The organism is Cyanobium sp. HWJ4-Hawea, assembly GCF_024345815.1.
In the GTDB taxonomy this organism is placed as follows: domain Bacteria; phylum Cyanobacteriota; class Cyanobacteriia; order PCC-6307; family Cyanobiaceae; genus Cyanobium_A.
This window is the reverse complement of the sequence record NZ_JAGQBV010000020.1, coordinates 1-40,688: the sequence shown is the minus strand read 5'-3', so window position 1 is coordinate 40,688 and position 40,688 is coordinate 1. Positions and strand designations below refer to the sequence as shown.

The 40,688-nt window shown below is 62.1% G+C and carries 39 protein-coding genes and 1 pseudogene; 27 read left to right on the top strand and 13 right to left on the bottom strand.

The window, feature by feature from the left end; all coding sequences use genetic code 11:
- The 3 genes from aspS to KBY58_RS06370 all read left to right on the top strand — a co-directional run.
- Positions 1-1,506 (top strand): aspartate--tRNA ligase (gene aspS, locus KBY58_RS06380; protein ID WP_255003491.1); only part of this gene is annotated, 1,506 nt, incomplete at its 5' end.
- A gap of 18 nt (positions 1,507-1,524) precedes the next feature.
- Positions 1,525-3,168 carry a CTP synthase gene (locus KBY58_RS06375; protein WP_255003490.1) on the top strand — a complete coding sequence of 548 codons (1,644 nt, stop codon included), beginning with the start codon at positions 1,525-1,527 and terminating at the stop codon, positions 3,166-3,168.
- Positions 3,146-3,790 (top strand): 7-carboxy-7-deazaguanine synthase QueE, encoded by a 645-nt coding sequence (locus tag KBY58_RS06370; RefSeq protein ID WP_255003488.1) that lies wholly within the window; start codon positions 3,146-3,148, stop codon positions 3,788-3,790. The genes KBY58_RS06375 and KBY58_RS06370 overlap by 23 nt, the downstream gene beginning before the upstream one ends.
- On the opposite strand, the gene KBY58_RS06365 is transcribed toward KBY58_RS06370, so the two are convergent.
- The gene (locus KBY58_RS06365; protein ID WP_255003486.1) at positions 3,787-4,395 is read right to left on the bottom strand and encodes an ecotin family protein; all 609 of its coding nucleotides are present in this window, start codon (positions 4,393-4,395) and stop codon (positions 3,787-3,789) included. The two genes, KBY58_RS06370 and KBY58_RS06365, sit on opposite strands and share 4 nt — an antisense overlap.
- Positions 4,396-4,422: 27 nt before the next feature.
- Between KBY58_RS06365 and queC the strand changes: the two genes are divergently transcribed.
- From queC to KBY58_RS06330, 7 genes are all read left to right on the top strand, one after another.
- Positions 4,423-5,130, top strand: coding sequence for a 7-cyano-7-deazaguanine synthase QueC (gene queC, locus KBY58_RS06360; protein ID WP_255003485.1), 708 nt, complete (start codon positions 4,423-4,425; stop codon positions 5,128-5,130).
- Positions 5,127-6,485, top strand: coding sequence for an anthranilate synthase component I family protein (locus KBY58_RS06355; protein WP_255003484.1), 1,359 nt, complete (start codon positions 5,127-5,129; stop codon positions 6,483-6,485). Before queC ends, KBY58_RS06355 begins: the two co-directional genes overlap by 4 nt.
- A complete protein-coding gene (locus tag KBY58_RS06350; protein ID WP_255003482.1) occupies positions 6,482-7,375 on the top strand; it encodes an aminotransferase class IV in 894 nt (297 codons plus the stop codon). Before KBY58_RS06355 ends, KBY58_RS06350 begins: the two co-directional genes overlap by 4 nt.
- Before the next feature lie 127 nt (positions 7,376-7,502).
- Positions 7,503-8,960: a circularly permuted type 2 ATP-grasp protein gene (locus KBY58_RS06345; RefSeq protein WP_255003481.1), complete on the top strand. Its 1,458-nt coding sequence runs from the start codon at positions 7,503-7,505 to the stop codon at positions 8,958-8,960.
- Complete coding sequence (locus KBY58_RS06340; protein WP_255003479.1) at positions 8,954-9,952, top strand: alpha-E domain-containing protein; 999 nt, start codon at positions 8,954-8,956, stop codon at positions 9,950-9,952. Before KBY58_RS06345 ends, KBY58_RS06340 begins: the two co-directional genes overlap by 7 nt.
- Positions 9,937-10,818 (top strand): transglutaminase family protein, encoded by an 882-nt coding sequence (locus KBY58_RS06335; RefSeq protein ID WP_255003478.1) that lies wholly within the window; start codon positions 9,937-9,939, stop codon positions 10,816-10,818. The genes KBY58_RS06340 and KBY58_RS06335 overlap by 16 nt, the downstream gene beginning before the upstream one ends.
- Before the next feature lie 3 nt (positions 10,819-10,821).
- Complete coding sequence (locus tag KBY58_RS06330) at positions 10,822-12,951, top strand: transglutaminase family protein (protein ID WP_255003477.1); 2,130 nt, start codon at positions 10,822-10,824, stop codon at positions 12,949-12,951.
- Here the strand turns inward: KBY58_RS06330 and KBY58_RS06325 are convergent, their stop codons facing one another.
- From KBY58_RS06325 to KBY58_RS06310, 4 genes are all read right to left on the bottom strand, one after another.
- Positions 12,952-13,428, bottom strand: coding sequence for a redox protein (locus KBY58_RS06325; RefSeq protein WP_255003495.1), 477 nt, complete (start codon positions 13,426-13,428; stop codon positions 12,952-12,954).
- Between the two features lie 164 nt (positions 13,429-13,592).
- Positions 13,593-14,372 (bottom strand): uroporphyrinogen-III C-methyltransferase, encoded by a 780-nt coding sequence (gene cobA / locus KBY58_RS06320; protein ID WP_255003476.1) that lies wholly within the window; start codon positions 14,370-14,372, stop codon positions 13,593-13,595.
- Positions 14,369-15,706 carry a CbiX/SirB N-terminal domain-containing protein gene (locus KBY58_RS06315; RefSeq protein ID WP_255003475.1) on the bottom strand — a complete coding sequence of 446 codons (1,338 nt, stop codon included), beginning with the start codon at positions 15,704-15,706 and terminating at the stop codon, positions 14,369-14,371. Before KBY58_RS06315 ends, cobA begins: the two co-directional genes overlap by 4 nt.
- A 79-nt stretch (positions 15,707-15,785) precedes the next feature.
- Entirely contained in the window at positions 15,786-17,315 is a 1,530-nt protein-coding gene (locus KBY58_RS06310; RefSeq protein ID WP_255003474.1) for a ferredoxin--nitrite reductase, read from the bottom strand.
- A gap of 151 nt (positions 17,316-17,466) precedes the next feature.
- On the opposite strand from KBY58_RS06310, the gene KBY58_RS06305 reads away from it, so the two are divergent.
- The 7 genes from KBY58_RS06305 to KBY58_RS06275 all read left to right on the top strand — a co-directional run bounded on the left by KBY58_RS06305 (position 17,467) and on the right by KBY58_RS06275 (position 24,658).
- On the top strand, positions 17,467-18,546 hold the full coding sequence (locus KBY58_RS06305; protein ID WP_255003473.1) for an anthranilate phosphoribosyltransferase family protein: 1,080 nt from the start codon (positions 17,467-17,469) through the stop codon (positions 18,544-18,546).
- Positions 18,515-18,706: a nitrate reductase associated protein gene (locus KBY58_RS06300; RefSeq protein WP_315858038.1), complete on the top strand. Its 192-nt coding sequence runs from the start codon at positions 18,515-18,517 to the stop codon at positions 18,704-18,706. Before KBY58_RS06305 ends, KBY58_RS06300 begins: the two co-directional genes overlap by 32 nt.
- Before the next feature lie 225 nt (positions 18,707-18,931).
- Positions 18,932-20,227 (top strand): CmpA/NrtA family ABC transporter substrate-binding protein, encoded by a 1,296-nt coding sequence (locus KBY58_RS06295; RefSeq protein ID WP_254934257.1) that lies wholly within the window; start codon positions 18,932-18,934, stop codon positions 20,225-20,227.
- Positions 20,228-20,352: 125 nt separating this feature from the next.
- Positions 20,353-21,195, top strand: coding sequence for a nitrate ABC transporter permease (gene ntrB / locus KBY58_RS06290; protein WP_254934258.1), 843 nt, complete (start codon positions 20,353-20,355; stop codon positions 21,193-21,195).
- Complete coding sequence (locus tag KBY58_RS06285) at positions 21,195-23,234, top strand: nitrate ABC transporter ATP-binding protein (protein ID WP_255003472.1); 2,040 nt, start codon at positions 21,195-21,197, stop codon at positions 23,232-23,234. The genes ntrB and KBY58_RS06285 overlap by 1 nt, the downstream gene beginning before the upstream one ends.
- A gap of 13 nt (positions 23,235-23,247) precedes the next feature.
- Positions 23,248-24,087: an ABC transporter ATP-binding protein gene (locus tag KBY58_RS06280; RefSeq protein ID WP_254934260.1), complete on the top strand. Its 840-nt coding sequence runs from the start codon at positions 23,248-23,250 to the stop codon at positions 24,085-24,087.
- Between the two features lie 82 nt (positions 24,088-24,169).
- Positions 24,170-24,658, top strand: coding sequence for a helix-turn-helix domain-containing protein (locus KBY58_RS06275; RefSeq protein ID WP_255003471.1), 489 nt, complete (start codon positions 24,170-24,172; stop codon positions 24,656-24,658).
- Between the two features lie 9 nt (positions 24,659-24,667).
- On the opposite strand, the gene KBY58_RS06270 is transcribed toward KBY58_RS06275, so the two are convergent.
- Positions 24,668-26,812, bottom strand: a complete 2,145-nt coding sequence (locus KBY58_RS06270) for a molybdopterin oxidoreductase family protein (protein WP_254934262.1) — start codon at positions 26,810-26,812, stop codon at positions 24,668-24,670.
- A gap of 52 nt (positions 26,813-26,864) precedes the next feature.
- Here KBY58_RS06270 and KBY58_RS06265 point away from each other — a divergent pair, with 52 nt between their 5' ends.
- A complete protein-coding gene (locus tag KBY58_RS06265) occupies positions 26,865-27,365 on the top strand; it encodes a nitrate reductase associated protein (RefSeq protein ID WP_255003470.1) in 501 nt (166 codons plus the stop codon).
- A 5-nt stretch (positions 27,366-27,370) separates the two neighbouring features.
- Here the strand turns inward: KBY58_RS06265 and KBY58_RS06260 are convergent, their stop codons facing one another.
- Positions 27,371-27,502, bottom strand: a complete 132-nt coding sequence (locus tag KBY58_RS06260; RefSeq protein ID WP_409995722.1) for a hypothetical protein — start codon at positions 27,500-27,502, stop codon at positions 27,371-27,373.
- 13 nt (positions 27,503-27,515) lie between these two features.
- Between KBY58_RS06260 and KBY58_RS06255 the strand changes: the two genes are divergently transcribed.
- Positions 27,516-28,178, top strand: a complete 663-nt coding sequence (locus KBY58_RS06255) for a molybdenum cofactor guanylyltransferase (protein ID WP_255003469.1) — start codon at positions 27,516-27,518, stop codon at positions 28,176-28,178.
- A 43-nt stretch (positions 28,179-28,221) separates the two neighbouring features.
- Here the strand turns inward: KBY58_RS06255 and KBY58_RS06250 are convergent, their stop codons facing one another.
- Together KBY58_RS06250 and KBY58_RS06245 are read right to left on the bottom strand one after the other, a co-directional pair.
- On the bottom strand, positions 28,222-28,443 hold the full coding sequence (locus KBY58_RS06250) for a HEPN domain-containing protein (RefSeq protein WP_255003468.1): 222 nt from the start codon (positions 28,441-28,443) through the stop codon (positions 28,222-28,224).
- 52 nt (positions 28,444-28,495) lie between these two features.
- Complete coding sequence (locus KBY58_RS06245; protein WP_255003467.1) at positions 28,496-28,726, bottom strand: hypothetical protein; 231 nt, start codon at positions 28,724-28,726, stop codon at positions 28,496-28,498.
- A gap of 38 nt (positions 28,727-28,764) precedes the next feature.
- Here KBY58_RS06245 and KBY58_RS06240 point away from each other — a divergent pair, with 38 nt between their 5' ends.
- Positions 28,765-29,811, top strand: a complete 1,047-nt coding sequence (locus KBY58_RS06240) for a GTP 3',8-cyclase MoaA (protein WP_255003466.1) — start codon at positions 28,765-28,767, stop codon at positions 29,809-29,811.
- A gap of 112 nt (positions 29,812-29,923) precedes the next feature.
- On the opposite strand, the gene moaB is transcribed toward KBY58_RS06240, so the two are convergent.
- A complete protein-coding gene (moaB, locus tag KBY58_RS06235) occupies positions 29,924-30,421 on the bottom strand; it encodes a molybdenum cofactor biosynthesis protein B (RefSeq protein WP_255003464.1) in 498 nt (165 codons plus the stop codon).
- Positions 30,422-30,489: 68 nt separating this feature from the next.
- Here moaB and KBY58_RS06230 point away from each other — a divergent pair, with 68 nt between their 5' ends.
- The gene (locus KBY58_RS06230; RefSeq protein WP_254934268.1) at positions 30,490-30,750 is read left to right on the top strand and encodes a MoaD/ThiS family protein; all 261 of its coding nucleotides are present in this window, start codon (positions 30,490-30,492) and stop codon (positions 30,748-30,750) included.
- A gap of 11 nt (positions 30,751-30,761) precedes the next feature.
- Positions 30,762-31,223 carry a molybdopterin synthase catalytic subunit gene (locus KBY58_RS06225; protein WP_255003493.1) on the top strand — a complete coding sequence of 154 codons (462 nt, stop codon included), beginning with the start codon at positions 30,762-30,764 and terminating at the stop codon, positions 31,221-31,223.
- Between the two features lie 2 nt (positions 31,224-31,225).
- Here the strand turns inward: KBY58_RS06225 and KBY58_RS06220 are convergent, their stop codons facing one another.
- Complete coding sequence (locus tag KBY58_RS06220; RefSeq protein ID WP_255003463.1) at positions 31,226-32,479, bottom strand: molybdopterin molybdotransferase MoeA; 1,254 nt, start codon at positions 32,477-32,479, stop codon at positions 31,226-31,228.
- A complete protein-coding gene (moaC, locus tag KBY58_RS06215) occupies positions 32,454-32,951 on the bottom strand; it encodes a cyclic pyranopterin monophosphate synthase MoaC (protein WP_254934271.1) in 498 nt (165 codons plus the stop codon). Before moaC ends, KBY58_RS06220 begins: the two co-directional genes overlap by 26 nt.
- Positions 32,952-33,077: 126 nt before the next feature.
- Between moaC and KBY58_RS06210 the strand changes: the two genes are divergently transcribed.
- The 4 genes from KBY58_RS06210 to KBY58_RS06195 all read left to right on the top strand — a co-directional run bounded on the left by KBY58_RS06210 (position 33,078) and on the right by KBY58_RS06195 (position 38,373).
- Positions 33,078-34,334 (top strand): MFS transporter, encoded by a 1,257-nt coding sequence (locus tag KBY58_RS06210; RefSeq protein WP_255003462.1) that lies wholly within the window; start codon positions 33,078-33,080, stop codon positions 34,332-34,334.
- Between the two features lie 66 nt (positions 34,335-34,400).
- The gene (ppk1, locus tag KBY58_RS06205) at positions 34,401-36,545 is read left to right on the top strand and encodes a polyphosphate kinase 1 (protein ID WP_255003461.1); all 2,145 of its coding nucleotides are present in this window, start codon (positions 34,401-34,403) and stop codon (positions 36,543-36,545) included.
- Positions 36,546-36,702: 157 nt separating this feature from the next.
- On the top strand, positions 36,703-37,650 hold the full coding sequence (locus KBY58_RS06200) for a sigma-70 family RNA polymerase sigma factor (RefSeq protein WP_254934274.1): 948 nt from the start codon (positions 36,703-36,705) through the stop codon (positions 37,648-37,650).
- 33 nt (positions 37,651-37,683) lie between these two features.
- Entirely contained in the window at positions 37,684-38,373 is a 690-nt protein-coding gene (locus KBY58_RS06195; RefSeq protein ID WP_255003460.1) for a diacylglycerol/polyprenol kinase family protein, read from the top strand.
- Here the strand turns inward: KBY58_RS06195 and KBY58_RS06190 are convergent.
- A complete protein-coding gene (locus KBY58_RS06190; RefSeq protein WP_255003492.1) occupies positions 38,359-39,438 on the bottom strand; it encodes a 3-deoxy-7-phosphoheptulonate synthase in 1,080 nt (359 codons plus the stop codon). The two genes, KBY58_RS06195 and KBY58_RS06190, sit on opposite strands and share 15 nt — an antisense overlap.
- 180 nt (positions 39,439-39,618) lie before the next feature.
- Here KBY58_RS06190 and KBY58_RS06185 point away from each other — a divergent pair.
- A pseudogene (locus KBY58_RS06185) lies at positions 39,619-40,688 on the top strand (aconitate hydratase B); the annotation flags it as partial.

Sequence of the window (40,688 nt, the reverse complement as noted above, 5' to 3'; positions counted from 1 at the left end):
TCGGTGCACGACGAGGAGAACACCCGCGAAGAACTGCGGCTGCGGCACCGCTACCTGGACCTGCGCCGCGAGCGCATGAACGGCAACCTGCGCCTGCGGGCCCAGACCATCCAGGCCGCCCGGCGTTTCCTCGAGGACGAGGGCTTCATCGAGGTGGAAACACCCGTGCTAACCCGCTCCACCCCCGAGGGTGCCCGCGACTATTTGGTGCCCAGCCGGGTATGTGGCGGCGAGTGGTTTGCCCTACCCCAATCCCCCCAGCTGTTCAAACAGCTGCTGATGGTGGGGGGCATCGAGCGCTACTACCAGGTGGCCCGCTGCTTCCGCGACGAAGACCTCAGGGCCGACCGCCAGCCGGAATTCACCCAGCTGGACATCGAAATGAGCTTCATGGACCAGGAGCAAATCCTGGAACTAAACGAAGCCCTGATCAGCACGATCTGGAAAAAGGTGAAGGGGGTCGAGCTGCCCCGCCCCTTCCCCCGCCTCACCTGGCACGAGGCCATGGAGCGCTACGGCACCGACCGGCCCGACACCCGCTACGGCCTGGAGCTGGTGAACGTCAGCGACCTGGTGTCCGACATGGGCTTCAAGGTGTTCTCAGGGGCCGTCGCTTCTGGTGGCTCGGTCAAGTGCATCGCCGTGCCCGGTGGCAATGAGGCGATCAGCAACGTGCGGATCAAGCCCGGCGGCGATGTGTTTAGCGAAGCCCAGAAAGCCGGGGCGGGCGGCCTGGCCTTCATCCGCGTGCGCGAAGACGGCGAAATCGACACGATTGGCGCCATCAAGGACAACCTCAGCGAGGAAAAAAAGGCCGAATTGCTGGCGCGCAGCAGCGCCGAGCCCGGCACCCTGCTGCTATTCGGTGCCGGCGACACCGCCACGGTGAATAAGGCCCTCGATCGTGTGCGCCAATACCTGGCCCGGGAGCTGGGGCTGGTGCAAAAAGATAGGGAGAACGACACCTGGAACTTCCTTTGGGTCGTGGATTTCCCGATGTTTGAGTTCAACGCTGGCGAAAACCGTTTCGAAGCGCTGCACCACCCCTTCTGCGCCCCCCATCCGGGCGACCTCGGCAACGATCCAGCAGCCTGGGCCGAAACCCTGCCCGGCGCCCGCGCCCAGGCCTACGACCTGGTGCTCAACGGCCTAGAGCTGGGGGGCGGCTCCCTACGCATCCACGATTCCGCCCTGCAGCGCCAGGTTTTGCAGACCATTGGCCTACCCCTCGAAGAAGCCAACCAGCAGTTCGGCTTCCTGATGGAAGCCCTCGACATGGGGGCCCCACCCCACGGCGGCCTGGCCTTCGGCATCGATCGGATGGTGATGCTGCTGGCCGGCGAGGAATCAATCCGCGACACGATCGCCTTCCCTAAAACCCAGCAGGCCCGCTGCCTGATGACCGGGGCCCCGGGCGGAGCGGCCCTAAGTCAGCTGGAAGAGCTGCATGTGGCCAGCACCTGGGTGGATGAGTCAGAAGACGGCTTTGCACTGTCGGTAGATTGAAGGCTCAATCGATCCGCCATGAGCAAATTCGTTTTTGTAACTGGCGGAGTGGTGTCGAGTATCGGCAAGGGAATCGTGGCCGCCAGCCTGGGAAGGCTGCTCAAATCCAGGGGCTACAGCGTTTCAATCCTCAAGCTCGATCCCTACCTAAACGTGGATCCGGGCACGATGAGCCCCTATCAACACGGTGAGGTTTTTGTCACCGAAGACGGGGCCGAAACCGACCTAGATCTCGGCCACTACGAGCGCTTCACCGACACCGCCATGTCTCGCCTCAACAGCGTGACAACCGGCTCGATCTACCAATCCGTAATTAATAAGGAACGCCGGGGCGACTACAACGGCGGCACCGTGCAGGTGATCCCCCACATCACCGGAGAAATCCGCGAACGGATCAAACGGGTGGCCGCCAACAGCAGTGCCGATGTGGTGATCACGGAAATTGGCGGCACCGTGGGCGACATTGAATCCCTGCCTTTTCTTGAAGCAATCCGCGAATTCCGCGGGGACGTGGGCCGCCAGGACCTGGCCTACGTGCATGTGACCCTGCTGCCCTTCATTGGCACCTCCGGAGAGCTCAAGACCAAGCCCACCCAGCACTCCGTCAAGGAGTTGCGTTCGATCGGCATCCAGCCCGATGTGCTCGTCTGCCGCAGCGACAGGGCCATCAGCGACGACCTCAAGGCCAAGATCGGCGGCTTCTGCGGAGTGCGCACCAAGGCGGTGATCGAGGCCCTTGATGCCGACAGCATTTACGCCGTGCCCCTGGCCATGGAGCAGGCCGGCCTCTGCCAGGAGGTGCTGGACGTACTCGACCTGCCAAACCACAACAGCGACATGGTGCGTTGGCAGGAGTTGGTGACCAAACTACGCAACCCGGGTCCCGCCGTGAAGGTAGCTCTGGTGGGCAAATATGTGCAGCTCAACGATGCCTACCTCTCGGTGGTGGAGGCCCTGCGTCACGCTTGCCTGGATGTGGATGCCTCCCTCGATCTGCGCTGGGTTTGCGCCGAGCAGATTGAAAGCCAAGGGGCCGAGGCCCTGCTCAAGGGCATGGATGCGGTGGTGGTGCCCGGTGGTTTTGGCAACCGGGGCGTCGATGGCAAGGTGGCTGCAATCCGCTGGGCCCGCGAACAGCGGGTGCCCTTCCTCGGCCTCTGCCTTGGGATGCAGTGCGCCGTGATCGAATGGGCCCGCAACCAGGCCGGACTCGTTGGGGCCACTAGCGCCGAACTGGATACCGACAGCCCCCACCCCGTAATTCACCTGTTGCCAGAGCAACAGGATGTGGTCGATCTGGGCGGCACGATGCGCCTGGGCGTCTATCCCTGCCGGCTCACCCCGGGCACCATGGGCCAGCGGCTCTACGGCGATGAGGTGGTCTACGAGCGCCACCGCCACCGCTACGAGTTCAACAACGCATATCGCAACCTCTTTTTGGAATCGGGCTACGAGATCAGCGGCACCTCCCCCGATGGCCGCCTGGTGGAACTGATCGAATTGAAAAACCACCCCTTCTTCACGGCCTGCCAATACCACCCGGAATTTCTCTCGCGGCCCGGCAAACCCCATCCCCTGTTTAGGGGCCTGGCGGAAGCCGCCCAACAGGTGTCGGCCGCGGCCCCCATCCCCAGCAGCCTTGGACACCCCAGAGCCAGCTGAAGCAGGCCTGCCGGTGGTGGAAACCTTCCATTCCCTCCAGGGGGAAGGGTTGCATGCGGGCCGCAGCGCCTTTTTCATTCGCCTGGGCGGCTGCAGCGTGGGCTGCAGTTGGTGCGACACCAAACATTCCTGGCCGGCCGAAGCCCACCCCCGCCGAAGCCTGGCCTCCCTTGCGGCGGAAGCCAAGCAAGCGGCTGGAGCTGGAGCTGCCTTTGTGGTGGTTACGGGCGGCGAACCCCTGCACCACAACCTCGACGGCCTCTGCACCGCCCTGGCCGAATCGGGTCTGCCCCTGCACCTGGAAACCAGCGGCGTGGATCGCCTCAGCGGCCGGTTCGACTGGATCACCCTCTCCCCGAAGGCCCACCGGCCACCCACCCCTGAGCTGCTGGCCGCCTGCCAGGAACTCAAGGTGATCGTGCATGGCCCTGGAGATTTGGCCTTTGCAGAAGAGATGGCAACTGCTTGCCTAAGCGCCAGCCAAAAGCTCGGGCAGCCGGCTCTGTTGCTCCAGCCCGGCTGGCTAAGCGAGGAGGGGAAAGAACTCGCTATTGCCTACGTGCGCCAACACCGCCCGTGGCGGCTCAGCCTGCAAAGCCACAAGTGGCTGGGGGTGCGCTAGATGGCGTTGGCAGCGCGGTGCTGGGTTTCCGCCTTCCAGAGCTTCCAGCGCACCTGCAGGTTCTTGGGTGCATAGATCACGATCGGCCGGCTCACCTTGTAGGGCATCACAAAGGGTTTACCGGCGCGGGCCACAAAGCGCTCCTGCAGCGGTTGGCCGGGGGTACAGGCCATGCGGGTAGAGGCAAGGGGCCCCACATCACTGACCTTCAGATAGCTGAGTTCGGGGTTGGCCTGGGGATGGTCAACCCGCAACCGCGCCGAAAAGGTGTACTGGTTGCAGTCCGCCTTGACAAGCTGGCCGACCAACACCTCAACCCGCCAATCGCGGGGATTGGGGGAAATGGTGGGATCAGCAGTGGGCGGCAGCACCCCAGGCAGCTGGATCACCCAGCGGGTCTCCCCAGCCGCGGCCGCCGGATAGCCGCTGAGATCGAGCCGTGGAATCGCCAAGCCCGCCAGGGCAAGGGGGCCAAACCCACCGGTGGCAATGCCCGCAGCCATTCCCATTCCCAAGCCCAACAGGCGAGACAGCAGCACAGGCCAAATTCCAACTGGGCCCATCTTGGCGAGCAACGCCGCCAGGGCCACAGGGCGGGTAGACATCGCCTGCTGATCTGGCAGCCTTTTGAAATGAGTAGCCCCCTGCCAAGCGAAGTTCCTGGAGGTAACCCAAAGGCGATTGCCCTGCTTTCCGGCGGCCTGGATTCAGCTACGGCAGCGGCCCTGGCGATCGAGGCGGGCTATGCCGTTACCGGCCTTTCCTTCGACTATGGCCAAAGGCATCGGCGCGAATTGGCAGCAGCCAACCAGCTGGCCGACCACCTGCAGCTGAACGGCCACCACACCATCTCGGTAAATCTGGCCAGTTGGGGGGGCTCGGCCCTCACCGATGAAAACATCGCCGTACCGACCACGGGGGTGCAAAGCGGCCTGATCCCCAGCACCTATGTGCCCGGACGCAACACGGTTTTCATTGCCCTGGGCCTGAGCCTGGCCGAGGCCGAGGGCGCAGAAAAGCTAGTGCTGGGCGTGAATGCGGTGGACTATTCGGGCTATCCCGATTGCCGCCCGGATTACCTGGCCGCCTTCCAAACCCTGGCGGACCTGGCCAGTAAGAGCGGTAGGGAAGGCCGCGGAGCCCAACTGTGGGCACCGCTGGTGGCATGGGGCAAAACCGAGATCGTGCGGGAGGCCCTGCGGCTGGGGGTGCCGATCGGAGCCACCTGGAGTTGCTACAGCGGTGGCGAAGAGCCCTGCGGCGTTTGCGACAGCTGCCGAATTCGCGATGGAGCCCTGGTCGAGGCGGGCCATCCCGAACTGGCCAGCAATCGTCGATGAACTCCCTACCGACCAAAAGGCTGCAGCGGGCCATGGCCTGGCGCGAGCCCATGGCCCTTGTGCACGGCCTGGTAGCCAAGTTCGGCCGCGAGGGTTTGGTCTGGCTCGACGGCGATGGTGTGGGGCAAGGCCGCTGCAGCCGGATAGGCATCAATCCCCTGGCCCAGCGGGTTTGCCGCGGCCTGCCGGGGCCCACCTGCCCGGAAGATCCCTGCTCGGAAGATCCCTTCGCCGCCCTGAGTTCCATCTCCCAGGATGGCGGCCACTGGATGGGCTGGCTGGCCTACGAGGCCGGGGCCTGGGTGGAGGCCGGCGCACACTGGGCCACCAGCGACATGGCCGTGCTGTGGGCCGCCCGGCACGACCCGATATTGCTGCTCGACCACCAGGAACAGAGCCTGGTGCTGGAGGGCAGCGATCCGGGGCGAATCAAGGCCATGGCTGAGCTGATCGAAGCCCTGCCCATGGCCAAGGGGCCCCACCAGGCCGGGGAGGCAGCAAACCTTGGCATTCCCCTGCAGGCCTGGCAGTGGCACACCGACCCCGCCGCCTTTGGCCGCCAGGTAAGCCAGATCCTGGAATGGATTGCGGCCGGAGACCTGTTTCAGGCCAATCTGACGGCCTGTTGCGAATTCCAGGCTCTGGCCCCCCCCGATCCCCTTGCCCTCTACGGCCGCCTGCGCCAGGGCTGCCCCGCCCCCTTTGGGGGCCTGGCGATCGCCGGCGCTGGGGCCCAGGGCGAAGCCGTGCTCTCCAGCTCCCCGGAGCGTTTCCTGCGGCTGGGGCAGGCCGGCCAGGTGGAAACTCGACCGATCAAGGGCACCCGCCCGCGCCGCAGCGATGCCCAGGCCGATGCAGCCGAAGCCGCCGCCCTGGTGACCAGCGGCAAGGATCGGGCCGAAAACGTGATGATCGTGGACCTGCTCCGTAATGATCTGGGCCGGGTTTGCCAGCCCGGATCGATTGGGGTGAGCCAACTGGTGGGTCTAGAGAGCTATCGCCAGGTGCACCACCTCACCTCGGTGGTGCGGGGCAGCCTGCAACCTGAGCGCAACTTGGTGGACCTGCTGCGGGCCTGCTGGCCCGGCGGTTCCATCAGCGGAGCCCCCAAAATTCGGGCTTCTCAACGGCTGGCAAGCCTGGAACCGGTGCCCCGGGGGCCCTACTGCGGCAGCCTGTTTTGGCTTGCTCCAGATGGCCAATTCGATAGCAACATCTTGATCCGATCAGTTGTGATCAAGGACCAAAGGCTGCGGGTACATGCCGGTTGCGGCATCGTCGCCGATTCCGATCCAGCGGCTGAAGCAGAAGAAATGGGCTGGAAGCTAAAGCCCCTGCTGGAGGCCTTGGCATGAGTGCGGACGGCCCCGGCAAAGCGATCGCCTGGATCGACCAACCCGGGCCAAAGGGCAGTTGGGGCAACCCCGACGAACTGGCCATTCCCGTCAGTGATCGGGCCCTACTGCTGGCCGATGGGATTTTTGAAACCCTGCTGGTGGAAGCAGGTGTGAGCTGCAGGCTTGAGGAACACCTGGCCCGCTGGCAAAGGGGCGCCCACCTGCTCGCCATGGCCGAGCCCCCGGCCAAAGGCCAGGTGCAAAAACTGATTGGCGAAGCAGTTAGCCGCAGCGGCATCACAGGCGGTGCCCTCAGGCTCAATTGGAGCCGGGCCGGCGGGGGACCGAGCGGGGGGCCGAGCGGGGCCGGGCGGGGCCTGGATTTGCCCAGCGAGCAAAGCGGCCGCTTCTGGCTGCAACTAAATCCCTACCGCCCGAACTTCGCGCCGGTGCGGCTGTTCGTCAGTCCCACGGAAAGCCGCAGTGCCACCAGCCTGCTGAGTTGCTGCAAAACCATGGCCTACGGAGCGGCGATCCAGGCCCGCCGCCAGGCGGTAGCCGCCGGTTTCGACGACGCCCTGCTCCCCTGCTCGGGGGCCCCGCACCCAGGCGAATTGAGCTGCGGCACCAGCGCCAATCTCCTGGTGCTCAGCAGTTCTGGCTGGATCACCCCTCCCCTGGCCAGCGGTTGCCTCCCGGGGGTAATGCGCGGCCTGGCCCTGCAGCTGGGCCTGGCCAAAGAAAAGGTGATTGGCGCCGCTGATTTGCACGCCAGCGCCGGCGCCCTACTGATCAACAGCCTGGGCTGCCGGCCGATCAGCCAGTTGGGCGACCAGCCCCTGCCGATCGCCCCTGAACCTGAAGCCCTATGGCGGCAATTGCTGGCGGCGCCGGGAATCACAACTTGAGCAATTCATAAATCCGAACTAGGCACTAACCCTGCGCAACTGCCACGCAAGCCTTGGGTTTGTAGCAATAGGCACTCGGGCATTAGCCCCCGCTGGCCAGGATCAGCTCAGCTGTCACGGGCGGGGAATGTTTACCGAATACAGGCCCACCCGGGGATACGACGAATACTTCAGTGCCTTTGACCAACCCCGCAGCAGCCTCCAACCCCTGCTCTCTTCCCTGGGTCAGCTGGGCCTGGCCGAACTGAATCGGAACCATGCGGCCGCGGGCATGCTGCTCAAACGCCTGGGCGCCACCTTCCGGCTCAACGATTCCGGCAATAAGGGCGTAGAGAGAATCCTGCCCTTCGACCCCCTGCCCCGGCTCATTGGCCTGGCGGATTGGCAACGCCTGGAGCAGGGCTTGGTTCAACGGCTGGAGGCGATCGACCAATTTCTTGGGGACGTCTACGGGCCCCAAAAAATTCTCAACGACGGGGTGGTTCCCCGCGCAGATGTTGAAAGCTCCCAGGGCTGGCGGCCCGAGATGCGGGACTTTCAGCCCCCCCTCGGCAAGTGGTGCCATGTGTCTGGCCTTGATCTGGTCAGGGATGGTGAAGGCACCTGGCGCGTGCTTGAGGACAACCTGCGTTGCCCCTCCGGGGTGGCCTATTTCCTCGAGAACCGGCGCGTGATGAAGCGCATGTTCCCGAGCCTGTTTTCGGGGCGCACGGTCCAACCGATCGACGACTACCCCTCCCATCTGCTGCAAACCCTGCGGGAACTTGCCCCCTGGACCGACAACCCCAAGGTTGTGCTGCTCACCCCTGGAGTTTTCAACAGCGCCTACTTCGAGCACAGCTACCTGGCCCAGCAGATGGGAATCCAGCTGGTGGAAGGCCGGGATCTGCTCTGCCAGGAAGACCGGGTTTGGATGCGCAGCACCAGTGGCCTGGAGCCCGTGGATGTGATCTACCGCCGCATCGACGACGATTTCCTTGATCCAGCCGTATTTCGCAGCGATTCGATGTTGGGGGTGCGGGGCCTGATGGGCGCCTACCGAGCCGGCCGGGTAGCCATCGCCAATGCCCCGGGCACGGGTGTGGCCGACGACAAGCAGATCTACGCCTACGTGCCGGAAATGATCCGCTACTACCTGGGGGAAGAGCCGATCATTGAAAACGTGCCCACCTACCTCTGCTCCCGCCCAGACGACCAGGCCTATGTGCTGGCCCACCTGGGCGAACTAGTGGTGAAGGCCGTGGCCGAAGCCGGGGGCTACGGAATGTTGATCGGGCCCCATGCCAGCCAGGCTGAAATTGCTGATTTTGCGGGGAAGATCAAGGCCGACCCCCGCAACTACATCGCCCAACCCACCCTCGAACTCTCGACGGTGCCATCCCTCAGCGAAGGCGAACTATTTCCCTGCCACGTGGATTTGCGGCCCTACGTGTTGCGGGGCAAGGGGGCCTGGATCAGTCCGGGTGGCCTGACCCGGGTGGCGCTGCGCCGGGGCTCCCTGGTGGTGAATTCATCCCAAGGCGGCGGCTGTAAGGACACCTGGATTGTCGATGAAAGTTCGGCCCAGGAGTTGGTCCCATGCTGAGTCGAGTTGCCGACTCCCTCTACTGGATCAACCGCTACGTGGAGCGGGCAGAGAACATCTCCCGCTTCGTTGAAGTAAGCGAAGCGATGGCCCTCGATTGCCCCCCCGGCAGTGCCGAACCCTGGCTACCCCTAATCGAGGCCAATGGGGACCGGGAGCTCTTCGACAAGCTGCACCCCTCCGCCACCCCGGAAGATGTGGTCAGCTTCCTGGTGCGCAACGAAGAAAACCCCAACAGCATCATCAACTGCATCGCCTTTGCCCGGGAAAACGCCCGCCAAATCCGCGAGGTGATCACCACGGAAATGTGGGAGCAGCTCAACGACATCTACTGGATCCTGCAAGAAAGCACGAGCTTCTGGAAGGAGCCGGGCCAGGAGCAGCTGCGCAACATTCGACGGGCCTGCCAACTCTTTTACGGGATCACCGATTCAACCTTGAGCCGCGACCTCTCCTGGCAATTCAGCCGGCTGGGGCGCCTGCTGGAGCGGGCCGAAAAAACCAGCCGCATCCTCGATGTGAAGTACTTCCTGCTTTTGCCATCCCCCGATGAGGTGGGGGGGGTGCTCGATGAACTGCAGTGGATCTCCCTGTTGCGCAGTGCGGGGGCCTATCAAATGTTCCGCCAATCGCGGCAGCAGGCGATCGAACCAAAGGCGGTGGCGGGCTTTCTCCTACTCAATCCGATCTTTCCCCGTTCGGTGCGCTACTGCCTCGAGCGCATCCACGAAACGCTCAAAATCATCAGGGGTGAATCCGTGCCCGGCGCTCCTGATGAGCTGGAATGCCTCAGCGGTCTGACCCTGGCCCGCTGGAGCTACACCAGCATTGATGCGTTGATTGCCGAGGGCCTCCATGAAGCCATCGACAGCCTGCAAAGCGATTTCAATCAACTTCACGAACAGATTGAACAGCGGTACTTCATCACTGCCAACATCTCTGCTTCTCCCACCACCCTTTCCAGCGCAGAGTTGCCATGCGTGCCCGCCTAACCCACACCTTCACCTACCGCTACAGCAAGCCGGTGCAGCTGGGTCCGCACAGGTTTTGCCTCAGGCCCCGCCCCCATGGCTTCCAGCGACTGATCGACTATCGACTGGAGGTGACGCCGGATCCGAGCCAACTTTTTGACCTGCTTGCCGCCGGTGGTGATGCCATCACCCGGGCCCGCTTTCTAGGGGACACCGACCTATTTCAGGTGGTCTCCCGCTCGGAGGTGGAAACCTTCAGCGCCCCCCTGGTGGAGGCTTGCCTCGACGAAGAAATGGCGCGCCTACCGGTGCCGATTGGCCGGCTAAACCCCGACCTGGCTAGCAACCTCCAGGGCTGGTTACCCAATGGCCAGCACGATGCCGCGGCGGTGGACCTGGCCCAGGAAGCACTGATGGGTAGTGATCAACGCAGCCTGACCTTCCTGCAGCAGCTACTCGAAATCATTCAAGACCGGGTCAAATACACCCAACGCCACATCGGTCCGGCCTGGCCCGCAAGCCGCACCCTGAAGGAGCGGGTGGGCTCCTGCCGAGATCTGGCGATGCTGATGATTGAGTGCTGCCGCAGCGTGGGCCTGCCGGCTCGATTCGTCAGTGGTTACCACCTGGTAGAGCCCAAACCCGATCGCTACGACCTCCATGCCTGGACCGAGGTATATCTTCAGGGGGCTGGTTGGCGCGGTTTTGATGCCAGTGGCATCGGTGCCGTAGATGATCGCTATATCCCGATCGTCACCTCCTCCAAATCAGACCTAACTGCCGCAATTACCGGCAGCTTCTCTGGCCCACCAGGCGTTGAAAGCATATTTGAGTGGGCAATAGAGGCCGAGATAATCAGCAATAGCCAGCTAAAAATTGGCTACTAAATAATGGCTTCCGATTCGACAGCTTCAGCTGCAAATTCAGCAGCAGCTGCAAATGCAGCCTTAGTTGCAGAAGCAGTCGAAAGGCGGTTGGTTGAAGCAGGCATAGAGCTCACCTTTGGTGGCGAGCCCACCTACGTGCCTTTTGATCCAGAGGGCGCCGAATGGAGCGTGGCGGCCGATGGCCCCAGCAAACTTGGTTACGCCAAGGCCTTGGGCAGGAAATTGCAGGAGCGGCAGTGGCCCGGCAGCACCCTGATCTATTGCCCTGGCAAGCGCTACGACGGCGAAGTAAACCCCCGCTGGGCCCTGCGCCTGATCACCGGTGCAGATGGCACTCCGGTGGTGAATTGGCCCCAGCAGGGCCTGGAGCCAGCGGCCCAAGCTGCCCTACCCCACCCCACAAAAAAAGCGGCTCGCCAGTTTTTGGCGGCCATCGGCGCGGCCCTGGGTTGCAAATTGCACCCCCTCGAATTGCGCGATCCCCTTTCTGCGAGCAACCGGGTCTGGGCCGCTCCGCTCTGCCACGAAGACGTTGATTCCCACGACGAAGGGTCATGGCATGGGGCCCAATGGCCCCTGAAAAGAAAACTGCGCGAATTAAGTGGGGCCCCTGGGCCCGCTGGTCTGCGCCTACCCCTGCAGCACTTCCCCCAAGGGGTGCTCTACCAGGTGTTGACCCTGGAGATTTCAGCAGATGGCTGGAACCTATTTCTGCCCCCCCTGGCCCGCCAGCCCCTTGAGCAGTTGCTATTGGTGATCGCTGAAGCATCAAGGGGCTGGAGCCAACCCGAGCTCAGTGGCGTGCTGCCCCTCGACATCGACGGCGCCTGGCAGGTGCTCGGCCTGACCGCCGACCCTGGGGTGCTGGAGGTAAATCTGCCGGTGTGTCGCAGCTGGGAGGCCTACGCGGGCTGGATACGGGTGCTGGAGGAGGCAGGTGAGGCCGTGGGGCTGCGCTCCTGGCGGCGCCGGGGTGACCAGATCGAAGGCAGCGGTGGCGGCAACCACCTGCTTTGGGGCGGCCCCAGCCTGGAAACAAATCCCTTCTTCGGGCGGCCGGCCTGGTTGGTCGGAATCCTGCGCTACTGGCAACACCACCCGAGCCTGGCCTATCTCTTTTCCGGCAACTCGGTGGGCCCCGCATCCCAGGCACCCCGCCCAGACGAGGGCAGTGCCGACTGGCTCGACCTGCAACTGGCCCACAGCATTCTCGAGGCCCTGCCCGAAGGCGATCAACGGGTGGCGATCAGTGAAACCCTCCGCCATCTCCATGCCGACAAGAGCGGCAACACCCACCGCAGTGAAATAAGCCTCGACAAGTTTTGGAATCCCGCCTGGGCCGCCGGCTGCCAGGGCTTGATTGAGTTTCGGGCCCTGGAAACCTTCCCCCACCACCAGTGGACAGGGGCCGTGGCCCTGCTCTGGCGGGCCCTGGCCCTGCATCTGCTGCGGCCTAGCCAGCGCCCCTCCAGCCTTAAACCCTGGGGCGCAAGCCTGCACGACCAATGGCTGCTGCCCAGCCAGCTCTGGCTTGACCTGGAGGCCGTGCTGGAGGAGCTAACAGCCGACGGGCTGCCCCTCGATGCCAGCATTTTTCGGACCATCTGGAACTGGCGTTTTCCGGTCCTGCTGCAGTGGCAGGAGCAGCAGGCGAGCCTGGAAATCCGCCGCGCCCTGGAACCCTGGCCCCTGCTCTGCGACACGCCAGTGGAAGGGGGCAGCACCAGCCGCTTTGTGGACAGCTCCCTGCGGCGTTTTGAGGTGATTGGCAATGGCGCCTTCCACCAGCGCTACGGGTTGGTGCTCAATGGCCGCCCCCTACGGCCCGGCGCAGATGGTCGCCAACCCCTGGCCGTGCGCTACCGGCAAGAAAGCCTCTATCCCTGCCTCCATCCCTGCATCGCCAACCATGTGCCCCTGGAACTGGTGCTTGTCGATAGCCAGGAAATTGATCCGGCAAAAACTGGCCCAAGAAAACCATTGGCCAGCTGGGTGCTGGAGCAGGAGGCGAGCGGCTTTAAACCAACGGCTGTAGATGGGCAAGCAGCAGATTTGCAATTGCCAAACCCAAAGCAATCGCCCTGGCAAGGGAGCTGGCCTGGGGCCTGCACCGTTGATTTACGGCTGAATTAACTACCAGCTGACGCCGTGCAGTTTGGGAAGGGGCGCCGTTCGGAACGTGGTGGCAAACAGGCGCGGAATCTTGCGGCTGTTGTACACCCGAAATTCCCTTTGAACATTGGCGCCCTGATCGCGCACGGCCTGGTTGAGCACCACCGAGCCGTCGGGGTCAGACACCGATCGATGGAAGGTCCCGGGCGGAATGCGCAGGATGTCGCCTCTAGTTTCCAGGCGAACAATGTGAAACGGATAATTCCAGCCCAGGTTCACCAGATAAAAGGTGCGGCCGCCATGGAGAGCTAAAAGGTTGTCTTCCTGGTGGGGATGCAAATAGAACTGCCAGGCGCCAGTTTTTTCCTCATCGGGGGGGCTGATCGCCGGACCGGAATGGATCACCAGGTCGCGGGCGTTGGATTCAGCAACGGTGATATCAAAAAAACGAACTGCAGGGGTATCGCGAAATTTCTCATAGGGAATCAGCTCAAACATCGGTGAGCGATCCGTAGGGGCAGCAATACCAGCCATGGGTAAATGGGGCTTTTAAAGAGCCAACTCAGTGACCAATTGAACCGTTCAGCGGTCGGACAAAACGTTGCAGCCGCTACGAAACCATGGCAACGCAGACCACTTCAGTGATTGACTTACAAATCGCCTCAGAAGGGAATCGGCATATCCACGTTTGCAGGCTCAGCCGCGGCACTTTCCACCCGTTGGGCCACCACCTGGCCCACCACCACGATCGAGGGGGAGCAGAACCCCATCGCCTCCGCCTGATCCGCCAGAAGCGCAAGTTCACTCACCAAATGCCTCTGGCCCTTGACCGTGCCCTGCTGCACCACGGCGGCGGGGGTGTCTGGGGCGAGGCCTCCGGCGATTAATTCCTCGGCGATGCGGCGCAGGTTGTGCAACCCCATGTAGATCACCAGGCCATCACTGGCCCGGGCCAGACCCCGCCAATCCACACCGGGGCGCCGCTTGTCGATTTCCTCGTGACCGGTCACGAAGGTGACACTGGATCCGGCCCGCCGATGGGTCACCGGAATGCCCACATAGGCAGGTGCCGCAATCCCGGCCGTGACCCCTGGCACCACCTCAACCGGCACCCCATGGCTGGCCAAATGGGCCGCCTCTTCCCCACCCCTGCCAAACAAGAAGGGGTCGCCGCCCTTCAGCCGCACGATGCAACGGCAGCGACCCGCCAACTCCACCAAGACCGCATTGGTGCTGGGTTGGGGCACCGAGTGGTGGCCGCGGCGCTTGCCCACAAAGTGGCGCTCGCAGCGCTCCGGCACCAGATCGAGCACTTGCTGGGGCACCAGGGAGTCGTAGACAAGGGCATCACAGCCCTGCAGCAAGCGGTGGGCCTTGACCGTGAGCAGCTCCGGATCGCCGGGACCAGCCCCCACCAGATACACCTTGCCAAGCTCGCTCATGGCAGGGCCTCAAGGCTGGACAGCAGAAAATCGCGCACGGCAGGCAGATCGAGCAAGGGGGGCAGCACCTCAGCCGGCGGTGCTAACCGGACCATCTTGAGGGATTCACTCAGACGGTTGGGCGCCAGGGTGAGCGGTGCGAGCACCACTGGAGGCTCGGCCTGGGCCGCCAGGATTGCCTGGGGGTCGCTGTAGGCCGCCGGTGCCCCGGGCAAAGCCAAAACCCCAGCCAAATACTTCAAGAAGCGATCAGCCAGCGCACCCTGCAGAGGATGGTGGAGCCAGAGCAAGCTTCGCCCCCCTGCCGCCTTGCCCCATTCGGCCGCCAACAGCTGCTGCCACTGGGGCCAAGCCCCTAGGAAAGGCCGGCGCCGCAAAGCCACAACCTGGCCAAGCCTGGCCCTAGAGCGCAGTTGCCAGTGCCTGGCAATGGCCGGAACATCGCTGCGAACATGTTCCCCGGGCAGCAACAAAAGGGGCACCAGGCTGAGAGCACCGGCCCGCCGCGCCGCCATCCAGAAGCTTGGGTCGCCCTCCGGGGCAGCCGCTGTAAACGCCTGCAATATCACGGGCGAACGGCGGCGCTTTTCCAGCTCAGCCGCAAGCTGTTGCAACACAACAGGAATTACGCCGCCCTGGCGGCCATGCACCAGCAACACCAGGGGCGAAGCGGTCAGCCGCCGCCGGAGTCGCTCCGCCACTGCCGGTTCCAGCTGGCGGTGCTGTAGCTGTCGCAACAGCATCTGGCCATCGGGCAGACGGCTAAGCAAATCCACTGCCTGCGCAGCCAAACCAGGGTCAAGATCGCCGGCGAGCTGTTGTAAAGCGCGGGTGAGCGGGGCAAGCGGCCAGGCAGAGAGCCCCAGGGCGAGGGCTTCCAGCGCGGCGCGGCGCCAGGCCAGGGGGGCCGGCGCCAGGGCCAGCTCCAGCAGCAAGCCAGCGTCTTGGGGCTGGCGTTGACGACCCAACAGCGGCAAAAGCTGCTGCATGGCCTCCTGCTTGCGCTCCGAGGGTTCGATTGCCTCCAGCTGGGCGCGCAGGCGACCTGCCACACAGGCGTCCTGGAAATAACCAAGCACTCCCAGGCCAGCTGGGCTGGGCGGTAGGGCGAGCAGGGGTTCCAGCCAGGCTTGCTTCACGGACGGCTCAGCCGCAAGGGGTGCCAGCACCTGGCGCGCCGCCTCCAGCAAACAGGCAGGGTTCCTGCCCACCGGACCGGAGAGCAGCTGCTCCACCCCAGCACGGTTCAGCCGCCCAATTAGGGCTGCCAAAAGATCGGCGGAAGCGGGCAGTTCGCCCTGGTTGATCTGCTCTAGGACGGGTTCAACGGGCACTCTCCCGCGCCGGAGCTGCTCCAGCTGTTGCCAGCTATCAGTGGATTCACTCAGCCCCAAGGGCGCCCAGATCTCCGCTTTAACCACCCTGGCAGGGCGCGGAACTACGGCGGCGGGCACCGAAGCGATCTATCAGCAGCTGCTCAAGCACATCCGCCAACTGGGTGAGAGGCACACCCTTCTCGTGCAGCTCCGCCAACTTGGGATCCGCACCCATATCGCCCCCTAGAAAGATCTTGACCGCCTCCACCATCTGACCTTCATGGCGAGCCTTGGCCCCCATCAGGCCGATCTCACCCATGTAGGGCTGGCCGCAGGCATTGGGGCAGCCAGTCCAGTGGCTGCGCACCGGGTGGGGCAGCTCCAGGCGTCTCTCCAGCTCCCCCACCACAGACTGGGCCGTAGTTTTGGTGGGGATCAGGGCAAAACTGCAATAGCGATTTCCTGTGCAGCTAACCGCTTCCGCCATCAGTGCACCCGGCTCGGGCTGGAACGTCTGCAGCAGGGGCTCTGCCAGCAGGGCCTCGACCCGCTCGGCCGGCACATCTATGAGAAGCACGTTCTGAGCCTCCGTAAAACGCAGCTCACCACTTCCATAGGCCCTCGCCAGCCTCGCCAGCTCCAGCATCGATGCCCCATCAAGGCGACCCACCGGCACCCCCAATCCCACCCAGCAAAGCCCTTGCTGTTTCTGGGAGTGAACGCCAACACCAGAGCGGGGGGCACGATTCACACGGTGCAGGCCATCGTGGGGTTCGGCCTCCCCACCAAGGGCTGCGAATTCCTGCAGCACCGCTACTCGATAGTCCTCAAGCCCCAGCTCATCCACCAAATACATCAGCCGGCTCTTATTGCGGGCCTGACGATTGCCGCAGCGCTCAAAGTGGCGAAGGATTGCCAGGCTGAACAAGGGCAGCTGATCGCCCCGCAGCCATAGCCCGAGGGGAATGGCCAGCTCATTGCGCTGGGCGGAAAAGAAACCGCCCACCATCACGGTGAAGCCAAGCTCGCCGTTGTGATCTGCAGGGAGGAAGGCCAGATCGTTGTGAAGCAGAAAGCTATCGGCCGCGCCGCCGACGGCAATGTTGAATTTGCGGGGCAGGTTGCGGGGACCATCGGCGGCCAGTAGCCGCTCCTGAATTGCCTCCACAAAAGGCCTGGTATCAACGATCTCCTCGGGATCTATCCCAGCGAAAGGGTTGCCGGTGATATTGCGGGGATTGTCGTGGCCCGATTGGCGGCTGGTGAGACCCAAGGGCTCCATGGCCGCCATTAGCGGAGCCATATCTTCCAGCAACAGGCCTCGCAACTGCAGGTTCTGACGCGTGGTGATGTCGGCAGAACCATGCTCTCCGCAGCGGTCAACGACATCGGCAAGGGCCCCTAACTGATCGGCGTTGATCACCCCATTGGGCAGGCGCAGCCGCACCATGAATCGACCAGGAGTGACCGGTCGAAAAAAAATACCCAGCCACTTGAGTCGGATGGTGAGGGTGGCCTCATCAATGTTTTCCCAGCCCTCAGAGGCCAGCTCACCCAGCCGGGGAACTAGCTCCAGCCCGCAGAAATCTGCCTTGGCCTGCTCGATCTTGCTTAGGGCAGCTGCCATCTGAGCCAGAGGCTGGGGGGACGCCCAGAGTGATGAAAGACACAGTTCCAGTGGTGTCGTCTTCGCTACAAAAAGCTGTTCCTGTCGCACCTAGGCACAGCAGCTTGCGCCGTGAATGAGAATCAGCTTCTAGCCTTCCAATCTGTGCAAGATGGCCCAGGCTCCTGCAGTGCCACCCCAACCCAAGCAGGACGCCAAAATCCCTGGACGCGATCGCTTTCGCACCTACCTGGGCAAGGTGGGTAGCGGCGAGCACACCAGCAGTGGTCTCAGCCGCGGGGAGGCGGCAGATGCCCTGGAATTAATGCTCAATGGCGAAGCCAGCCCGGCCCAGATTGGCGCCTTTCTGATCGCCCATCGCATTCGCCGGCCGGAGCCCCAGGAACTGACCGGGATGCTGGATGTCTACCGTCAGCTTGGACCGAAGTTAATAAGTAACAAGCCAGCACTTTGTTTTGGCATCCCCTTCGACGGCCGCAGCCGCACCTCGCCCATCTATCCCCTCACATCACTTTTACTGGCCAGCGCAGGCATTCCAGTGGTATTGCAGGGGGGAAGGCGCATGCCGGTCAAATACGGGGTCACTGCCATGGAGCTATTCGCTGCCCTTGGCCTGGCCCTTAGGGACCGCAGTGTCGCCTGGGTTCAGAACTGCCTAGACCTTTGGAATCTCGCCCTGATTCACCAACCCGACCACTTCCCCGCTGCCGAAGTACTGGTCCCGATGCGTGAAGACATTGGCAAGCGACCACCAGTGGCCAGCCTGGAACTGCTGTGGACAGCCCACAGGGGCAACCATCTATTGGTGAGCGGCTTTGTACATCCGCCAACGGAGGCCCGGGCCTGGCAAGCCTTAAAACTCGCCGGCGAAACAGAGATCCTCACCATTAAGGGGCTTGAGGGAAGCACCGATCTACCGATCAGCCGAGCCTGCGTGACGGGACGCCCCAATGACAGCGGCGATGGCCGCCTCATCCTTCACCCCCGCGACCACGACTGCTACGGCAACGATCCAGCCTGGATTGACCTCGACACCTGGGCTGACCAGGCCTTAGCTGCCCTAGGGGGGCAGGGGCCCCTAGCCACCTCCCTGATCTGGAATGCGGGCAACTACCTATGGCAGGCGGGCCTAAGCAACACCCAGGAAGCTGGCCTGGAAAGCTGCCGCAAACTGCTCCACTCGGGCAAGCCCCTAGGCCATCTGGCAGCGATACATCAGCACTGCAGCTGAAGAGGCTGCCCTAATCAGGGGGCTGCCCCTTGATTCAGAAAACTGGCAGCAGCTAGGGGAATTGTGGCTTTTTGCCCTCTGGAAACTGGCAAAACCAGGCCACAATCACCACAATCTTGACGCCGCCTTGCACGAAATCTCGCAGCCAGGCAAGACCTAGATGCCCCAGCAAGGCCGAAAAAGCAAACCTAAAACCTGTAACAACGATCACTTCAGCAGGTAGCCCAAACGTGGTTTTCTAAACATGTTGGTCAGCATTGGCGCCAGCTTAACAAATCAGTGTTGACGAAAGTCCGTTGTTGTGAGACCCGTCAATTCGCTCGCCCAAGTGGTGGTCTGCCACGGGATATCAATTGATTGTACGTACCCGCCAAGGGATAAAACCATGACACCAATCACTCGACGCAAAGCAATTTTCACCGGCCTGGCAACGGCCACTGGTATTGCCATTCAATTTGGCGGAATTGCCAGCCTGCTTAATTCCAGCCCGGCACAGGCAGCCCCCGGCAAGCCGGAAACCACCACTGTCGAGCTTGGATTCATCGCCCTTACCGATGCAGCACCCCTAATCATTGCCAAAGAGAAGGGATTCTTTGCCAAGCAGGGCATGACAGGCGTAGAACTAAAGAAACAGACGTCCTGGGCCGTAACCCGCGACAACCTGGAACTCGGTGGCTCAAGGGGCGGCATCGATGGAGCCCACATTCTTTCACCCATGCCCTACCTACTGACAACTGGGGCGATCAGCAAGAGCAAAAAACCTGTACCCATGTACATTTTGGCTCGGTTAAATCTCAACGGTCAAGCAATTTCGGCATCTAATGAGTTCAAGAAATACAATTTTTCCGTCAAGGGTGCAAACATTGCCAAGGGCGTAGAGGCTAAGAACAAAACCGGAGATAAGTTCAAGGCAGCAGTTACTTTCCCTGGTGGCACCCACGACCTCTGGATGCGCTATTGGCTAGCAGCCAATGGGGTAGACCCAAACAAGCAGGCCGACCTAGTGGTAATCCCCCCAGCGCAGATGGTTGCCAACATGAAGTCGGGAACCATGGACGTTTTTTGTGTAGGAGAACCATGGAATGAGCGTTTAGTTAATAAGAAACTCGGATACACAGCCTTAATTACTGGCCAACTCTGGAAAAACCATCCGGAAAAAGCCTTTGGCATGCGAGCCGAATGGGTTGATAAGAATCCCAATGCCACCCTGCGGTTGCTGATGGCCGTGCAACAGGCCCAAAAATGGGCTGACAACCCAGCCAACACCGTGGAGCTTTCCAATATCCTTGCCGAAGATAAGTATGTCAAGGCAAACGCCGAAGACCTACTACCCCGACTGCAGGGAACCATCGACTTCGGCAATGGCAAGGTGGCTAATATGAAAAACCTCTCAATGAAATTCTGGGCCGATAACGCCTCATTTCCCTATAAGAGCCACGACACTTGGTTCGTAACTGAAGATATTCGCTGGGGGTATCTGCCTCAAGGTACAAACACGAAGGCCCTGGTCAAAAAGGTAAATCGCAGCGACCTCTGGCGTGCTGCAGCCAAAGCCAATGGCTATGGCAACGGTCCATCTGGTGATTCCCGTGGTGTCGAAGTCTTCTTTGATGGCACAAAGTTCGACGCCAACAATCCCCAGGCCTACCTCAACAGCTTGAAGATTAAGGCGATGAAGTGAGGTTGCGGGGGCAGTAGGGCTAACGCCTCTAACTGCCCCCCCCATACCTAAAGCGTTCAGGTTCTGCCAAGTGAGTCAGGCACGAATCCCCAATTCCCTTGCCTTCGCCATCGGTCGCATCGACAATGACCAGCCATCCATCGCCCAAACGCAGCAGACGCCATGCAACGGCTAGCTGGCTGCGCTCACCCCTCGCGAACCAAATCAAGCCGCCATTGGTTTGCATCGGCCTCACCCTGGTACTTTGGCAATTCCTGGCCCAATTCAACAGCGAGGGATTTCCAGGCCCGATTGACGTTATTAGTGAAACCTGGGACCCCTACATAATCCATCCCTTCTTTGATGACGGAGGCACCTCAAAGGGGCTTGCCTTACAACTGCTTATATCCCTGCAGCGGGTGGCAGTGGGCTACAGCCTGGCGGCTGTTGTAGGCATTGCCGCAGGCCTGGCAATTGGCCTAAATCGCTTTCTTCGCCGCGGCTTCGACCCCCTGATCCAGGTACTGCGCACCGTGCCACCCCTGGCCTGGCTACCAATCTCCCTATTGCTGTTTCAGCAAGCGGATACGGCTGCAATTTTCGTGATTTTCATCACTGCCATCTGGCCCATTGTCATCAATACGGCCGTTGGCATCACCGAAATCCCGCAGGACTACACAAACGTGGCCCGGGTGCTGAAGCTGCGCAAGCGCAGTTACCTGCGGGACATCCTCATGCCAGCGACAGCCCCCTATGTCTTTACAGGCCTGCGAATCGCCATTGGCCTGGCCTGGCTCGCAATCGTGGCGGCCGAAATGCTTAAGGCAGATGGTGGGATCGGCTTCTTCATCTGGGATGCCTATAACGCCGGGGGCGACACAAGCACAAGCCAAATCATCCTTGCAATTGTAGTGATCGGCCTCGTGGGCCTTGCCCTGGATCGCCTGGTCGGAGCGGTGGGCAAATTAGTTGCAAATGGAGGCAACTAATGAAGAATGCCCTAATCACAATTGACAATATCAGTCGCAGCTTTGCCCTTCCAAATGGCGGAAATTATATTGCCCTAAAGGACATCGATTTAAGCATCGCCGAGGGCGAATTTATCTCCCTAATTGGCCACTCCGGCTGCGGAAAATCAACCCTCCTAAACCTAATGGCAGGGCTTGATCAAGCCAACACCGGTGGCATTCTAATGAATAGTCGCCAAGTGACCGAACCCGGGCCGGATCGGATGGTGGTTTTCCAAAACTACTCGCTACTTCCCTGGCAGACAGTGCGCCAGAACATTGCCCTGGCTGTAAATAATGTAATGCGTGGCTCCAGCAAAGCTGAGCGGCAGGAGCGCATAGACCAAAGCATCGAGCTTGTCCGCCTAACCCAGGCCGCTGACAAATTGCCACGGGAACTATCTGGCGGAATGAAGCAAAGGGTTGCGATTGCCCGCGCCCTGGCAATCAGGCCCAAACTGCTCTTGCTAGACGAGCCCTTTGGCGCACTTGACGCACTCACCCGCGGCAATCTGCAACAACAGCTGATGGAGATCTGCCAGCGGGCTGGGGTTACAACAGTGATGGTTACCCACTCAGTCGATGAGGCCCTGCTGCTATCTGACCGAGTGATCTGCCTGACCAACGGACCAGCTGCCGGGATTGGCCAAATCGTCAATGTGAACCTGCCGCGACCACGGCAAAGGCTCGAGGTGATGGAGCACTCGAACTACTACGCACTGAGAACTGAACTTATCAACTTTCTGCAGCAGCAACGGCGCCTCAAGCAGCACCGCCAAACCATCAGCAGCGACGCACTATCCCCTTCAGTAGTTAAAGCCTCAACAACAGCAAAGGCCCCAGCAACAACAAGCCAGTTGCGAATTGGTTACCTGCCAGGTCTCGATATAGCACCACTTGCCGTTGGCATCGAGCGTGGTTTCTTTGCCGAGAGCAACCTGCAATTGGTCCCGTCAATCTTCCAGGATTGGCAAGAGATGGAGAAACAGCTCCGTTCGGGCGAATTGGATCTGGCAATCACCTCGGCAACCGCCCCATTGGCCATGAGCCTAGGGATCAGTGGCGAACCTGCCTGGCCAGCGATTACACCAATCACAGTGACACGCAACGGCAATGCCATCTGTCTGGCACGCCGCTTCCTCGACCTAAACATCAATTCGCTGGCCTCCCTGGCCCCAAGCCTCAAGCGTCGCGAGTGGCCGCTCAGGCTGGCGATCGGCCAAAACGACAGCATGCAGGAGTTACTGCTCCGCCACTGGCTTGCCAGTGCTGGAATCGACCCTGATCAGGAGGTGGTTCTAGAGACTCTCTCGCCCATGGCAATGCAGGCTTCCCTGCAGGCAGGGGAAATTGATGGTTTCATCGCAGGCCGCTATCGCGTAGCAAAAGCGGTGGAGTCTGGGCTGGCCTTTGTGCTCGCTTCAGATTTAGACATCTGGAGTAACCACCCCGAAAAGGTAATCACCTGCCATGAGGGTTGGGCCACAAGGAACGAAACACTGCTCTTGGATTTCTGCAGTGGATTAATTCGTGGCGGTCAGATCTGCGAGGACGGAGGTCAACACGAAAATCTGGTGGGCCTTCTCAGCCGGCCGGAGTGGCTGGGAATCGATTCAGCCCTGGCACTGCAGCGCCAATTCAACCTAGGAAACGGAGAACCTACAGATAACCGGTTACCACTTAACAGATATCACAGCGATCGTTGCCATGTGGCAAACGCTGCGGAAGGGGCGTGGATACTCACCCAATTCAGCCGTTGGGGTTGGATACCCTTCCCCAGCAATCGCCTGGAAATACTGGGGAGGGTCTATCGCAACGACATTTGCAGTGCCGCACTGGAGCGGATTGGTTTACCAGCCCTAAGGCCAGAACGCCAACCTATCCCGATGGCCTGCGGGATTCCATTCGACCAAGACTTTCCGATCAACTACCTCCAACAACTTCCCTTCAGCCGCTACTCAGCTCAGGCAGCGATGGAGATGCCCAGCTGTGATACCGATAAACCCCTTCCCTATTCCTGAGATGGCCAACTTCATGATCGAAGCCAAAGCTAATCAAGGCAGTTTCGAGCGAGACCTAACCCTTAACCCGAGCTATCTGCGCTTCGAGGAGGTAGGGCATGTGTTTCAAACAAAAAATGGCCCATTCGAAGCCCTAAGCAACATAAACCTGGAAGTAGCCCAAGGTGAATTTATTTGCGTAGTAGGTCACTCAGGCTGCGGCAAAAGCACCTTGCTGAATATGGTATCCGGCTTTCTAAACCCAACTAGTGGCAGGGTAATTCTGAATAACCTGCCGATAGAAGGGCCTGGCCCAGACCGAATGGTTGTCTTTCAGAACTACTCCCTGCTGCCCTGGAAGACGGTTGATCAAAACGTTTCCCTGGCAGTAAAAGCAGCCCGCCCCGATTTAGACAAAGGAGCCCGGGCAGCAGTGGTCGAACACCACTTAGAGATGGTTGGGCTAATCGAGGCCCGCCACAAGCGACCGGTAGAAATTTCCGGCGGCATGCGCCAAAGAGTTGCCATCGCCCGCGCCCTGGCGGTACAACCAGCGGTATTGGTGCTTGATGAACCCTTCGGCGCCCTTGATGCCATTACCAAAGAAGAATTACAAGAGGAGTTACTGGCAATTTGGCGTGAGCACAAACCCACCGTATTGATGATCACCCATGATATCGACGAGGCCCTTTTTCTTGCCGACCGAATAGTGATGATGACCAATGGTCCCTCGGCCACAATTGGCGAAATCATGGAGGTGCCATTTAATCGCCCCCGAGACTTTGAATTGATCCAGGGTGACCCTCGCTACGGAGTGCTGCGCAACCACGCCCTCGACTTTCTATACCGCCGCTACGCCCATGACGATGCTTGAAGTAGCCAATATGCTATCTATTCAGTCAGGGCATACGGTGCTGCTCAGTGAAGGGTTGTTTAATACAACCTTTTACCTAAGCGTGGAATCAGGCCTGCTGCGGGTTGCCATATCTAATCCGGAGCATGAAGCACTACAAACCAATTTAATAACTCTAGGATTTCTTCAAGCAGGGGACCATCTCTCCCTGGATCTATTTCGTAATTCGCGACTGCACCTGCAGGCTATTAATTCCACGCGACTGGTGGAGGCAACTTCTGGCCTGGCTCCAGCGGGATCTAACAGCCTGAATGACTGGACCTTGGACCTGCTGTTAGTTCGCCACATTGGGGAGGCAGAGCAGCGCATTCAGGCCCTAATTCAACTGCTTGTAGAACGGCTGGGTCGGCGCAGCGGCAAGTGGTACGAGCTTCCCTTTCGGCTCACCCATGCCGAGCTGGCTGAACTCAGCGGCCACACCCGCGTAACCGTGACCAAGCAATTTTCCCGTTGGCGCAAGCAGGGTCTGGTGGAACAGGCAGCTGGCCCCAATCGGCTGTTGCGGGTTTCGCCTCAGCTGCTGGCCGCGTGAATAACTGGCTCAGGCGAGGGCAAGGCCCACCGCCGCCTTGAGCTCTGCCTGTTTCGAAAGGGGGCAGCAAAGCTCATGCATAAGCCGATTCGCCTCGCAGGGATTGGGCTGGCTGGCACCCCAGTGCATCGGCAAAAACAAGGTGCCGGGGCGGATGCGCTTGCTGATCAGCACCCGAACCTCGATCATGCCGCGACGGGAGCGCACTTCGACCATGGCGCCATCATTTAACCCATTGCACTGCGCATCCTGGGGATTTATCTCTAGAAGGGCTTCGGGATGCTGCTTCCTCAACCGATCCACGTGCACGGTGCGCGTCATCGTGTGCCAGTGCCCCAGGTAGCGGCCCACGGTGAGCACCAAGGGATAGTCCTTACAGGGGGGTTCCGCCAAACCCAGGGGCGGGTCCGCCAGCAGGCGAGCCCGACCGGATTTGGTGGGATAGCGATGGTCGACGTACAGGCGCGCCGCCCCTTTGCCCGGGGCCGTTTCTAGGGGGAATGGCCACTGCTGGGGGCCGTGTTCGGCCAGCAGTTGATGGCTGAGCCCACTGAAGTCGCAGACCCGCCCCGCGGTGAGCGCCGCCAACTCCTTGTAAACCTCGGCTGCGGAGTCGTAGTTGAACTGATCAACGAACCCCAGCCGGCGGCCTAACTCGGCAAAGATCTCCCAATCGGGCCTGGCCCCACCAGGGGGTTTGCGAAAGGCCGAACAAAGGGTCACCCGACGCTCGGAATTGGTCATCACTCCTGCCTTTTCGCTCCATTGGGCAGCAGGCAAAAGCAGGTGTGCCACAGCCGCAGTTTCGGTGCCGGCATAGGCCTCACTCAGCACAACCAGGGGGCAGTTTGCCGCCGCCGCCCGCACCCGATCCAGGCTGGGCAGGCTCACAAGGGGATTAGTGGCGGCAACCCACCACAGCCCCAGCTCACCGCACTCCATCGCCTCGATCTGCTCCCAGACCGCCAGGCCTGGCTCTGCCGCAATCACACCGGCAGCAAAACCCCAATGGCGCTCCACCTCCGCGCGATGCTCGGCATTGGCCACGAGTCGGTAACCAGGCAGTAGCTGGGCCAGGCCGCCCACCTCACGCCCCCCCATGGCATTGGGCTGGCCGGTGAGTGAAAACGGGCCGGCGCCCGGCCTACCTATGTGGCCCGTTGCCAGGTGCAAATTGATAATGCCCCCCACGGTGGCAGTTCCTTCACTGCTCTGGTTCACCCCCATCGACCAGAGGCTGAGCACCCCAGTGGCTGCAGCCCACCACTGGGCAAGTTGGCGCAGGTCGGCCTCGGAAATTCCGCACAAAGCAGATACCCGTTGGGGCGTCCAAAGGCGCCAAAGCGCTTCCAGCTCGCCATAGCCCTCGGTGTGGGCGTCGATGTAGGGCCGATCGAGGGCCCGTAACTCCCCCAATAGATTGCCCAAGCCGTGGAGTAGCACCAAATCGGTGCCCGGGCGGATCGCCAGATGCAGATCAGCCGCATCGGCGGTGGCGGTGGCCCTGGGATCCACCACAACCAGTCGTAAGGCCTGCTTCTGCTTGCGTTTGCGCTTAAGCAGCCGCTGAAACAGCACCGGATGGCAATCGGCAGTGTTGGTACCGATCAGCACCACCAGGTCAGCCAGATCGAGGTCCTCGTAACAGCAGGGGGGGCCATCCGAACCCAGGCTGCGGTCATAGCCCGCCACCGCAGAACTCATGCAAAGGCGTGAGTTGGCATCAAAGTTGTTGCTGCCAAGGGCACCCTTGAGCAGCTTGTTGGCCACGTAGTAGTCCTCGCTGAGGAATTGGCCCGAGCCGTAGATGGCCAGTCCCTGGGGGCCCTGCTGCTCCAAGGTGCGGCGGATCTGGGCCAGCAACAGCTCAAAGGCCCGATCCCAGCTGATCGGTGCAAACTGCTGATCGAGGCTCTCGCGCCATAGCGGAGTGGTTAGCCGGTTGTGGTGGAGGGTTTCGCCCACCGTGGCGCCCTTGATACACACCTGCCCCAGGGATGACGGATGGTGTCGATCCCCGCGGGCCACCCAAATGGCCTCGGCTGCTGCCGGATCAGGCGGTTTGAGTTCCAGGCCACAACCCACGCCGCAGTAGGGGCACTGGGCCCGGGCAGCTGAACTGGCGGCTGGGGTGGCGGCGGGATCACTGGCCATAGCGCCATTCGACCAAGCCGGGGCACCCAATGATGGTGGCGGTTGTTACCTAGTGGCGCTTGCTGCCACAGTTCCCCTGAGTACATCCCTAGCCAACACCTGCTTCGGCTTCGAGGCCGACTTCACCGCTGACCTGCGCTGCATCCCGATGGCGGTGCGGCGCAAGCTGGATCTGGCCGGGGTGAAGCTGAAGCTGCAGCACTGGAGTGAGCTGGGTGACAGCGAGCGAAGCGACCTGCTGGCCTGGCCCGACGACCCCAGCGCCATCGAGGCCTTGCGCCAGCACCTGCAGGCGCGCAGCGCCGCCCTCAGCGCCGGCCCTGCAAAGGACCTGGCCCGACCCGACGCTGAACCCTGGCAGCAGGCCGACCAGCTGCCCGAAGTGCTGGCCACCTCCTGCGCCCAGCTGAACCTTGAGATCCGCAGCAGCGGCTGGGCGGAACTGGACGAACTGCAGCGCTTTGCCCTGGTGAAGCTCAGCCACCCCGGCCACGAGCACCGCAACCTGGCGCGAGCCCTGGCCGAATTTGAACTGCTGGTGGCAGACGGCTGAACGCCTCACCACTTGCGGTAGGGCAGGCTGGCGTTCCACACCTCGTCCTGACCCAGGCGGGCGCCAAGGTCAGCGAAGCTGAGCCCGCTGCAGCGCTTGGCGTCGAGCAGGGTAGTGGTGTGGGGAGACAGAGCCATGGAGGGACTGGTTATGGGACGGGACCCTAGGGATGGGCGGCGACCGGCCTGGCAGCCATTGCTACAGCTGCCCCTGCGCGCCTGCTTACTCAGCGGTGGCGAGAGCCGTCGCATGGGCCGCGACAAGGCGCTGCTGCCACACCCAGAGGGCGGCACCTGGCTGGAGCGCAGCTTGCGCCTGCTGGCCCAGCTGGAGATGCCGATCACCCTGCTAAGCCGCCATTCGGCCCATCTGGAGCTGGCAGAAGAGATAGCCCTCAAGCTCGCCCCCTGCTCGCCGGTGACGGTCCTGGTGGAACCGCCGCCCTGGGAGGGGCCGCTGCTGGCCCTGCACCGGTTGATGCAGCAGCACCCCGACGAGCGGCTGCTGCTCTGCCCGGTGGACATGCCGGAGCTCACCCCGGCCGCCATGCAAAACCTCTTGGCGGCAGCGGACGATCCAGCGGCAGCGCAGACGCCCACCCGGCTCCATCTGGCCCACGACGGCGAGCGGCTGCAACCGCTGCTGGGCCTTTATCCGAGCAGTGCCCCGATCCGCAGCCACCTGGCCGCGGCGGTGGAGCGGGGCGAACGGCGCCTGCAGAGCTGGCTGGCGACATTGCCGTGCCAGGCGGTGCCGCTGGATGCCCATGCCATCCGCAACGTGAACTGGCCCGAAGCGGATAAACGGATCTGAGCCAAATCAGTCCGCGGATTTGCCCAGCTTCTCCACCATGCGCTCACAACGGCCCCTCCTCGTAGCGAGCCTCCACGGCAAACACCTGTAACTCCAGGAGCTGGGGAGCAACCTGCTGGCCAGCCATAGCGACCAGATCCCCGAGGTCATGGACCCGGGGGGGCTGACGATCGGCCAACACAATCCAGGCTTTGAGCAATTTCTCAAAAGCCTGCTGGGCCGTGAAGCCCCAGTCCTCATCTGGATAGTCAGGATCAAGGGTCAACCGCAGGCTGCGCAAATGGCGGCGCACAATCGCCAGTAGCAGCAGGGCGCCTTCAGCGGGCGACGTACAGCACCCGGCCCTCCCGAGCCACAACGCCAAACACATGCCAACGGGAACCTCTCAGGCGCTCGGCATCCGCAGCGCCTGCCATAACTAGGTCTATGCCCACCCCAAACCGCTGGGGATCAAATCCCGGACCCAGCTCTGGAGCCGGGTCCAGCGCCAGCGGCTGGCGCCAAGTAATGGTGGGCGGCGCAAAACGCTCGCCAGCTGGGGCGACCATGTTGAAACCCTACCGCTGGTCGACATAGCGTGGCCACTATGGCGAACGCCACCGACAGGCTCAACAGACCCCTTGGGGTGCTGCGGCTTTCGCTCACGGCCCGCTGCAACCTGGCCTGCCCTTACTGCCTGCCCGATGGAGTTGAGCCCCCCGGCCTACTCACTGCCACTCAGCGGCTGCAGGTCGTCGCGGCGGCAGTGGCACTGGGGGCCCATAGCCTGCGCCTGACCGGCGGCGAACCGTTACTGCACTCCGGGCTGGAGGAGCTAATCGCCGCGGTGCAACCTCTGCGGGCCCAGAGCAAAGAAGGCCCCGGCCTGCGCCAGATCGCCCTCACTAGCAATGGCACCCTGCTGAGCGCCAAACGGGCCCGGGCTCTTCGCGCCGCCGGCCTCGATCGAATCACCCTCAGCCTCGATGGCACCACGGGCGCTGCGGTGGCCGGTATGGCAGGCCTGGCTGATGCCAGCGCCGGCGAGCGAACCCTGGCGGCTGTACTGGCAGCGATCGAGCACGCACGGGCGGCGGGCTTTGATCCGGCAGTCGGTGCCCTGAAGCTCAACGCCGTAGTCCAGCGCGGCCGCAACCACGATCAACTCCTGCCGCTGGCGGCCCTCTGCCGCGAAAGGGGCCTGGAACTGCGTCTGATCGAATACATGGATGTGGGCAACCGCAACGGCTGGAGCCGAGCCGCCGTACTCAGCGCCGCCGAAATGGTGGAGCAGCTGGGCGCCATCTGGCCCCTAGAACCCCTCGGCCGAGATAACCACGGCACCGCCAGCCGCTGGAGTTATCGCGATGGCCGGGGCAGCATCGCCGTTGTGGCCTCGGTGAGCCAACCCTTCTGCGGCGATTGCAACCGGCTGCGAGTTACGGCCGATGGGATCGCCTACACCTGCCTGTTCGCCTCCCCAGACAGTGGCACTGATCTCAGGCCCTGGCTGAAAACGGATAGCGATCCAATCGAGCTGGAGCAGGCATTGGCCGGCCTATGGAAACACCGAAACGATCGCTACAGCGAAGAGCGCCAACAGGGTGCCAGGGGCGACCGCAACCATGCCGAGATGGCTTATTTGGGGGGCTGAGCAGGCCTGGTCTTAGAACCCCAGCAACTTCAGGGAAACCCACTGCCCACAAACCAGCCCTTCAGCGTCAATTCGCTTGCACCATCAGCCCCTCTCACAAATACCAAGGCACCTACTCCAGCAACCGTGGCAACAGCTGCACCAAATTGCAAGGACGGGTGGCTCCATTGAGCTGGGCGCTTATCAGGCGATCCCAGGCGGTTTCCACCGCATCAAGCGACCCGGGCAGCACAAAAATAACGGTGCCATTGGCCACTCCCGCTAGGCAGCGGCTCTGCAAGGTGCTGGTGCCGATCGTTTCAAACGAAAGAACCCGAAATAGCTCACCAAAGCCCTCGATTGTTTTATCCAGGAGCGGCACCACCGCTTCCGGTGTGCCGTCACGCCCTGTGAGGCCGGTGCCTCCGGTGGTGATCACCACCTGCACCCCAGGGTCGGCGATCCAGCGGCTCAACTCCGCCCGGATCTGATAGCGGTTATCTGGCTTGATTAGCCGCTCCACCAGTCTGTGCCCATTGGCCTCGAGCCGCTGCTGGAGAGCATCACCGGAGCGGTCATCCACCAGGGTGCGGGTGTCGGACACGGTGAGCAGGGCGATGGCGAGGCCCAAGCAGGAACAACCAATGGAATCACCATCGTGGCAAGGAAAAGGCAACGAGGCTGATTAGCTTCAGTGCCATGGAGGAAATATCAGCTACTTCGATCCGAATCCTTCTATTTGCAGCCCTGCGTGATCAGGCGGGTTGGGGTGAGAGGCAATGGCCGACAGCCCCATGCTCTGGGGCAGCCCCCACCCCTCGCCAACTCTGGAAAGAATTGGATATGCCTGGAAAGTTGAGCGGTATACGCGTCGCCATCAACCAGCAGTTCAGCGACGCAGACACCCCACTAAAGGCCGGAGATGAGCTGGCCTTCCTGCCGCCGATAAGCGGTGGTTGAACCCAGCTGCCATGCACCTCAGAATCGATCTGCACAGTGAGGCATTTGAGCCCCTAGGGCGCCTGGAGCAGTGGCGCACTGAATTAGTAGGCCACAGCAGCGCCGCCGAAGTCAGCAGCCCCGCCGAAAGCCTGTTCATCGGCAGGGTTCGCGCCACAGCCGCCGACGGCACGGCGCTAATCGCCCTGGAACTTCAGCACTATCCGGGCATGACCGAACGCCAGCTCACCCAACTGGCTGAGTCCAGCTGCGGCCGTCACGGCGCCTACAGCTGCCTGATTCAGCACCGCATCGGCCGGGTGCTCCCCGGCGAAGCGATCGTGCTGATAGCCATCGGCGCAGACCGCCGCGGCCCTGCCCAGAGCTGCTGTCAAGAGCTACTGGAAGCGCTCAAACATGAAGCCCCTTTCTGGAAACGGGAGTGGCGAAGTGATGGCACAGGCGAGTGGCTTACGGGCAACACGCCGCTTTAAGCTCAAAACACCGGCAAGCGCAACAGCTGCGCCCAGAGCTCGGTACCAGCCTCCAGCGCCCCCATCTCCGCCGGGATCTCCAGCAGCAAATCTGCCCCCTGCAGCGACCCGATGCGCGAGGAGGCCTGGGATCCCCCCACCCGCGCCCAGAGATCGCCAGCGGCTGTCACCACCAGCTGGGCCCTGGCCAGTTCCGGCCGCCCGGAACCGCGGCGCATGGGCTGCTCCAGCTGCACCTTCAGCCTCGGCAACAGCTGCAGCTCCGCCCCCTCCAGCCGCTGCAGCGCCGGCCACAGCAACTGCAAAGCAGTTATCGCAGCAGCCACTGGGTTGCCAGGCAAACCAAAAAAAGGCACCCCCGCCACCTGCCCCCAGGCAAAGGGCCGACCGGGTTTAAGGAACAGCTTCCAGAATTTCACCTGACCGAGCTCCTCCACCAGCTGCCGAATCCAGTCGCTGTCGCCAGCGGACACACCGCCCGTGCTCACCACCACATCGCAACCCGCCGCCAGCTCCTGCAGTGCCAGCCGCAACTGCTCTGGTTGATCGACAACCACCCGTTGATCAGCCACGTCGTAACCGAGCCGCTGCAGGAGAGCCCTGAGCAAAGCCGAGTTGCTCTCCCAGATCTGCCCCGGCCCCCTTTGCACCCCGGGCGGCAGCAGCTCATCGCCGCTAATCAACAAGCCCAGCCGCGGCCGACGCGTCAGCGCCAACTGCTGCACGCCGCAGCTGGCCAAGCGGCCGAGATCGGCCACACCAATTCGTTGACCCGCCGCCACCAGTTCCTGACCCGGGGCCGCCTCCTCCTGCGGCTGGCGAATCCAGGCATTGGGGCCACAGGGTTTGGTCAATTCCAATTGATCTCCCTTAGCCGCCACCAATTCCTGGGGCAAGACCCGATCACTACCCTCCGGCACCACCGCACCGGTGAGAATGCGCACCGCTTCTCCTGGTCGCAACGCCGCCCCATGGGGGGCCCCTGCCGCTGAAACGCCCACTAGGCACCAGAGGGCACCAGGCTCAGGCTCGGCAGCTCCGGCAATGGCATAGCCATCCATGATTGAGGCCCGAAATCCCGGCACCGCAGCAGATGCGATCACCGGCGCCGCCGTGGTGCGGCCCTGGGCCTGCATTAGCGGCAGGATTTCGGATCCTGAGAGTGGCTTGATCGCCGCCAAAATTTGGGTGCGTGCCTGCCCTAGGGGCAGCCCTTCTCGGCCATAGGGCTCAAGCATCACGCTGCCAATCGCCATGGCGGCCTCCGCTCTTGCGGAGCAACTGCACCCCCGTGATCTTCATGGCTGGATCTGCCGACTTGAGCATGTCGTAAAGGGTGAGCAGACCCACCTGCACCGCAGTGAGGGCTTCCATTTCCACTCCGGTGCTGCCGGTGGTGCGGGCGGTGGCCTCAAGGCGCAGACCGGACCCATCGGCGGCAGGCCCCAATTCCACGCTGACGCCGCTGAGGGCGATCGGGTGGCAAAGGGGGATCAGCTCCCAGGTGCGCTTGGCCGCCTGAATCGCCGCCACCCTCGCCACCGCCAGCACATCTCCCTTTGGGGCACGGCCCTCCAACACCAGGGCCAAAACCTCAGGCAGCATCTGGATTAACCCCTCGGCCGTGGCCTCGCGTCGGCTGGCAGGGCGATCTCCCACCTCCACCATGTGCACCTCACCGGCGGCATTGAGATGGCTCAGGGAAGCCTGGGGCAAGGACGAACCCATGGCTAAGCGGCGACAACGGATCCTCCATCCTGATCGAGCCAGGAGGATCCCATCAAAGCCACCTCCTCAAAACCATCTCCCCAAAACCAGGCTGCCCATAACCTGAAGGCCAATCCAGGCTGGCCTGTGAGACTTTCGCGCCCCTCCACCTATTTCTGCGCCTTTCTCACCCTGCTCAATGACCGGCTAGGGGAAAGCATCGTCTTCCCACTGCTGCCCTTTTTGCTGGCCAGTTTCACCAGCAATGGCCGCACCCTGGGGTTGCTGGCCGGCAGCTATGCCCTGGCCCAGTTCGCCTTCACGCCCCTGATCGGCGCCCTCAGTGATCGCTATGGCCGCAAGCCCGTGATCTCCTTCTGCGTGGCCGGTTCGGTGCTGGGCCTGGGGCTCTTCGCCCTCACGGTGAGCATCAACTGGCAGGCCATTCCCTGGGCAGCTGGCAGCTCAATTCCGCTCACCCTGCTGTTTATTGCCCGGTTAATCGATGGGGTCAGCGGGGGCACCGCAGCCACGGCAAGCGCGGTTTTAGCTGATATTTCACCACCGGAAAAACGGGCAAAAGCCTTCGGCCTAATTGGGGTGGCCTTTGGTTTGGGCTTCATCCTCGGGCCAGCCCTGGGCGGCCTCCTGGGCCGAATCAACGTGACATTGCCCGTGCTTTTGGCCGCCGTAATCGCCGCCATCAACCTGGCCCTAGTGCTGGTGTTATTGCCCGAAACCCACCCGATCGAAGCGCGCATTTCCCTGCCCCGCAGACGGGAACTCCAACCCCTCAGCCAACTGGCCAAGGTGTTTGGCAACCCCCAGGTGCGCCGGCTGTGTCTGGCCTTTTTTCTGTTTTTTATGGCCTTCAACGGCTTCACGGCCGTCCTGGTGCTCTATTTCAAGCAGGCCTTTGGCTGGGGGCCGGGGTTGGCGGCAGCAGCCTTTTTGGTGGTGGGTGTGGTCGCCACCGTGGTCCAGGGCGGCTTGATCGGGCCCCTGGTCAAACGCTTTGGCGAATGGCGACTGACCCTGGGCGGCCTCGGTCTGGTGATCTGCGGCTGCCTGCTGATCACCCTGGCCCAGGCCAGCAATGCCCAAGGGGTGGTTTTTAGCGCCGTGGCGATCCTGGCCATGGGCACCGGCCTGGTGACCCCCTGCCTGCGCTCCCTGGTGTCGCGGCGCCTCGACGACAGCGGCCAGGGCGCGGCACTGGGCAGCCTGCAGGGGCTCCAGAGCGCCGGCAGTTTCATTGGCCCGCCGGTGGCAGGCCTGGCCTACGACACCCTGGGTCGCACCAGCCCCTTTTGGCTCGGCATCAGCCTCTTGGCCGGGGTGGCTTTGTTGGTGGCTGGGGGCCTACCTGGTCAAGAAAGCCCAACACCAAAGGCTGGATCCTGACACTGCAATCTTGGGGGTCAAGAAGTGCTAATTAGGTAGCACGAATTTAGTGGTGGATTGGGGTATATGGCTGAAGCATCGGCTGCTGCGCTCCTGGCTCCGGAGCTCTATATCAACCGGGAGTTGAGCTGGCTGGCCTTCAACTACAGGGTTCTGGCCCAGGCCTTAAACGAGCACACTCCCCTGCTGGAGCAGGCCAAATTCAGCGCCATCTTCAGCAACAACCTCGATGAGTTCTTCATGGTGCGGGTGGCATCCCTGAAGTCGCAGGAAGACGCCGGCATCTCCACCCTCTCCGAAGACGGCCTCACCCCGAAGCAGCAGATCCAGGCGATTCAGGCAAAGTTGCCGGCCCTGCTGGAGATGCAGCAGCAGCACTATCGCCACTCCCTCAAGAACCAACTATCCGAATACGGCGTTCAGTTGATCGATTACGCCAATCTCAACGACAGCCAAAGGGAGTGGCTCAACGACTACTTCCGCACGGCGATCTTCCCCGTGCTGACGCCCCTGGCGGTGGACCCTTCCCACCCCTTCCCCTTCATGAGCAACCTCAGCCTGAATGTGGCTGCGTTGATACGGGATCCAGATACGGGCCAGCAGGAATTTGCCCGGGTGAAAGTGCCCCAAAAAATCCTGCCGCGGTTTGTGCCAATTCCGGTAGGGCTAAGTGGCAGCAATCCCAAACCGGTATTCACGGCCGTACCGCTTGAGCAGGCAGTGGCCTTCAACCTGGGGCTGCTTTTCCCCGGCATGCACATTGAAGGTCACTACTTCTTCCGGGTCACCAGGGATGCCGATCTAGCCCTGCGGGACCTGGAGGCCGACGACCTAATGGGCGCCATTGAGGAGGGCCTGCGCAAACGCCGCCGGGGCGGTGAGGTGGTGCGGCTGGAAGTGGCAGATGAGATGCCTGATGCGGTGGTGCATCTGCTGATGGAGGGGCTCTCCGTGGAGTCAGAAGACGTCTATCGAATCAATGGCCCCCTAGGACTCGACGACCTGATGGGGTTGATGGATATCCCCCTGCCCAGGCTCAAGGACAAGCCCCACAAGGGCCGCACCTCCCGAAGACTCGCCACCACCCAAAAGAGCCAACTGGAGGACGGCTCCATTAAGGCCGAGGAATTCGAGAGCATCTTCTCGGTGATTCGGCGCGGCGATGTGCTGCTGCAACACCCCTACGACCTGTTTTCCACCTCGGTGGAGGAATTTCTCAACCAGGCCGCCGATGACCCCTCGGTGCTGGCCATAAAGATGACCCTCTACCGCACCTCCAAGGATTCCCCCGTGGTGGCGGCCCTGATCAGGGCCGCCGAAAACGGCAAACAGGTGATGGCGCTTGTTGAGCTCAAGGCACGCTTCGACGAGGACAACAACATCCAGTGGGCCAAACAGCTGGAGAGTTCGGGAGTGCATGTGGTCTACGGGGTGTTGGGCCTGAAAACCCACACCAAAATCCTCCTGGTGGTGCGCAAGGAAAAGGAACGCCTCAACAGCTACGTGCACATCGGCACGGGCAACTACAACTCCAAAACCTCCCGCCTCTACACCGACATCGGCATACTTACCGCCAACCCCGACTTTGGGGCCGATCTGGTGGAGCTGTTCAACTACCTCACGGGCTTCTCCAAACAGCAAAGCTTTCGAAAATTGCTGGTGGCACCCGTCACCCTGCGGGGCCGGATGGAGGATCTGATCAGGCGTGAAATTGAGCACGCCCAAGCAGGGGCTGGTGGCCACGTCCGCGCCAAAATGAACGCCCTGGTGGATCCAGGCATGATTGCCCTGCTCTACGAAGCCTCCCAGGCCGGGGTCCAGGTGGACCTGGTGGTGCGGGGAATGTGCAGCCTGCGCCCTGGCCTGGAAGGCATCAGCGAGCACATCCAGGTGGTGAGCGTGATTGGTCGCTTCCTTGAACACTCACGCCTGTTTTGGTTTGCCAATGGAGGCAGTCCGGAAATGTTCTTTGGCAGTGCCGATTGGATGTCGCGCAACCTCGACCATCGAGTGGAAGCGGTGGCCCCGATCGAAGACCCAAGGCTGCGGAGCCAACTGGAAGAGTTGCTGGATCTCTATCTGGCAGACACCGCTGCCTGGCATATGGCTAGCGATGGCAGTTTTGAGCAACGCCAACTGGAGGGGGAAAGCCATTTGGTGCAGCAGGAGTTGATAAAGCGCTGGCGAGGTGGCCTGCTGCCAATCAAATAACAACGCCATACAGGAATTCTTCCAATTCATAACGTTCTAGCGCTAGTAGTAGTGCTACATTCCAAGCAAATCAATTCGGAGCTTGGGTGTGGGGACGCCTATGCAATCCGTTTCAGACGTTGGCAACGCCAATGTTTCGAAACAGGAGCCATCTTTGATGGCACTTCCTGGCAAGGGAGCAGCTGGACCTTCTAAAACGACTGGACCGCGTTCCGGCGGAAGACTCAGCGCCGATTCAATTGGTTGGTATTTGGGCACAATCGGCCGAGTGCCCCTGCTTACTGCGGCAGAAGAAATTGAATTAGCCCACCATGTTCAGGCGGGTAAACGCCTGCTCGAGCTGCCCGCAGAAGAACACACCCCCAAACACAAGCGCCAGCTGCGCATGGCCCAACGGGCCCGCGATCGAATGATGGCTGCCAACTTGCGTCTGGTGGTGAGTGTGGCCAAGAAGTATCAAAACCAGGGCCTCGAACTGCTCGATCTGGTGCAAGAGGGGGCGATTGGCCTGGAGCGGGCCGTCGATAAATTTGACCCCGCCATGGGCTACAAGTTTTCGACCTACGCCTACTGGTGGATCCGCCAGGGCATGACTAGGGCCATCGACAACAGCGCCCGCACGATTCGGCTGCCAATTCACATCAGTGAAAAGCTCTCGAAGATGCGCCGGATTAGCCGCGAACTCTCCCACCGCCTAGGGCGCCAACCCAATCGACTGGAGCTATCGCATGCCATGGACATGCGACCCGAAGAGCTCGAAGAGCTGATGTCTCAAAGCGCACCCTGCGCCTCCCTGGATGCCCATGCCCGGGGCGAGGAAGATCGCAGCACCCTCGGTGAGCTGATTGCCGATCCGGCCAGCAACGAGCACATGGACTCGATGGATCGCCATCTCCAAAAAGAGCACCTCGGTGCCTGGCTTTCCCAGCTCAACGAACGGGAGCAAAAAATCATCAAGCTGCGTTTTGGTTTGGAGGGTTCCGAGCCCCTGACCCTGGCTGAAATTGGTCGCTTGATCAATGTCTCGCGCGAGCGGGTGCGCCAACTGGAGTCAAAGGCGATTCTCAAATTGCGGATGATGAGCGACGTGCAGCAGGCGGCCTAGGTATTGGCCATCGCCTGACACGGGATCTGACAGATGGCCTGGTGGTCGCAGCAACTTCTAGGCATAACAGCAATTGCCCTCTGGCTAACCCTGCTGGCGTTCCTGGCGATTCAAGTTCGCCGCCGCTGGCATGGCCAAAGGGAGTGGAGCAGAAAACTGGTCCACATGGGTACGGGCCTGGTGGTGTTGATTGCCTGGGCCTGCGCCATTGACCGGCGCATTGCCCTGCCCGCCGCCGCCCTGATCACCCTGCTGGCCCTGCTCAATCACCGCCTACGGGTATTGCCAGCCATAGAGGATGTGGGCCGCTCCAGCTACGGCACGGTCGCCTACGGCGCCTCTATCACCATTTTGCTGGCCATCTATTGGCCGTCCAGGCCCGATGCCGTGGCGGCAGGTGTGCTGGTGATGGCCATTGGTGATGGCCTGGCGGGCCTGATCGGGCCCCTGATTCCATCGCCCTGCTGGCAGGTACTCGGCCAACGAAAATCCCTAGTCGGCACTGGCGCCATGGCCGCAGGCAGCCTGGGGGTATTGCTACTTGTGCGCCAGTTGGCTGGCGTTGAAGGGCTGGCGGCCCCAAATCCTGCAGCCCTCGGGGCGATAGTCCTGGTGAGTGTGCTGCTCGAACAGCTGGCGATCCTGGGCATCGACAACCTCACCGTGCCCATCGCCGCCGGTTGGCTGTGGAGCCTGCTCAGTCAGCCCCTAGGCCAGGGCTAGGGGTTCAACTGTCCGAGCTGCCCGCACCGCGTCGGCCAAGCCAGCCAGCACCTCGCAGGTGGTGGCCAGGTCGATGCAGGCATCGGTCACGCTCTGGCCATAGGTGAGCTTGGAGCGATCTGGCTGAAGCTTCTGGTTGCCAGCCACCAGATGGCTCTCGAGCATCACCCCCATCACCGGGCTAGAGCCGCTGCGCAACTGCCCAGCCACCTGCTCGGCCACCTCCCCCTGGCGGCGGTAGTCCTTGTTGGAATTGCCATGGCTGCAATCCACCATCAGCCTGGCGGGCAAGCCTGCCTTGGCCAGCTCTGCCTCCGCCTCAGCCACGGCCTCGGGGTGGTAATTAGTGCCCCGCTTGCCGCCGCGCAACACCAGGTGGCCATCGGGATTACCGGTGGTGGCCACAATCGCGGCCTGACCCTCCCCATTAATTCCCAGGAAATGGTGGGGCATGGCGGCCGACTCCATGGCGTTGATCGCGGTGATCGCACTGCCATCGGTGCCGTTCTTGAAACCAATCGGCATCGAGAGGCCAGAGGCCATTTCGCGATGGGTTTGGCTTTCGGTGGTGCGGGCGCCAATCGCTGTCCAACTGATCAAATCAGCGATGTATTGGGGCACCACGGGATCTAGCAACTCGGTGGCTGCCGGCAGGCCCATCTCGGCAAGGTGCAGCAGTAGGCCCCGCGCCAGGCGCAAGCCAGTATTGATGTCGTAGCTGTCGTCGAGGTGGGGATCGTTGATCAGCCCCTTCCAGCCCACCGTGGTGCGGGGTTTTTCGAAGTAGACCCTCATCACGATCTCGAGCTGGTCCCTGTGGCGCTCCTGCTCCAGGGCAATGGCGTTGGCGTACTCCTTTGCAGCCCCTACATCGTGCACAGAACAGGGGCCAACGATCACCAGCAGGCGCTGGTCGCGGCCGTGCATGATCGCCTGAATGCGTTGACGGGCCTGCTGCACCGTGGCCGCCGAGCGCTCGGTGATCGGCAATTCCCGATGCAGCAGGGCGGGGGCCACCAAGGGCCTGGTTTCCACCACATGCAGATCTGAGGTGGTGGAATTCATGGCCTGGGCTGGCGCTGCTGCCGGGAGGTAGGGGTCCACCCTAAACAGCGGAACCATTTAGCCCTTGGCGGCAAGCCTTTGCCCTGGCTTTTGCAGCCATGCACACCAAGGCGGGGCCAGGCGACCAAGAAGAATGGCTGCATCGTTTGCCCTGCGGGGATCTCCCTGCCTGCAAAGCCCATGGCCGTCGCCCTGCTTGCCAGCTATCGCCAAGCCGAAGCCGAACGGGCCGCCCTGGGTGTGCCAGCCCTGCCCCTAGATGCGCCCCAGGCCCAGGCCCTAACCGAATTGCTGGAGCAGCCCCCCGCTGGCGAGGAGGCTTTCCTGTTGCACCTCCTCAGTGAGCGCATTCCACCCGGTGTGGATGAGGCCGCCTACGTAAAAGCAGGCTGGCTCGCGGCCGTGGCCAAGGGCACCAGCACCAGCCCCCTGGTGAGCCCGGTGGAAGCCGTAAAGCTCCTGGCCACGATGATCGGCGGCTACAACGTGGGCGCCCTGATCGAGTTGCTCTCCAGCCCTGAGCCGGCCATTGCCCAGCAGGCCGCCACGGGGCTGAGCCGCACCGTGCTCGTCTACGACGCCTTCCACGATGTGTTGGAACTGGCCCAAACAAATGCCTACGCCAAGCAGGTGGTGGAGGCCTGGGCCACGGCGACATGGTTCACGTCCAAGCCAGAGCTGGCAGCTGAGATCACCGTGACGGTGTTCAAGGTGGAGGGCGAAACCAACACCGATGACCTCTCCCCTGCCACCCACGCCACCACCCGCCCCGACATCCCTCTGCACGCCACGGCGATGCTGGAAACCAGGATGCCCGGGGGCCTGGAACTGATCAACGAACTGAAAGGCAAGGGCCATCCGGTGGCCTACGTGGGTGATGTGGTGGGCACCGGCAGCTCCCGCAAATCCGCCATCAACTCAGTGCTCTGGCACACCGGCACCGACATTCCCCATGTGCCCAATAAGCGCTCCGGCGGAGTGGTACTGGGGGGCAAGATCGCCCCGATTTTCTTCAACACCGCCGAAGACTCGGGTGCCCTGCCGATCGAGTGCGACGTAAGCGCCCTTAACAGTGGCGACGTAATCACGATCCGCCCCTACGCCGGCACGATCGAACGGGCGGCCGGCGAACCAAATGCCGGTGAAATCGTGGCCTGCTTTGAGCTCAAGCCCAGCACGATCACCGATGAGGTGCGCGCCGGCGGCCGCATCCCCCTGCTGATTGGCCGCTCCCTCACAGACAAGGTGCG

What these genes read in the sequence shown, in the direction of transcription:
- KBY58_RS06375 (WP_255003490.1), top strand. Translation starts at nt 1,525, where the DNA reads ATGAGCAAATTCGTTTTTGTAACTGGCGGAGTGGTGTCGAGTATCGGC.
- KBY58_RS06365 (WP_255003486.1), bottom strand. Translation starts at nt 4,395, where the DNA reads ATGTCTACCCGCCCTGTGGCCCTGGCGGCGTTGCTCGCCAAGATGGGC.
- queC (WP_255003485.1), top strand. Translation starts at nt 4,423, where the DNA reads ATGAGTAGCCCCCTGCCAAGCGAAGTTCCTGGAGGTAACCCAAAGGCG.
- KBY58_RS06355 (WP_255003484.1), top strand. Translation starts at nt 5,127, where the DNA reads ATGAACTCCCTACCGACCAAAAGGCTGCAGCGGGCCATGGCCTGGCGC.
- KBY58_RS06350 (WP_255003482.1), top strand. Translation starts at nt 6,482, where the DNA reads ATGAGTGCGGACGGCCCCGGCAAAGCGATCGCCTGGATCGACCAACCC.
- KBY58_RS06345 (WP_255003481.1), top strand. Translation starts at nt 7,503, where the DNA reads ATGTTTACCGAATACAGGCCCACCCGGGGATACGACGAATACTTCAGT.
- KBY58_RS06340 (WP_255003479.1), top strand. Translation starts at nt 8,954, where the DNA reads ATGCTGAGTCGAGTTGCCGACTCCCTCTACTGGATCAACCGCTACGTG.
- KBY58_RS06335 (WP_255003478.1), top strand. Translation starts at nt 9,937, where the DNA reads ATGCGTGCCCGCCTAACCCACACCTTCACCTACCGCTACAGCAAGCCG.
- KBY58_RS06330 (WP_255003477.1), top strand. Translation starts at nt 10,822, where the DNA reads ATGGCTTCCGATTCGACAGCTTCAGCTGCAAATTCAGCAGCAGCTGCA.
- KBY58_RS06325 (WP_255003495.1), bottom strand. Translation starts at nt 13,428, where the DNA reads ATGTTTGAGCTGATTCCCTATGAGAAATTTCGCGATACCCCTGCAGTT.
- cobA (WP_255003476.1), bottom strand. Translation starts at nt 14,372, where the DNA reads ATGAGCGAGCTTGGCAAGGTGTATCTGGTGGGGGCTGGTCCCGGCGAT.
- KBY58_RS06310 (WP_255003474.1), bottom strand. Translation starts at nt 17,315, where the DNA reads ATGGCAGCTGCCCTAAGCAAGATCGAGCAGGCCAAGGCAGATTTCTGC.
- KBY58_RS06305 (WP_255003473.1), top strand. Translation starts at nt 17,467, where the DNA reads ATGGCCCAGGCTCCTGCAGTGCCACCCCAACCCAAGCAGGACGCCAAA.
- KBY58_RS06295 (WP_254934257.1), top strand. Translation starts at nt 18,932, where the DNA reads ATGACACCAATCACTCGACGCAAAGCAATTTTCACCGGCCTGGCAACG.
- ntrB (WP_254934258.1), top strand. Translation starts at nt 20,353, where the DNA reads ATGACCAGCCATCCATCGCCCAAACGCAGCAGACGCCATGCAACGGCT.
- KBY58_RS06285 (WP_255003472.1), top strand. Translation starts at nt 21,195, where the DNA reads ATGAAGAATGCCCTAATCACAATTGACAATATCAGTCGCAGCTTTGCC.
- KBY58_RS06280 (WP_254934260.1), top strand. Translation starts at nt 23,248, where the DNA reads ATGATCGAAGCCAAAGCTAATCAAGGCAGTTTCGAGCGAGACCTAACC.
- KBY58_RS06270 (WP_254934262.1), bottom strand. Translation starts at nt 26,812, where the DNA reads ATGGCCAGTGATCCCGCCGCCACCCCAGCCGCCAGTTCAGCTGCCCGG.
- KBY58_RS06260 (WP_409995722.1), bottom strand. Translation starts at nt 27,502, where the DNA reads ATGGCTCTGTCTCCCCACACCACTACCCTGCTCGACGCCAAGCGCTGC.
- KBY58_RS06255 (WP_255003469.1), top strand. Translation starts at nt 27,516, where the DNA reads ATGGGACGGGACCCTAGGGATGGGCGGCGACCGGCCTGGCAGCCATTG.
- KBY58_RS06245 (WP_255003467.1), bottom strand. Translation starts at nt 28,726, where the DNA reads ATGGTCGCCCCAGCTGGCGAGCGTTTTGCGCCGCCCACCATTACTTGG.
- KBY58_RS06240 (WP_255003466.1), top strand. Translation starts at nt 28,765, where the DNA reads ATGGCGAACGCCACCGACAGGCTCAACAGACCCCTTGGGGTGCTGCGG.
- KBY58_RS06230 (WP_254934268.1), top strand. Translation starts at nt 30,490, where the DNA reads ATGGAGGAAATATCAGCTACTTCGATCCGAATCCTTCTATTTGCAGCC.
- KBY58_RS06225 (WP_255003493.1), top strand. Translation starts at nt 30,762, where the DNA reads ATGCACCTCAGAATCGATCTGCACAGTGAGGCATTTGAGCCCCTAGGG.
- KBY58_RS06220 (WP_255003463.1), bottom strand. Translation starts at nt 32,479, where the DNA reads ATGGCGATTGGCAGCGTGATGCTTGAGCCCTATGGCCGAGAAGGGCTG.
- moaC (WP_254934271.1), bottom strand. Translation starts at nt 32,951, where the DNA reads ATGGGTTCGTCCTTGCCCCAGGCTTCCCTGAGCCATCTCAATGCCGCC.
- ppk1 (WP_255003461.1), top strand. Translation starts at nt 34,401, where the DNA reads ATGGCTGAAGCATCGGCTGCTGCGCTCCTGGCTCCGGAGCTCTATATC.
- KBY58_RS06200 (WP_254934274.1), top strand. Translation starts at nt 36,703, where the DNA reads ATGGCACTTCCTGGCAAGGGAGCAGCTGGACCTTCTAAAACGACTGGA.
- KBY58_RS06195 (WP_255003460.1), top strand. Translation starts at nt 37,684, where the DNA reads ATGGCCTGGTGGTCGCAGCAACTTCTAGGCATAACAGCAATTGCCCTC.
- KBY58_RS06190 (WP_255003492.1), bottom strand. Translation starts at nt 39,438, where the DNA reads ATGAATTCCACCACCTCAGATCTGCATGTGGTGGAAACCAGGCCCTTG.